54 protein-coding genes (2 of these 54 running past the window's edge) are annotated in these 56951 nt (G+C 49.2%); 25 read left to right on the top strand and 29 right to left on the bottom strand.

Annotated elements, in window-relative coordinates:
• Together HMPREF2871_RS02190 and HMPREF2871_RS02185 are read left to right on the top strand one after the other, a co-directional pair.
• Window positions 1-1060, top strand: partial view of a heavy metal translocating P-type ATPase gene (locus HMPREF2871_RS02190; protein ID WP_049344441.1) — the final stretch only. Its footprint begins 1427 nt before the window's first position; 1060 of the gene's 2487 nt are visible here — the last part of the coding sequence; the start codon falls outside the window, past its left edge; it ends in the stop codon at window positions 1058-1060.
• A gap of 37 nt (window positions 1061-1097) precedes the next feature.
• Entirely contained in the window at window positions 1098-1538 is a 441-nt protein-coding gene (locus HMPREF2871_RS02185; protein WP_049344410.1) for a DNA polymerase III subunit chi, read from the top strand.
• Between the two features lie 76 nt (window positions 1539-1614).
• Here the strand turns inward: HMPREF2871_RS02185 and HMPREF2871_RS11665 are convergent, their stop codons facing one another.
• The 7 genes from HMPREF2871_RS11665 to rph form a co-directional block, all read right to left on the bottom strand.
• Window positions 1615-2049 (bottom strand): hypothetical protein, encoded by a 435-nt coding sequence (locus tag HMPREF2871_RS11665; protein WP_141747888.1) that lies wholly within the window; start codon window positions 2047-2049, stop codon window positions 1615-1617.
• A gap of 187 nt (window positions 2050-2236) precedes the next feature.
• Window positions 2237-2647, bottom strand: a complete 411-nt coding sequence (locus HMPREF2871_RS02180) for a hypothetical protein (protein ID WP_004519295.1) — start codon at window positions 2645-2647, stop codon at window positions 2237-2239.
• A 94-nt stretch (window positions 2648-2741) separates the two neighbouring features.
• The gene (locus tag HMPREF2871_RS12045; protein WP_283116874.1) at window positions 2742-2915 is read right to left on the bottom strand and encodes a hypothetical protein; all 174 of its coding nucleotides are present in this window, start codon (window positions 2913-2915) and stop codon (window positions 2742-2744) included.
• 217 nt (window positions 2916-3132) lie between these two features.
• The gene (locus HMPREF2871_RS02170; protein ID WP_224783368.1) at window positions 3133-3459 is read right to left on the bottom strand and encodes a purine permease; all 327 of its coding nucleotides are present in this window, start codon (window positions 3457-3459) and stop codon (window positions 3133-3135) included.
• A gap of 79 nt (window positions 3460-3538) precedes the next feature.
• A complete protein-coding gene (locus tag HMPREF2871_RS02165; RefSeq protein WP_004519298.1) occupies window positions 3539-4189 on the bottom strand; it encodes a hypothetical protein in 651 nt (216 codons plus the stop codon).
• A gap of 337 nt (window positions 4190-4526) precedes the next feature.
• Window positions 4527-5747, bottom strand: coding sequence for an aspartate kinase (locus tag HMPREF2871_RS02160; protein WP_004519299.1), 1221 nt, complete (start codon window positions 5745-5747; stop codon window positions 4527-4529).
• 171 nt (window positions 5748-5918) lie between these two features.
• A complete protein-coding gene (gene rph / locus HMPREF2871_RS02155) occupies window positions 5919-6647 on the bottom strand; it encodes a ribonuclease PH (protein WP_039861956.1) in 729 nt (242 codons plus the stop codon).
• Between the two features lie 138 nt (window positions 6648-6785).
• On the opposite strand from rph, the gene HMPREF2871_RS02150 reads away from it, so the two are divergent.
• Window positions 6786-7673: a YicC/YloC family endoribonuclease gene (locus HMPREF2871_RS02150; protein WP_283116877.1), complete on the top strand. Its 888-nt coding sequence runs from the start codon at window positions 6786-6788 to the stop codon at window positions 7671-7673.
• Window positions 7674-7878: 205 nt separating this feature from the next.
• Complete coding sequence (locus HMPREF2871_RS02145; RefSeq protein WP_004519302.1) at window positions 7879-8829, top strand: bile acid:sodium symporter family protein; 951 nt, start codon at window positions 7879-7881, stop codon at window positions 8827-8829.
• A 71-nt stretch (window positions 8830-8900) separates the two neighbouring features.
• Here HMPREF2871_RS02145 and HMPREF2871_RS02140 read toward each other — a convergent pair whose 3' ends face one another.
• The gene (locus HMPREF2871_RS02140; RefSeq protein WP_004519303.1) at window positions 8901-9446 is read right to left on the bottom strand and encodes a TIGR00645 family protein; all 546 of its coding nucleotides are present in this window, start codon (window positions 9444-9446) and stop codon (window positions 8901-8903) included.
• 196 nt (window positions 9447-9642) lie between these two features.
• On the opposite strand from HMPREF2871_RS02140, the gene HMPREF2871_RS02135 reads away from it, so the two are divergent.
• On the top strand, window positions 9643-10413 hold the full coding sequence (locus HMPREF2871_RS02135; protein WP_039862025.1) for a sulfite exporter TauE/SafE family protein: 771 nt from the start codon (window positions 9643-9645) through the stop codon (window positions 10411-10413).
• A gap of 49 nt (window positions 10414-10462) precedes the next feature.
• On the opposite strand, the gene HMPREF2871_RS02130 is transcribed toward HMPREF2871_RS02135, so the two are convergent.
• The 4 genes from HMPREF2871_RS02130 to HMPREF2871_RS02115 form a co-directional block, all read right to left on the bottom strand.
• Window positions 10463-12058 carry a peptide chain release factor 3 gene (locus HMPREF2871_RS02130; RefSeq protein ID WP_049335374.1) on the bottom strand — a complete coding sequence of 532 codons (1596 nt, stop codon included), beginning with the start codon at window positions 12056-12058 and terminating at the stop codon, window positions 10463-10465.
• 213 nt (window positions 12059-12271) lie between these two features.
• Window positions 12272-13414, bottom strand: a complete 1143-nt coding sequence (locus HMPREF2871_RS02125) for an NADH-dependent flavin oxidoreductase (protein WP_049335376.1) — start codon at window positions 13412-13414, stop codon at window positions 12272-12274.
• Between the two features lie 118 nt (window positions 13415-13532).
• Window positions 13533-14597, bottom strand: a complete 1065-nt coding sequence (locus HMPREF2871_RS02120; protein ID WP_003745670.1) for a 2,3-butanediol dehydrogenase — start codon at window positions 14595-14597, stop codon at window positions 13533-13535.
• A gap of 233 nt (window positions 14598-14830) precedes the next feature.
• Window positions 14831-15889 carry a histone deacetylase family protein gene (locus HMPREF2871_RS02115; protein WP_004519308.1) on the bottom strand — a complete coding sequence of 353 codons (1059 nt, stop codon included), beginning with the start codon at window positions 15887-15889 and terminating at the stop codon, window positions 14831-14833.
• 177 nt (window positions 15890-16066) lie between these two features.
• Between HMPREF2871_RS02115 and yajC the strand changes: the two genes are divergently transcribed.
• The 4 genes from yajC to HMPREF2871_RS02095 all read left to right on the top strand — a co-directional run bounded on the left by yajC (window position 16067) and on the right by HMPREF2871_RS02095 (window position 20406).
• Entirely contained in the window at window positions 16067-16333 is a 267-nt protein-coding gene (gene yajC / locus HMPREF2871_RS02110) for a preprotein translocase subunit YajC (protein ID WP_003675720.1), read from the top strand.
• A gap of 75 nt (window positions 16334-16408) precedes the next feature.
• A complete protein-coding gene (gene secD, locus HMPREF2871_RS02105; protein WP_004519309.1) occupies window positions 16409-18262 on the top strand; it encodes a protein translocase subunit SecD in 1854 nt (617 codons plus the stop codon).
• Window positions 18263-18265: 3 nt separating this feature from the next.
• The gene (secF, locus tag HMPREF2871_RS02100; RefSeq protein WP_003686183.1) at window positions 18266-19201 is read left to right on the top strand and encodes a protein translocase subunit SecF; all 936 of its coding nucleotides are present in this window, start codon (window positions 18266-18268) and stop codon (window positions 19199-19201) included.
• A 323-nt stretch (window positions 19202-19524) separates the two neighbouring features.
• On the top strand, window positions 19525-20406 hold the full coding sequence (locus HMPREF2871_RS02095; protein ID WP_049330901.1) for a carbohydrate kinase family protein: 882 nt from the start codon (window positions 19525-19527) through the stop codon (window positions 20404-20406).
• 79 nt (window positions 20407-20485) lie between these two features.
• Here the strand turns inward: HMPREF2871_RS02095 and HMPREF2871_RS02090 are convergent, their stop codons facing one another.
• The 5 genes from HMPREF2871_RS02090 to rimP all read right to left on the bottom strand — a co-directional run bounded on the left by HMPREF2871_RS02090 (window position 20486) and on the right by rimP (window position 29113).
• Entirely contained in the window at window positions 20486-21043 is a 558-nt protein-coding gene (locus tag HMPREF2871_RS02090) for a nitroreductase family protein (protein WP_049330902.1), read from the bottom strand.
• A gap of 110 nt (window positions 21044-21153) precedes the next feature.
• Window positions 21154-23892: a calcium-binding protein gene (locus HMPREF2871_RS02085; protein ID WP_049344406.1), complete on the bottom strand. Its 2739-nt coding sequence runs from the start codon at window positions 23890-23892 to the stop codon at window positions 21154-21156.
• 350 nt (window positions 23893-24242) lie between these two features.
• Window positions 24243-27137: a translation initiation factor IF-2 gene (gene infB, locus HMPREF2871_RS02080; protein WP_049344403.1), complete on the bottom strand. Its 2895-nt coding sequence runs from the start codon at window positions 27135-27137 to the stop codon at window positions 24243-24245.
• A gap of 11 nt (window positions 27138-27148) precedes the next feature.
• Entirely contained in the window at window positions 27149-28654 is a 1506-nt protein-coding gene (gene nusA / locus HMPREF2871_RS02075) for a transcription termination factor NusA (RefSeq protein WP_049335384.1), read from the bottom strand.
• Window positions 28655-28681: 27 nt separating this feature from the next.
• Entirely contained in the window at window positions 28682-29113 is a 432-nt protein-coding gene (gene rimP / locus HMPREF2871_RS02070; RefSeq protein ID WP_003685973.1) for a ribosome maturation factor RimP, read from the bottom strand.
• A gap of 343 nt (window positions 29114-29456) precedes the next feature.
• Here rimP and serC point away from each other — a divergent pair, with 343 nt between their 5' ends.
• Entirely contained in the window at window positions 29457-30563 is a 1107-nt protein-coding gene (gene serC, locus HMPREF2871_RS02065) for a phosphoserine transaminase (RefSeq protein WP_049344401.1), read from the top strand.
• 63 nt (window positions 30564-30626) lie between these two features.
• On the opposite strand, the gene HMPREF2871_RS02060 is transcribed toward serC, so the two are convergent.
• From HMPREF2871_RS02060 to rnhA, 4 genes are all read right to left on the bottom strand, one after another.
• Window positions 30627-31820, bottom strand: coding sequence for an LD-carboxypeptidase (locus HMPREF2871_RS02060; RefSeq protein ID WP_049344399.1), 1194 nt, complete (start codon window positions 31818-31820; stop codon window positions 30627-30629).
• Window positions 31821-31893: 73 nt separating this feature from the next.
• Entirely contained in the window at window positions 31894-32292 is a 399-nt protein-coding gene (locus HMPREF2871_RS02055) for an HIT family protein (protein WP_049335390.1), read from the bottom strand.
• On the bottom strand, window positions 32289-32603 hold the full coding sequence (locus HMPREF2871_RS02050; protein ID WP_049335391.1) for a hypothetical protein: 315 nt from the start codon (window positions 32601-32603) through the stop codon (window positions 32289-32291). Before HMPREF2871_RS02050 ends, HMPREF2871_RS02055 begins: the two co-directional genes overlap by 4 nt.
• Before the next feature lie 10 nt (window positions 32604-32613).
• Window positions 32614-33051: a ribonuclease HI gene (gene rnhA, locus HMPREF2871_RS02045; RefSeq protein WP_049335392.1), complete on the bottom strand. Its 438-nt coding sequence runs from the start codon at window positions 33049-33051 to the stop codon at window positions 32614-32616.
• 126 nt (window positions 33052-33177) lie between these two features.
• Between rnhA and HMPREF2871_RS02040 the strand changes: the two genes are divergently transcribed.
• Together HMPREF2871_RS02040 and tehB are read left to right on the top strand one after the other, a co-directional pair.
• A complete protein-coding gene (locus HMPREF2871_RS02040; protein ID WP_004519323.1) occupies window positions 33178-33567 on the top strand; it encodes a PH domain-containing protein in 390 nt (129 codons plus the stop codon).
• A gap of 12 nt (window positions 33568-33579) precedes the next feature.
• Entirely contained in the window at window positions 33580-34449 is an 870-nt protein-coding gene (gene tehB / locus HMPREF2871_RS02035) for an SAM-dependent methyltransferase TehB (RefSeq protein ID WP_039861960.1), read from the top strand.
• Window positions 34450-34505: 56 nt separating this feature from the next.
• On the opposite strand, the gene HMPREF2871_RS02030 is transcribed toward tehB, so the two are convergent.
• Together HMPREF2871_RS02030 and HMPREF2871_RS02025 are read right to left on the bottom strand one after the other, a co-directional pair.
• A complete protein-coding gene (locus HMPREF2871_RS02030) occupies window positions 34506-35006 on the bottom strand; it encodes a GNAT family N-acetyltransferase (RefSeq protein WP_004519325.1) in 501 nt (166 codons plus the stop codon).
• Between the two features lie 13 nt (window positions 35007-35019).
• Window positions 35020-35556, bottom strand: a complete 537-nt coding sequence (locus HMPREF2871_RS02025; protein ID WP_004519326.1) for an isochorismatase family protein — start codon at window positions 35554-35556, stop codon at window positions 35020-35022.
• A 153-nt stretch (window positions 35557-35709) separates the two neighbouring features.
• Here HMPREF2871_RS02025 and argS point away from each other — a divergent pair, with 153 nt between their 5' ends.
• Window positions 35710-37623, top strand: coding sequence for an arginine--tRNA ligase (gene argS, locus HMPREF2871_RS02020; RefSeq protein ID WP_049344397.1), 1914 nt, complete (start codon window positions 35710-35712; stop codon window positions 37621-37623).
• 157 nt (window positions 37624-37780) lie between these two features.
• Here the strand turns inward: argS and HMPREF2871_RS02015 are convergent, their stop codons facing one another.
• On the bottom strand, window positions 37781-38137 hold the full coding sequence (locus HMPREF2871_RS02015; RefSeq protein WP_003745709.1) for a SpoIIAA family protein: 357 nt from the start codon (window positions 38135-38137) through the stop codon (window positions 37781-37783).
• 18 nt (window positions 38138-38155) lie between these two features.
• Window positions 38156-39046, bottom strand: a complete 891-nt coding sequence (locus HMPREF2871_RS02010; protein WP_049344395.1) for a DMT family transporter — start codon at window positions 39044-39046, stop codon at window positions 38156-38158.
• Window positions 39047-39220: 174 nt separating this feature from the next.
• Between HMPREF2871_RS02010 and HMPREF2871_RS02005 the strand changes: the two genes are divergently transcribed.
• Entirely contained in the window at window positions 39221-39568 is a 348-nt protein-coding gene (locus tag HMPREF2871_RS02005; protein WP_003686176.1) for a cupin domain-containing protein, read from the top strand.
• Between the two features lie 73 nt (window positions 39569-39641).
• Here HMPREF2871_RS02005 and HMPREF2871_RS02000 read toward each other — a convergent pair whose 3' ends face one another.
• Complete coding sequence (locus HMPREF2871_RS02000) at window positions 39642-40394, bottom strand: CPBP family glutamic-type intramembrane protease (RefSeq protein WP_049344393.1); 753 nt, start codon at window positions 40392-40394, stop codon at window positions 39642-39644.
• Between the two features lie 205 nt (window positions 40395-40599).
• On the opposite strand from HMPREF2871_RS02000, the gene HMPREF2871_RS01995 reads away from it, so the two are divergent.
• Window positions 40600-40998: a DUF350 domain-containing protein gene (locus HMPREF2871_RS01995; RefSeq protein ID WP_039861961.1), complete on the top strand. Its 399-nt coding sequence runs from the start codon at window positions 40600-40602 to the stop codon at window positions 40996-40998.
• A gap of 201 nt (window positions 40999-41199) precedes the next feature.
• On the opposite strand, the gene HMPREF2871_RS01990 is transcribed toward HMPREF2871_RS01995, so the two are convergent.
• Window positions 41200-42030, bottom strand: a complete 831-nt coding sequence (locus HMPREF2871_RS01990) for an outer membrane beta-barrel protein (protein ID WP_039861962.1) — start codon at window positions 42028-42030, stop codon at window positions 41200-41202.
• A 430-nt stretch (window positions 42031-42460) separates the two neighbouring features.
• Here HMPREF2871_RS01990 and HMPREF2871_RS01985 point away from each other — a divergent pair, with 430 nt between their 5' ends.
• The 8 genes from HMPREF2871_RS01985 (at window position 42461) to HMPREF2871_RS01955 (ending at window position 51752) form a co-directional block, all read left to right on the top strand.
• Entirely contained in the window at window positions 42461-43474 is a 1014-nt protein-coding gene (locus HMPREF2871_RS01985) for an SPFH domain-containing protein (RefSeq protein ID WP_049335400.1), read from the top strand.
• Between the two features lie 161 nt (window positions 43475-43635).
• On the top strand, window positions 43636-45156 hold the full coding sequence (locus HMPREF2871_RS01980) for a DUF4178 domain-containing protein (protein WP_224783367.1): 1521 nt from the start codon (window positions 43636-43638) through the stop codon (window positions 45154-45156).
• Between the two features lies 1 nt (window position 45157).
• Complete coding sequence (locus HMPREF2871_RS11845; protein WP_162837292.1) at window positions 45158-45304, top strand: hypothetical protein; 147 nt, start codon at window positions 45158-45160, stop codon at window positions 45302-45304.
• Window positions 45301-45684 (top strand): adenosylmethionine decarboxylase, encoded by a 384-nt coding sequence (speD, locus tag HMPREF2871_RS01975; RefSeq protein ID WP_049335402.1) that lies wholly within the window; start codon window positions 45301-45303, stop codon window positions 45682-45684. Before HMPREF2871_RS11845 ends, speD begins: the two co-directional genes overlap by 4 nt.
• A 25-nt stretch (window positions 45685-45709) precedes the next feature.
• Complete coding sequence (locus HMPREF2871_RS01970; protein WP_224783366.1) at window positions 45710-46291, top strand: hypothetical protein; 582 nt, start codon at window positions 45710-45712, stop codon at window positions 46289-46291.
• A 173-nt stretch (window positions 46292-46464) separates the two neighbouring features.
• Window positions 46465-48291, top strand: coding sequence for a hypothetical protein (locus HMPREF2871_RS01965; protein WP_049335405.1), 1827 nt, complete (start codon window positions 46465-46467; stop codon window positions 48289-48291).
• 97 nt (window positions 48292-48388) lie between these two features.
• Window positions 48389-50080, top strand: coding sequence for a DUF4178 domain-containing protein (locus tag HMPREF2871_RS01960; RefSeq protein ID WP_049335408.1), 1692 nt, complete (start codon window positions 48389-48391; stop codon window positions 50078-50080).
• Window positions 50081-50147: 67 nt separating this feature from the next.
• The gene (locus HMPREF2871_RS01955; RefSeq protein ID WP_049335410.1) at window positions 50148-51752 is read left to right on the top strand and encodes an NAD(P)-binding protein; all 1605 of its coding nucleotides are present in this window, start codon (window positions 50148-50150) and stop codon (window positions 51750-51752) included.
• A gap of 66 nt (window positions 51753-51818) precedes the next feature.
• Here HMPREF2871_RS01955 and HMPREF2871_RS01950 read toward each other — a convergent pair whose 3' ends face one another.
• Complete coding sequence (locus HMPREF2871_RS01950; RefSeq protein WP_003745733.1) at window positions 51819-52457, bottom strand: bifunctional 4-hydroxy-2-oxoglutarate aldolase/2-dehydro-3-deoxy-phosphogluconate aldolase; 639 nt, start codon at window positions 52455-52457, stop codon at window positions 51819-51821.
• A 90-nt stretch (window positions 52458-52547) separates the two neighbouring features.
• Window positions 52548-54383, bottom strand: coding sequence for a phosphogluconate dehydratase (edd, locus tag HMPREF2871_RS01945; protein WP_004519344.1), 1836 nt, complete (start codon window positions 54381-54383; stop codon window positions 52548-52550).
• A gap of 484 nt (window positions 54384-54867) precedes the next feature.
• Between edd and zwf the strand changes: the two genes are divergently transcribed.
• A complete protein-coding gene (gene zwf, locus HMPREF2871_RS01940; RefSeq protein ID WP_039862026.1) occupies window positions 54868-56313 on the top strand; it encodes a glucose-6-phosphate dehydrogenase in 1446 nt (481 codons plus the stop codon).
• 63 nt (window positions 56314-56376) lie between these two features.
• On the top strand, window positions 56377-56951 hold the 5' portion of the coding sequence (gene pgl / locus HMPREF2871_RS01935) for a 6-phosphogluconolactonase (RefSeq protein ID WP_049335412.1). It continues 121 nt past the right edge of the window; only the first 575 of its 696 coding nucleotides appear in the window; its start codon is at window positions 56377-56379; the stop codon falls past the right edge of the window.

Raw genomic sequence — 56951 nt, 5'->3', positions numbered from 1 at the left:
GTGCGCCTTGTCGCTCGCGACTCCGACCGCGCTGGCCGCTTCGACCGGTGCGCTGGCCAAAGACGGCATTCTCATCAGCGGCAAACAAAGTTTGGAAACCCTTGCCCAAATTGACGATGTCGTGTTCGACAAAACCGGTACGCTGACCAAAGGGCAGCTTTCCGTCAGCCGGATGTTGTCCGCAGGCCGTCCGAACGAAGCCCAAGCCCTTGCCGTTGCCCAAGCATTGGAGCAGCAATCCGAACACCCCATCGCCCGTGCCATTTTGAACCATATGCTTTCAGACGGCCCTGTATCCGCGCTTGATGTGAAAGTGCAGCAACGGGTCAACCGCATTGGACACGGTGTCAGCGCGCAAATCGAATTGGATGGCGAAACCCAAGTTTGGGCTTTGGGCAAAGCAGCGTTTGTTTCGGAAATCGCCGGTAATCTGCCCGAAACATTTGCCCATATCGACCACACGGGCGGCATTATTTTCTTGGGCAATCAAAGAGGTTTTCAGACGGCCTTTTTGCTGGAAGACCAAATCAAAGACAGCGCCGCCGAAATGTTGCAAAACCTGAAACAGCACGGCATCCGTCTGCACCTTTTAAGCGGCGACCGACAGGCTGCCGTCGCCCAAGTTGCGCAAGAGCTAGGCTTGGATGCCTATCGTGCCGAAGCCACGCCTGAAGACAAGTTGGCCTATGTGGAAAATCTGCAAAAACAAGGGCGTAAAGTTATGATGATCGGCGACGGTATCAACGACGCCCCCGTCCTCGCCCAAGCCGACGTGTCGGCCGCCGTGGCCACGAGTGCCGATGTGGCGCGAGACGGTGCCGATGTGGTTTTGCTCAATGACGATTTGAATGTTTTGCCCGTGATGATGGAACAGGCACGCCGCACCCATCAAATCATCCGCCAAAACCTGACTTGGGCGAGCGCATACAATCTGGTTGCCGTTCCGCTGGCCGTATTTGGTTACGTGACCCCTTGGATCGCCGCGCTCGGCATGAGTTTCAGCTCGCTGCTGGTGTTGGGCAATGCCTTGAGATTGTTGAAAACCAAAAAGGCCGTCTGAAAACGGCAAATCCATTGCCTAAACGAAAGAATACGCCATGCCTAAAGCCACTTTTTATACACACGTCGCCCGACCGGCCGCCTTTGCCTGCCGCCTGATTGCGCGCGCTATACGCGATGGCGGGCAGATTTTGGTGTGGTCGGATTCTGCCGCGGCAGTGCAGCAACTCGACATTGATTTGTGGCAGCAGATTCCCGAAAGCTTTATTCCGCATGAAGTCTGGCTGCCTACCGACCCCATGCCGTCTGAAACGCCGGTATTGCTTGCGTTTGGAAATGCACTGCCGAATATTCCGAAAGATTGCACGGTTTTAAACCTGTCTGCCGATTTCTGGAGCCAAGCCCCGGCCATTCCAAACCGTATCCTTGAAATTGTGGGCAACAGCTTAGAAGATTTGGCCGAAGCCCGAGACCGTTTCCGAGCTTATCGTCAGAGCGGATTTGAGATTGAGCATTTTTCGAGAGAAGGAAAGGATTGAGTTTTGAAGATATTCAAGGCCGTCTGAATATAAACAAAGGGACATTTTGATGATGTCCCTTTGTTTTTTAGATTGATTATCGGAAGGCTTCATGCCATATGCCATAAAATATGAGGCAACAGCAGAAAGCGTAGAAATAGTGGAAAAAGCGTTCAAAAAGGGAAGTATTGGCAAGATACCATTGAACAGACTGATGGTGGTGTTGGGGATTTTTGAGGATTAAGTTGGGGAAACGGACAATCGAAGGTACGGCAAGCAAGTCAAACAGATTGAGGAAGACTGTAACCGATAATGAAAAACCGATTGTCTCATGAAATACGTCGAATGGCTGTAATGACAGGGTGTGTGCAAATAGGGAGGTTAGGGCAGATTTGTTGGACATCCATAAATAAAACAGTCCACCGATAGACAAGTAAAGTGCCAAACGAATCCATATAGATAGCTTGCGTCGCAAATAGAGGATGAAGAATAAGTTGAGCAGGATAAAGAAAATAGGAAAAACTGATTTCATGGGTTTGTTTGCTTACAGTTTGGTATTTAAAGCTGCTAAGGGAAACGCATTATTGCTTGTATGAAGGGCTGCCTTAGGAAAAGACAGTCTGAAAAGGCCATTCTATTTTAGGCCGTCTGAAAAAGATTTGCGTAAGGGCAAGGGTTTCAGACGGCCTTAAGTTTTTTTGAAGTCAAAATCCGATGGTTTAGGATTCGGTTTTTGAGGCCGCATTGGCGAAATAGCGGTTGGATACCGGATTGAAGATGAGGAGCAGCAAAACAGGGTGGAGAATGGATTGAATAATGATTTGTTGAGAACTATAGCTCGCCATATCGCTATACACCATGATTAGCGAAGAGGCCGCTAGCACAATAGCCAGCCAACGGGCAGAACGGTTGCCTGAAAGCAGGCCGACAGCAATAAATACCGGTAAGGAAAGGAGGATGAAGTATAGGGGCATAGACAGCCACCAAGGCAGGAAAGGGAATGCCAAGGCTGCAACCTCTATCAGTAAATCGCCCGAATAAATCGCAAGAGCAACCGTAGTAAAGCAAGTAAGGGCAGTTATGATGAAATAGAGAACGGTGGCGATGGTAACAGGGACTGGACGTTTCATGTAATAAAAGCCTTGGAGGGGATATCGGGGATAAGGATTAAAATCGGTATTGGCCAAACCTTGTTATCGAAGGCGATGGCCGTCTGAAAGCAGGCTATTCGTCTTTCTCAAATGAAGAATGCTTGATAATGGCAGGCTGGAAGACTGCAACCAAATAGAGCATGATAGGAAGGATGAGATACGTAAAAGGAATATCTGCGCGAAATAGTGCAATCAGAAAGGCAAGGTATAAGGTCAGCAGGGCAAGGAAATAATGCTCTTTTTCCATGTCGCTTGGCGGATTTCTTTTGCAGTTGGCTGCTTATAGCGGACTTTTTTGTGGCAGGTCGGGCATTCTTTAATGCTTTTCAGTCCTTTGAATGCACTACCTCGAATCGGATTGGAGCAATGCGGACAAAAAAATGGGGACGATTTCATTATTTTTTATTGGGCCGTATAAAGTATTGCCCATCCGGAAAAGTGGGTTGGATGGGCAAAGTATATGTTTATTCGTCTTTTTCAAAAGATGAAAGTTTGTTTTGAATCGGGATAATGTAGTAGACGAAAAAGCCGATAACTAATGCCATACTGATATATTGGGGGAATGTACCAAACAGGCTGATCAGTATTGCCGCTACGATGCAGACAACTACTACAAAAATAGCGAAAGGTTTCAGCAAAGCTTTGAAATATTCGCCAACAGGCGGTTTTTTGAATTTGACTTTTTTATGGCAGGAAGGACATTCTTTGACTGCGGCCAAACCTTTAACCAATCCGCCTTGGATCGGGGCATGGCAGTGTGGGCAGGGGAGTGAAGGGTTTAGATTATTCATTGTGTTCAACCTGACTTAGGGTTTGGAAAGGTGGTATCGATGTTGCCGATACCACCGATATTTATCGGAAACAATAGGCTTATTGGGAGTATTTTTTGCCTAAAGCTTCGGCAGCTTTTTGTACTTCTTGATTGGCTGCACGTAGGGTTTCTTGCAATTTTTGAGATTTTTCTTGGAAATCATTGGCAAATTTGAGCGAATCTTTATCTTTGCCGTTGATAGTCAGCTCAGAAGCATGTTTGCCTGCATAAATCATCATGTTGTTGGCAGCACTGCTGACTTGTAATGCACGATCCAGAACTGCTTTGATTTCAGGATCTTTGATGTCGAGGGCAGCTGCGCTCTGATGGAATTGTTCCAGTGCGGCAGTCAGTTTGTTCATCTGCTCCAAAGCTTCTTTTTCTTTATTTTGGTTAGCCAAGTTTTGCAATTCTAGGCCTAGCTGAGTAATTTTTTGAGCTTCTTCACCAGTGGTGAAGTGAATGAATTTTTGCAATTCGGCAAGACCGTCTGGAGATTTTTTATCGGAAATGACGATAGGTTCGGCCAGTTTAGGATCTGCTTCCGGGAATTCGCTCAGAGCTTTTTCGTATTTGTTGGCAGAGCTAGATTCGCTTTGAGCAACTTGTTCTGCCGGTTTGTCGCTGCTGCCTTTATTACCGGAGTCGCCGCAGGCTGCCAGCAGGGAAGCGGTCAAGATCAGCATACCGAATTTGTTTAATACGTTCATATTAGGATTCCTTCTTAAGTTAGGAGAAAATTGGGGGAAATTTGTTTTTATTGATGAGCGTAGATAATTGTTTGTACTTTTGTCCTATTTTATTACAGATTTGTTTATTTTTCTCAAATTAGGTTAAGTGGTATGTTTTTGGAATTAAACGGCGAAGGTGGATGGTTGTAAAATATTGAATATATAATGAAATTAACAAGGGTAATAATAAGCCAGGCTACACTGTTTTGAGCTAAAGTTGATTTTTTTTATTAAGATGTTGTTGATTTATGTAATGGAAATAAAAAAGGCCTTCTGAAACAATAAAGTTTCAGAAGGCCTTTTTGACTGGTTGGAATTAGTTGCCTAAGTCGAATGCTTTGTGCAGAACGCGGGTAGCCAGTTCCATGTATTTTTCGTCAATCAGGACGGATACTTTGATTTCGGAAGTTGAAATCATTTGGATGTTGATGCCTTCTTCTGCGAGGGTGCGGAAGATTTTGGCGGCTACGCCGACGTGTGAACGCATGCCCAAGCCGACTGCGGAGACTTTGCATACGGTGTCGTCGCCGTCGATGTAGGCGGCGCCGATGCTGTCTTGGCGTTGTTGCAGGAGTTCGATGGTTTGTTTGTAGTCTCCGCGTGGAACGGTGAAGGAGAAGTCTGTTGTGCCTTCGCTGCCAACATTTTGGATGATCATGTCGACTTCGATGTTGGCATCGGCAACTGCGCCGAGGATTTGGTAGGCAACGCCGGGTTTGTCAGGTACGCCGCGTACGTTGATGCGTGCTTGGTTTTTGTCGAATGCGATACCGGTTACGGCTGCTCTTTCCATGTTGTCGTCCTCTTCAAAGGTAATCAGGGTGCCGTTGCCGCCATCTTGCAGGCTGCTGAGTACGCGCAGGCGCACTTTGTATTTTCCGGCGAATTCTACGGAGCGGATTTGTAAAACTTTTGAGCCGAGGCTGGCCAATTCGATCATTTCTTCGAATGTGATCGTGTCCATGCGGCGTGCTTCGGGTACGACGCGCGGGTCGGTGGTGTAAACGCCGTCTACGTCGGTATAAATTTGGCATTCGTCGGCTTTGAGGGCTGCGGCGATGGCAACGGCGGAGGTATCCGAACCGCCACGGCCGAGGGTTGAGATATTGCCTTCGCTGCTGATGCCTTGGAAACCGGCTACGATAACGACTTTACCGGCAGCCAAATCGGCACGCATTCTTTCGTCGTCGATGTTTTCGATGCGGGCTTTGGTGTGGGAAGTGTCGGTTTGGAGGGCGACTTGCCAGCCGGTGTAGCTCTTGGCGTCAACGCCGATGTCTTTCAGGGCCATGGCCAGCAGGCCGATGGTCACTTGTTCGCCGGTAGCGAGAACGACGTCGAGTTCGCGCGGATCGGGATGCTCTTGCATTTCGTGCGCCAGTGCGACCAGTCGGTTGGTTTCGCCGCTCATGGCGGATACGACGACTACGATGTCGTGTCCTTCGGCGCGGGCTTTGGCGACACGTTTGGCTACGTTTTTGATGCGTTCGGGCGAGCCTACTGATGTGCCGCCGTATTTATGTACGATTAACGCCATGTTTCGTGCTTTCTTGTGGGGGTTGTCGGGCAGCTTGGTTTGCTGGAAAAAGGGTTATTATTACTATTTTTTACATGGAATTCAAGGATAGAACGCGCTTTTTTGAGTAAATACGCATAAAGGGGTTTGGTTAAAAAAGGCCGTCTGAAAGTTTTCAGACGGCCTTGCTGATTATCGGGCCAAAAGAGCGGCCTGCTGGTGTTGAACCAATTCAGCAATGCCTTTATGCGCGAGGGCAATGAGTTTGCCCAATTCTTCGATGCTGAAGGGTGCGCCTTCGGCTGTGCCTTGGATTTCGATGATTTTGCCGGATGCGGTCATGATGATGTTAACGTCGCTGTCGCAGCCTGAATCTTCTGGATAGTCCAAGTCCAAAAGCGGTACACCGCCCACCACGCCGGCGGAAACGGCGGCAACGGCTTCACGGATGGGGTTTTCGCTGATAAGGCCGTTTGAAAGGAGTTTGTCTACGGCGATTTGCAGGGCAACGTAGGCACCAGTAATGGAGGCGGTACGCGTGCCGCCGTCGGCTTGGATGACGTCGCAGTCAATCAGGATTTGGCGTTCGCCGAGTTTTTCCATATCGACGACGGCGCGTAGAGAGCGGCCAATCAAGCGTTGGATTTCTTGTGTGCGTCCGGATTGTTTGCCCGCGGCGGCCTCGCGGCGCATACGGGAGGCGGTGGAAGCCGGCAACATACCGTATTCGGCCGTTACCCAGCCTTGTTCTTTACCGCGCAGGAACGGTGGGACATTTTCGTCGATGGAGGCAGTGCAAATCACTTTGGTGTTGCCGCACTCAATAAGGCAGGAGCCATCGGCATGGGGGAGGAAATTGGGGGTAATTTTGATGTCGCGCAGGCTGTCGGCGGCGCGGCCGGTGCGGGTGTAGTTACTCATGATGAACCTTTGGGGGGAATAAAAAATAGGTTGCCTTGAATTATAGAGGAATTTGGCACCAAAGGCCGTCTGAAAATCGTCGGTCGGGTGTGTTATAGTGTCCATACTTTCACTCGTATTTGGAAACGGAGTAAAACCATGGCTACAAGACGAACTATTCAAATCCACAGCATGACCGGCTTTGCCAATGCCGCAGGCGAATGCGGAGGCAAGCGGATTAATTTGGAAATCCGCGCGGTCAACCATCGTTATTTGGATGTTCAATTCCGTATGCCGGAAGAATTGCGTTATTTGGAAGGCGCGTTGCGCGAGCAGATTGCCGCGGCTGTGGCGCGCGGTAAATTGGAATGCCGCATCCAGCTGCAGGATGCCTCCTCGGGCGGACAGACTTTGGAGGTCAATCAGGATTTGGTTGCCCAACTGGCGCATTTGAACAAAGAATGGCGCAAGGAACACAATTTCGGCAAGCTGAGCGTGGCAGACGTTTTGCGTTTCCCCGGCGTTTTGGCAGGCCAGGGCGAAGATGCCGAGGCTTTGGCCAAAGGCGTTAAAGATTTATTGACCAGCGCTTTGAAAGAGTTTACAGCCGCCCGCAAACGCGAAGGCAAAAAACTGGGTGAGCACCTGCTGCAACGCCTGGATGGCATGGAAGAGATTGTGGACGCTTTGAACGAATTGTTCCCCAGCCTTCTGCAAGCGCATATGGATAAAGTCAAAACCCGTTTGGCAGAAGCCGTCGGCAATATCGACAACGACCGCTTGCAACAGGAATTTGCTTTATTCATCCAAAAATCCGATGTGGATGAGGAATTCAGCCGTTTGCGCACCCATATCGCCGAAGTACGCCGTATCGTTACCGAAGGCAAGGGCAGCGTAGGCAAACGTTTGGATTTCCTGATGCAGGAGTTGAACCGCGAAGCCAACACTTTGGGCAGCAAAGCCATCGCCGCCGAATGCACGCAAGCGTCGGTTGAACTGAAAGTCTTAATCGAACAAATGCGCGAACAGGTTCAAAATATCGAATAAATCGATAATGAACGGATAAAACAAGGCCGTCTGAAAAGGTTTCAGATGGCCTTTGTGTTGATATTGGGTGGAGTTAGTGTGGTTTGTTTTTAAACATTATTGGATGATGGATTTCCTGTTTCGTTACTGTCATTGCGCACAAGAGTTAATATGTGTTAAATTATGGCAATTATTGTCATGATAAAAACATACAAAGGAGTAAAATATGAACTTTCTGACCGCTATCAGTCGGCAAATGACCCGCTTCACCGCCTTGATTATCGTCCTTGCCTCCATTATCGCCTTTATCGAACCTGCTACGTTTTCATGGGTAAAAGGCGATACTCAAGTCGTTGTACTCGGTATCATCATGCTCGGTATGGGCATGACTTTAGGCAAAGAAGATTATCAAATTCTGGCGCAACGTCCGCTCGATATTTTTATCGGCGCCATCGCCCAATACACGATTATGCCCCTGCTCGCTATCGGTATTGCCAGAGCCTTTGACCTCTCGCCTGGATTAACGCTGGGTCTGGTTTTGGTCGGCACCTGCCCGGGCGGTGTTTCGTCCAATATCATGAGTTTTTTGGCTAAAGGCGATGTCGCCTTTTCAGTCGGTATGACCACCGTCTCCACCGTCCTTGCGCCTGTGATGACGCCGCTGTGGATGACTTATTTGGTCGGACAAACCGTCGAAATGGACGGCTGGGGTATGTTCAAATTTATGTTGCTCGTTACCTTGTTGCCTGTGGTTATCGGTTCTGCCGCCAATATATTGCTGCATAAAAAACACTGGTTTGAAGACGTGCGCGCGATTATGCCTGCTGTTGCCGTTGTCGCGTTTGCCTGCATCGTCGGCGGCGTTGCTGCCGTTCACGGCCACCGCTTTGCTGAATCCGCCTTCGTTATGGTACTCGCCATCGCTGCCCACAACATCGGTGGCTACATCCTCGGCTATTACAGCGGCGCACTGACCGGCATGAACACCGCCAAAAAACGCACTCTTGCCATCGAAGTCGGCGTACAAAATGCCGGACTTGCCACCGGTTTGAGTGCTAAATTTTTCCCCGGTAATGCCGAATCTGCCGTTGCCGCCGCCGTTGCCTGCGTTTGGCACTCTGTGTCAGGAACGGTTTTGGGCAATTTGTTTGCCTGGTGGGACAAGCGTAAGCAATAAGCTGTAAACATTGCCAGATAGCAAAAGGCCGTCTGAAATATTTCAGACGGCCTTTTGATTGCCTTTTATTATCAATGCGCTTTATGCGTCGTGCTGTACACGATTTTGTCCGTTAAAGCCATGGCGAGGGCGGAAATCAGGAAGCAGATGTGGGTAATACATTGCCACATGATTTGTTTTTCCGACAGATTGGCGGCGTTGAGGAAGGTTTGCAGCAGATGGATGGAGGAAATGCTGATGATGGACATCGACAGCTTAACCTTCAAAACCGAAGCATTGACATGGCTGAGCCATTCGGGCTGGTCGGGATGTTCGTCAACGTGAAGGCGGGAGACGAAGGTCTCGTAGCCGCCGACAATGACCATGGTCAGCAGGTTGGCAATCATCACAACATCAATCAGGTTCAATACGGCGATCATGATGGTGTTTTCATCCATGATGCTGAAATTGGATACCAAGTGCCACAAGGATTTGAGGAACTTACAGGCATAAATGACTTGGGCGATAATCAAGCCTATATAAATCGGCAGTTGCAGCCAGCGGCTGGCAAAAATGAAATGCGCGAAGATGCCCATTCGGTCGTGGGCTGTGCGTTTGGTCGGGGTGGAATGTTCCATAAAATGTGTTGTGTGTAGGAAAGATAAGGGGCGGCATTTTAATGGAAAAATTTTTAAGCCGCAATTTGAGCGGTTGAATTTAAAAAGAAAGGCCGTCTGAAAACAGGATATCGTTCCTTGTTTTTCAGACGGCCTTGTAGGTTGTCAGGACAGGCAAATACGCGCAAAATCGCTTTGCTTTTTAGAGATGGACATTATGCTTGCAGATTCGTTTTTTTATTATCTGGTGTTGGTCGGCTTTGCCGCAGGGCTGATGGATGCGGCGGTTGGCGGAGGCGGGCTATTGCAGATTCCCGGATTATTCAACCTATTGCCAAACGCTACACCTGTGGCCTCGGTAATGGGTGTCAATAAATTTGCTTCCTGCTGCGGCACGCTGACTGCGACGGGGCAATACCTGCGCCGAATCCCCGTGCCGTGGAAAATGCTGCTGCCTGCCGCGGTGTTGGCATTTGTCGCTTCATATTTGGGCGCGAAAACGGTGGTGTATTTCCCCGTGCAATACATGAAACCGACGATGTTGGTCATCATGATTGCCATGTGTCTGTACACTTTTTTGAAAAAAGACTTGGGACAGACGGTGCGCACTGAAAAGCTGACGCGCCGCGAAACTTTATGGGGCTTATTTTTCGGCGCGTTAATCGGGTTTTACGACGGCGTGTTCGGGCCGGGAACGGGCAGCCTGCTGGCTTTTGTGTTCGTCCGCTTTTACGGCTATGATTTTTTAGCGGCTAACGCCTCGGCAAAGGTCATCAATTCGACCACCAATCTTGCTGCGCTGACGTTTTTTATTCCGCAAGGCCATGTTGTGTGGGCATGGGCGATACCGTTGGCGGTGGCGAATTTGTGCGGCGGCGTGGTCGGCGCGCGCTTGGCAATGCGCGGCGGAACCAGGCTGCTGCGTTATGGGTTTATGTTGCTGCTGTGCCTGACCATCGGAAAGTTTGCTTGGGATTTATTGGGTTGATATCGAATGAAAAAAAGGCCGTCTGAAAGTTTCAGACGGCCTTTGCGTTTTACAGTTTAACCGAATGCTCGCGCGTTTCGTGGAACACGATGTCCGGCCAGCGTTCCTGCGTCAGGTTTAAGTTGACGCGGTTAGGCGCAAGGTAGGCGAGGTTGCCGCCTGCGTCTATCGCCAGATTGCCTGCGTTAGCTTTTTCAAATTCCGCCAGCTTTTTCTTGTCTTCGCACGATACCCAGCGCGCCGACCAGATGGATGCGCTGTCGAACACGGCTTCTACGCCGTATTCGTTGGCCAGCCGCGAGGTAACGACTTCAAACTGCAACACGCCGACCGCGCCCAAAATCAAATCTGCGCCGCTCATCGGTTTGAAGACTTGTACCGCGCCTTCTTCGCCGAGTTGCTGCAAACCTTTTTGCAGTTGCTTGATTTTCAGCGGATTTTTGATGCGGACGCTGCGGAACAGTTCGGGTGCGAAGAAGGGAATGCCGGTAAATGCCAGTTGTTCGCCTTCGGAGAAGCTGTCGCCGATTTGGATGTTGCCGTGGTTCGGGATGCCGATGATGTCGCCGGCGTAGGCTTCTTCCACCAGCTCGCGGTCGTGCGACATGAAGGTTACCACGCTGGAGGCGGCGATTTCGCGGTTGATGCGCAGATGTTTCATCTTCATGCCGCGCTCGAATTTACCGGAGCAGACGCGCAAGAAGGCGATGCGGTCGCGGTGTTTCGGGTCCATATTGGCTTGGATTTTAAAGATAAATCCGGAAAACTTCGGCTCATCTGGCTCGACCATGCGTACGGTCGCATCGCGCGGTTTCGGCGCAGGCGCCCATTCAATCAATGAATTGAGGATTTCCTGAATACCGAAGTTGTTAATTGCCGAACCGAAGAACACGGGCGTGAGTTCGCCGGCGAGGAATTCGTCGAGATTGAACTCGTTGGAAGCCGCCTGCACCAATTCGATTTCGTCGCGCAACTGTTGGATTTCCAACGGAAAGCGTTGTTCCAATTCGGGATTGTCGATGCCTTTGATGATGTCGAACTCGTGCGGCAGGCGTTCACCGCCCGCTTCAAAGAGATAGATTTCGTCGTTCAGGATGTGGTACACGCCTTTGAAGTTTTTGCCCATGCCGATTGGCCAAGTTACGGGCGTGCAGCGGATTTGCAGGATGTTTTCTACTTCGTCCAAGAGTTCCAGCGAATCGCGCACTTCGCGGTCGTATTTGTTCATGAACGTAACAATCGGCGTATTGCGCAGGCGGCAGACGTTCAAGAGTTTGATGGTTTGCGCTTCCACGCCTTTTGCCGCGTCGATGACCATCAAGGCGCTGTCGACGGCGGTCAATACGCGGTAGGTATCTTCGGAGAAATCTTGGTGTCCCGGCGTGTCCAAGAGGTTGACGGTATGGTCTTTGTAGTCGAACTGCATCACGCTTGATGCCACGGAAATGCCACGCTGCTTCTCGATTTCCATCCAGTCGGAGGTGGCGAATTTGCCGGTTTTCTTGCCTTTTACCGTACCCGCGCTCTGAATCGCGCCTGAAAACAGCAACAGTTTTTCGGTCAGCGTGGTTTTACCCGCGTCAGGGTGGGAGATGATGGCAAACGTGCGGCGGCGGCGCACTTGGTCGAGGATTTCTTGGGACATGGTTTTCTTTGCAAAAAGTTTCAGGCCGCTTTTTCAGACGGCCTGAAGGGTATGGGTGTTGGAAAACAGGCTAAAATAAGGGCGTGTGCGACACGCCCTGCAATAGATTGAAAGATGCGGAATTGTACAAAAAAATGCTTGATAATTCAATGTTTGCACCAAACCAAAGGCCGTCTGAAAAGTTTCAGACGGCCTTGTGCTATGAATCGATGATTAAATATCCATCGGTTTCCATTCCGCGCCTTTTACCGGCGGCAGCCATGATTGCGTACCGCTGGAGGCAAATCCCCACAAGGTGTCGGGGAGGCCGTAATGGTCGGCGCGTGTCGGGTCGAGTTGCGTTTCGATTTCAGCTTCGCGGCCTTCGCGGATTTGCGTGGCGATGTGCGGATTAATCATCACGGTTTTGCCCAAGGCGATAAATTCTGCCCAGCCGGTTTCATAGGCGGCCAAAATTTGGTCGGCGGTAAACAGGTTGCCCACGCCGATAAGCGGCAGTTTGCCGTTGATGCGTTCGTGGATAAACTGCATACGGGTTTGGGCGGTATCGCCGCCGCGACGGATTTTTTTATCAAATTCCCACAGGGAAACGTGCAGATATTGCAGCGGTTTTTGTACCAATGCGTCAATCAGTGCGCCGGTTTCGGTCATGGTTAAGCCGTCTTCGCCCGGCTCTTCGGGGGAGAAGCGGTAGCCGATAATGAAATCGTCGCGCTGGTGTTTTTCTCGGACGGCAACCACGGCATCGACAACGGCCAGCGGGAAGCGCATTCTGTTTTCCAAGCTGCCGCCCCATTGGTCGTTGCGGCGGTTGCTTTGGGCAGAGTAAAACTGTTGGATTAAATAGCCGTTCGCACCGTGGATTTCCACGCCGTCAAAACCGGCACGAAGCGCCAAATCGGCGGCTTGCGCATAAGAGGCGATGAGTGCTTCGACTTCTTCTGCGGTCGCTTCGCGTGCGTGTTCGGCTTCGTTGGCGGAAGCGCTGATTTTGTCGAGACCGTCCAAAAGGTCATCAATGGCTTTGGAACCGCCGTGATGGATTTGCAAAATCGCTTTTGTGCCTTGTTGTCGCAGGATTTGTGCGGTTTCTTTCAGGCTGTCGAGGCAGTGTTCGCCTGTGGCTTCAGGTTGGCCGTGAAAGGCTTTGCCGTCTTTTTGAACCAAAGTGGCGGCCGTGATAAACAGGCCCATATCGCCTGCGCGGTTGCTGAGGAAGGTACGCTCTTGGTCGCTGATTAAACCGTCGGTTTGTGAACCGAAATGGGTCATGGGGGCGACGGCAAGGCGGTTTTTGATGGTTACGCCGTTATTGAGGGTGTATGTTTGAAAGAGTGGGGCGTATTTTGGATTCATGAGATTTTGCTCTTGATAAGTGAATGGTTGGCAGAGGATTGGGCCATTCGGGAATTTATCAAGTAAACAGGCCGTCTGAAAAGTTTCAGACGGCCTGTTTATTCTTTAAGCCTTAGGATTAAAGATTAGGATTAACAATGATTTTTACTGCGGATTCATTGTTGTGGATCAAGCGCTCGAAGCCTTCGGAAATCAATTCGTCCAGTTTGATGCGTTGGGTGATGAAAGGCTCAAGGTTGATTTTGCCTTCTTCAACCAATTTGATGGTTTCGGCGTGGTCGTTGCAGTAGGCGATGGTGCCGCGCACGTCCAGCTCTTTCATCACAACGCTGTGGACGTTGATGGTAGCGGGGTGGCTCCAAATGGATACGATGACGACTTTCGCAGTCGGACGGCATGCTTCGACCATGGTGTCCAGCACTTTGTTGACGCTGGTGCATTCGAATGCAACGTCTACGCCTTCGCCGTTGGTCAGTTTTTTCACTTCTTCAACGACATCGACTTCGGATGGGTCGAGGATGTAGTCGGCCACGCCGGCTTCGCGTGCTTTGTCTTTACGCGCTTTGCTCAATTCGGTGATGATGACTTTGATGCCTTTGGCTTTCAGTACGGCAGCCAACAGCAAACCGATTGGGCCTGCGCCGCCGACCAATGCGACGTCGCCTTCTTTCGCGCCACTGCGTACATAAGCATGGTGGCCGACAGACAGAGGCTCAATCAAAGCAGCTTGGTCCAATGGGATTTTGTCGGAAATAGGGTGTACCCAACGGCGTTTAACGGCAATTTTTTCAGACAAGCCGCCACCGCAGCCGCCCAAGCCGATGAAGTTCATGTCTTTGGAGAGGTGGTAGTTGCTGCCTTCGCCGGTCGGTACGTCGTCGCGGATGATGTAGGGTTCGACAACAACGTGTTGACCGACTTTGATGTCGTCCACGCCTTCGCCTACGGCATAAACCACGCCGGAGAACTCGTGACCCATGGTGACTGGCGCAGACTCGCCGGAGATTGGGTGCGGATGGCCGCAAGGCGGAATGAAAATCGGGCCTTCCATGAATTCATGCAGGTCTGTACCGCAGATACCGCACCAAGCAACATTGATGCCGACAGTACCCGGAGCTACGGTTGGCTCGGGAATGTCTTCGATGCGGATGTCGCCTTTGTTATAAAAACGTGCTGCTTTCATTGTAACGCTCCTTTTTTAAAGTGGAGGCCGTCTGAAAAAGACGGTCAATTGGGGAAAGGGAAGCGGTGTGGCGTGTGAAATGTTTTTATTGATATGTTTTATGTTTGTTATTTTACTACTGACAATATGGAAATGGTTTGTCTTTGCTCAAATTAAAGTTTGTAAATGAAAAAAAAGGCCGTCTGAAACGGATGATATGTTTTCAGACGGCCTGGGTCGATAGTTTAAATGCGTTATTGAGTAGGATTGTTACTTTTACCGCGCTTCAAATGCTTTTGGTAGGCGATGACGTAATCGGCCTTGCTCAAGCTTGCCAATACGCGGATGTGGGCGGCGGCGGATTTGGACAAGGATTCCAAGGTGTAGCCGCCTTCCAGTACGGAAACGACACGCCCCTGACAGCTTGCCGTTGCTTGGACGATTTTGTGCGTCAGCCAGGCAAAATCGGCTTCATGTAGGTTCAGACGGCCTGTTTCGTCTTGTTTGTGCCCGTCAAAACCTGCTGAAAGCAACACCAACTCGGGACGGAAAGCCGTGAGCTTGGGCAGCCATTGTTCGCGGATGGTCGTGCGGAAGATACGGCTGCCTGTGCCTGGTTTGAGGGGCGTATGCAGCATATTTTTATTGCCGGCGTATTGTTCCGCCTGAGGGAAGGGAAAGATATCGGTTTCAAACAGGTTGAAAAACATCACGCGCGGATCGTCTTGGAGAATCTCCGCCGTTCCATCGCCGAAGTGGACGTCGAAATCGATGACGGCGATGCGTTGCAAGCGGTATTGGGCAATGGCGTGCATCACGCCGGTGGCGGTGTTGTTGATCAGGCAAAATCCGCCGGCGCTGTTGCTGTGGGCATGGTGGCCTGGCGGGCGGATGGCGCAAAAAGCATGCCAGGCTTTTTTATTCATCACCATATCGACTGCCTTGACAACGGCTCCGGCCGCAAAACGGGCGGCTTGAAGGGAGTCGTGGCAGATGACCGTATCGTCATCGATGCGGTGGATTTTGCCGGGGAGCGGCTGGGCGGCTTCCAACTCGTGCAGATAGTTGCGCGAGTGGACCAATGCCAGCTGCGCATCTTTGATTTCCGGTGCTTCGGTGGTTTGCAGGCGACGCCAAATGCCTTCTTGTTTTAAGGCAGTTTGAATGGAGCTGATGCGTTCGGGCCTGTCGGGATGGTTAGGCCCCGGCTGGTGCTGTAGGAATATCGGATGCGAAATCCATACGGTGCGGGCGTTTTTGCCAAACAAACGGCGTAGGCGGGTGCTGATGCGCCAAAGGATTTTTTTGAACATGGAACAGTATGTGTCGGACAAGTCGTAAAGACTGCTAAATATGGTTAATAAATACGGAAATACTTGGAAATTTTTCAGACGACCTTTAGAATAGCTCAATTTTACAGTCCAACCAATGTATTTGATTGCAGTGTGCAGTTTTTTACTTAATCTAAAACTTGAAAGAACGGATATATTATGAATCAAGCAGTGGCTCAATTTGCCCCTTTAGTGCTGATCATGGTGGTGTTCTACTTCCTGATTATGCGTCCTCAACAAAAGAAATTCAAAGCGCACCAAGCGATGTTGGCCGCTTTGAAAGTCGGCGATAAAGTCGTTTTGGCGGCAGGCTTCAAAGGCCGCGTGACCAAAGTCGGCGAGCAATTCTACACTGTCGACATCGGTCAAGGTGCGAAAATCGAAGTGGAAGTTGAGCGCAACGCGATTGCCGCGAAAGCCGAATAATCCGTTTTTTTGCAAAAAGCCGCCTCATTTTCCGAGCGCGGCTGTTTGCCTTTATAAATAAAGCAAAGGTTTACCATGAACCGTTATCCTTTATGGAAATACCTGCTGATTGCGTTCACGATTGTGGTTGCGGCTGTTTACTCGCTGCCCAACCTTTTCGGTGAAACGCCTGCCGTACAGGTATCGACCAACCGACAAGCCATCGTTATCAATGAGCAAACCCAGTCTAAAGTGGATGCCGCGCTGAAACAGGCAGGTATTCAGACTGATGGTATGTTCATCGTCGACAACTCGCTGAAAGTGCGTTTCAAAGATACCGAAACGCAACTGAAAGCGCGCGACGTCATCGAAAATACTTTGGGCGAGGGCTATATTACCGCGCTCAACCTGTTGGCAGACAGCCCTGAGTGGATGGCGAAAATCAAAGCCAATCCGATGTTCCTGGGTCTGGACTTGCGCGGCGGCGTGCATTTCACCATGCAGGTGGACATGAAAGCCGCGATGCAGAAAACGTTTGAACGTTATTCCGGCGATATCCGCCGCGAATTGCGCCGCGAAAAAATCCGTACCGGCACGGTGCATCAGACTGAAAACGGTCTGACCGTGCCTTTGCAAGATGCTGCCGATGTACAAAAAGCCTTGCCTCAGTTGCAAAAATTGTTCCCTGAAGCCACGCTGCTGCCGGACGGTAACAATATCGTGCTGACTTTGTCTGAAGAGGCAATCAATAAAGTACGTTCTGATGCAGTTAAACAAAATATCAATACGTTGCACAACCGTGTGAACGAATTGGGCGTAGCCGAACCGGTTATCCAACAATCCGGCCTTGACCGCATTGTCGTACAGCTGCCGGGCGTGCAAGATACTGCCAAAGCAAAAGATATTATCGGTCGTACTGCGACTTTGGAAGTGCGTATGGTGGAAGACGATCCGATCAAACTGCAAGAAGCTTTGAACGGCAATGTGCCGACCGGTTACGAATTGCTGTCAAGCGGTGGCGATCATCCGGAAACTATCTTGGTCAACAAACAAGTTGAACTAACCGGCGACAACATCAACGATGCGCAACCTAGCTTTGACCAAATGGGCGCGCCTGCCGTGAGCCTGAGCCTGGATAGTGCGGGCGGCAGCATTTTTGGCGAATTGACTTCGGCCAATGTGGGTAAACGTATGGCTATGGTGTTGATCGACCAAGGTAAATCCGAAGTCGTGACCGCGCCTGTCATCCGAGCCGCCATTACCGGTGGCCGCGTGGAGATTTCCGGCAGCATGACGACAGCCGAAGCCAACGATACTTCATTGTTGCTGCGCGCCGGTTCGCTGGCCGCGCCGATGCAGATTGTCGAAGAACGTACCATCGGCCCGTCTTTGGGTAAAGAAAACATTGAAAAAGGTTTCCACTCTACCTTGTGGGGCTTTGCCGCTGTTGCTGCATTCATGGTGATTTACTATCGCTTGATGGGTTTCTTCTCTACCATTGCCTTGAGTACCAATATCTTGTTTTTGGTGGGTATTTTGTCTGCCATGCAGGCAACGCTGACCTTGCCGGGTATTGCCGCCTTGGCTTTGACCTTGGGTATGGCGATTGACTCCAACGTGTTGATTAATGAACGTATCCGTGAGGAACTGCGTGCCGGTGTCGTACCACAGCAGGCCATCAACCTCGGTTTCCAACACGCTTGGGCAACCATTGTCGATTCCAACTTGACCTCCCTGATTGCCGGTATCGCTTTGTTGGTATTCGGTTCCGGCCCGGTACGCGGTTTTGCGGTTGTACACTGTATCGGTATTCTGACTTCGATGTATTCATCCGTGGTCGTGTTCCGTGCTTTGGTCAACCTGTGGTACGGCCGTCGCCGCAAATTGCAAAATATTTCCATCGGTTCGGTATGGAAGCCGAAAGCTGAAATGGCAGAAGGCAAGGAGTAAAACATGGAATTATTTAAAATCAAACGTGATATTCCGTTTATGAGCTACGGCAAACTGACGACTTTTATTTCGTTGGTTACGTTTATCGCCGCCGTGTTCTTTTTGGTAACCAAAGGCCTGAATTTCTCCGTCGAATTTACAGGCGGTACGGTGATGGAAGTCCAATATCAGCAGGGCGTGGATGTGAATAAAACGCGCGAACGCCTCGATACGCTGAAAATGGGTGATGTACAGGTTCAGGCCTTGGGTACGAATAAACACATTATGATTCGCCTGCCGAACAAAGAAGGCGTAACGTCTGCACAGCTGTCCAACCAAGTGATGGATTTGCTGAAAAAAGACAACCCTGACGTTACCTTGCGCCAAGTCGAATTCATCGGCCCTCAGGTTGGTGAAGAATTGGTTACCAATGGTTTGATGGCATTGGGCTTCGTGGTGGCAGGTATTATTATTTACTTGTCCATGCGTTTTGAGTGGCGTTTTGCAGTATCCGCGATTATTGCGAATATGCACGATATCGTGATTATTCTCGGCTGTTTCGCCTTCTTCCAATGGGAATTCTCATTGACTGTCTTGGCAGGTATCTTGGCTGTTTTGGGTTATTCCGTAAACGAATCTGTGGTGGTATTTGACCGTATTCGCGAAAACTTCCGCAAGCCGCATATGCGCGGCCACACTGTGCCGGAAGTCATCGACAACGCGATTACTGCAACCATGAGCCGTACCATCATTACCCACGGTTCGACCGAGGCAATGGTTGTTTCTATGCTGGTGTTTGGCGGTGCAGCCTTGCACGGTTTCTCTATGGCGCTGACTATCGGTATCGTGTTCGGTATTTACTCTTCCGTATTGGTTGCCAGCCCGCTCTTGCTGATGTTTGGCTTGAGTCGTGAGAACATTGCCAAAGAAGTGAAGAAAAAAGAAGAAGTTGTAGTTTAATCGCTGCAATGCTGCGATAAAGGCCGTCTGAAAATTGATTGAATCAGTTTTCAGACGGCCTTTTGTATTTAAATTTCAGAATATTTTGTTTTAATGAAACAGGAGGGGATAAATGTGAAAGAAAAAGAAAAAATAGGAACAATATAATTTTGTGATGAATCAAGTTTATTGTCTGATATTCCCTTAATTGCTTGTCAGTCCCAATATTTTAAAACATAATACTTTTGCCCCCGATGCTGGAGTTTTACTACAAGTACATGATTTGCAAAAATCTGTCGGGTGTGCAGACCCTGCCAATCAACCTCAAAAAAGGAAGGCCAAGAATGAAAGTAACCAGTTTCGGCGAAGTGCTGTGGGACGATTTTCCAAACGGAAAGGTATTGGGTGGTGCACCCCTAAATGTTGCTGTCCGTTTGCAGTCTTTGGGTATCGATGCTGTCATCATCAGTCGTCGCGGCGATGATGCCGATGGCGAGGAATTGCTACGTCAAATTCAAAGTAAAAACGTCAATACTGATTATTTGCAGGTTTGTCACGAATGTGCGACCAGCTTGGTGAAAGTACACTTGGACAAGTCTGGCAGTGCGTCTTATGAGATTGTTTATCCTTGCGCGTGGGACAGGATTGCGGTTGATGATGCGGCAATCAAACGTGTGGCAGAATCAGATGCTTTCGTTTTTGGCAGCTTGGCAACCCGCGATGAAGTTTCGCGTAAAAGCTTGGCGGTTTTGCTGAAAGAAGCCAAATTCAAAATTTTTGACGTTAATCTGCGTAAGCCTCATTACGATATTGACCGCTTGCTTGAGACCATGAAACAGTCCGATATGGTCAAACTCAATGATGATGAGCTGTATGAGTTGGCTGCGGCTTACGGTTCTCCTTATCACAGTATCGAACAAAATATCGGCTACCTCGTTGAGCTGACCGGCGTCAAAATCTTGTGTGTGACTTTGGGTAGTCATGGCGCGGTTTTGTATAAGGACGGCGAGTTGTACCGTCATTGCGGTTTCCGCGTCAAAGTGGTGGATACTGTCGGCTCCGGCGACAGCTTTCTTGGTGGTTTGACTTACAAGCTGCTCAATAATGCGCCTCCTCAAGAAGCCATTGCTTTTGCTTGTGCGCTGGGTGCATTGGTGGCTTCACGTCATGGCGCGACGGCGGATATTTCTTTGGAAGAAGTTGAAGCGTTTATGAATCCTGCTTGATATTTTGACAAGAGACATAAAAAGGCCGTCTGAAAACCATTAAATCAGGTTTTTCAGACGGCCTTAGTATTTTCAGGCTTTACCAATAAGTTGTAAAACATTCTAAGTTGGTATTTTTCGGGCCGCTTCCTTCTTCGGTCGGCGAACCAATCATCATCAGGCCGATGATTTTGTCTTTGTCGGCACACTCAAATGCTTCGCGCAACAATGGGCTGTTGACCCACATGCCCGTAATCCAAACATTGTCGAAGCCTTGAGCAGAAGCAGCCAGTTGTAAAGCATAGGCGGCGCAGCCTGCAGTCAGCATTTGCTCCCATTCAGGTTTGGGTTTCGCCACTTCACGGTTTGGCGCAAATGTAACGCCAATAATCATAGGCGCCATGTTGCCGACGCGTTCGGCCTTTTTCATGGCATCATCACCGAAGTTGAGTTCGGTAACGGTCTTGCCCAAAAGCTCGCGGAAACGTTGTAAGCCGGCCTCGCTTTGAATTACAGTAAAGCGGTAAGGGCGCATATTGCCGTGATCAGGTACTTGTGTTGCCGCTTGCAGCATTTGTTCCAGTTGCTCGGCATTGGGTGCAGGAGCAGTCAGTTTTTTGGAAGAGCGACGAGTGGTGAGGAGATTTAAGGCATCCATTTTTATTCTTTCTTGTGAATTCGAATGAGAATAATTATATAGCAGAACGATAAATAAATCAGCAAAGGACTAAGGCCGTCTGAATTAAGGTTTCAGACGGCCTTTGAGTTTTACAGGATACCGTTGTTTTGTGTATTTTCAGTAATCAGTGCTTTGCTGATTTCATCGGCGGTGTAGCTCTTACCGTTTCCGAATACAAAGCTGTCGACATTATTGTTGGCAATGTCATGGATGGTCAGGGTGTCGCCTGTATCTTTGATGGTTAAGACCCAATCATCGCCGGTTTTCAACTGTAAATCTTTCAGCGTCAGCCCTTCTTTGAAAAGGACTTGGGTATCGCTGCCACCATACGGATTAAAGGTGTCGTTGCCGCTGTTTCTGCCAAACATGATAACGGTGTTGTCGGCACCCGGGTCGGTAATGGTATCGTTGCCGCCGGCCGTATCAACAATGTTGATGCCTCGGCCCAAAGTAATGGTTTCATCGCTGCGGTTGCCCCTGTATTCGACAACAGAAGTGTAACGCGACAAATCTAAATCGTTGTTGTCGCTATCGGCATGGATGGTGTGGTTAAAGTTGTTGTACACATCACGGTTGAGTTCTTCAACGGGTTGGCCGGTGTATTGGACGATGTTTTTGTTGTCGATCATGTGCGGGATAGACAGTTTGAAGTGGTTGATCAGCTCGCCCGTGCTGTATGAGGTATTGCCGTCAAACTGAAACTCGGAAATCGCACCATAAATACCGCTTTGGTTTTTGATGGTTAAAACATCGTCCGTGCCTTTAATGCGGATATGCCAAGTATCGCCATCCAACAGGGGGGGTGATACAAATTGGTTGCTGTCGGGTATGTCGGCAATCTCGGTTTTGTCGTAACCTTTTTCAACGGTAATTTCGAGGTCGTCAAGGGTAATGCCGCCGGTAAATTTCACGACGTTGGCGTTGAGTCTGTGTAGGCTTGCCTCGCTATCAAAACCGAAGTTGTAGTCGAAAATGGTGTCGTGTCCGTAACCTTTCCCGAAAACATAGGTGTCATTGTGTTCGCTGCCTTCCAGATAATCATTGCCTGCACCGCCGTCGAGTAAGTCTGCACCTACATGGGCATAAAGTTTGTCGTTACCGTTGCCACCATAAAGTTTATCGTCGGAATCCGGCTCAGTGCTGTAATAGGTTGCACTGTGTTCGCGCAAGATGTCATCGCCATCGTGGCCATAAAGGGTGTCATGGCCGTCGTTGCCGCTGTCGATTTCATTGTTGCCTGCATTACCATGCAAGATATCGTCGTCGTTTGTGCCGACGAGTTTAATGGTTTCGGCCTTCAGCGCTTGGAAGGCTTGTTGGAACTGCGCGGCGGTGTAGGTTTGGTCGTTGAGCTGGAAACGGTCGATGGAAATACTGCCATCCGCGCCGATTTGGTTTTGAATCAGGGCTGAACCTTGTTCCGAAGTAATTTCCCAGCTTTGGCTGCCATCATCGTTATGAATGGTCTTCAGGTTGAGCTTGGCATTATTCAGGCCGTCTGAAAACTTGAGGATATTAATGCCTTGGTTGTCGATAATGGTATCGTTGTCGCCGTAGATATAGGTATCGTTTCCGGCGCCGCCTTTCAGAATGTCTTTGCCGTTGCCGCCCATCAAAATATCGTTGCCAGCATCACCGTTGATGAGATCGTTACCGTCGCCGCCATCCAGATAATCGTTGCCGTCGCCGCCGTTGAGGTTGTCGTTGCCGCCCATGCCGTAAACGGTATCATCACCGCGTCCGCTGTTGAGGCGGTTGCGGCCTTCGTTACCGGTCAGGATGTTATTGCTGTTGTTGCCGGCGGCAAAAATATTGGCCGAGCCGGTCAAGGTAACATTTTCGACGTGGGTGGCGGCAGTATGGGAAATGCTGCTGAATACGGTGTCTTCGCCGCCGCCAGCCTGTTCGATAACCACGTCTTTTGTGTTATCAACATAGTAAGTGTCATTGCCGTCCCTGCCTTCCATAATGTCGGCACCGGCCTTGCCGTCGATAATATCATCGCCGGATGTGCCAATCAGGTGGTCATTGCCGTCGCTACCATCGATGGTCTTACCGCTTTCGGTATATTCAGTCAGGGAAATATCGAAATATTTGGCAAAGCTGTTTACATCCAGTTTTTGTGTGCCGATGATGAATTGGGAGACTGCCGGTGTTGTACCGTTTTGAGTGTATTGGTTTTTGATGGTTAAAACGGCGTTGCTGTTTTTCACGGCAATCAGCCAGTCTTGACCGCCGGTTTCGTTGTTTCGGGCTTCAACGGTTAAATCGTTAAGGCTTAGGTCGGTATGAAAGCGGATGCTGTTGTGGCCTTGATTGTCGATGATGGTGTCTTGCTCGCTTTTGGCAGAGAAAAGGTAGGTGTCGTCACCTTCGCCACCTTCAAGCACATCGTTGCCTGCTTCGCCATTTAGGGTGTCATTGCCTGTTTCGCCGAAAAGACAGTCGTTGCCTTCGCCGCCGTTGATGAAATCGTTGCCGCCGCCGCCGTAAACGATGTCGTCACCGCGACCGCTGTTGAGGCGGTTGCGGCCTTCATTGCCGATGAGGATGTTGTTACTGTTGTTGCCTGCGCCGAAGATGTTGGCTGTACCGGTCAAAACAAGGTTTTCAACGTGGTTTGGAAGGGTATAGCTGACGTTGCTGTAAACCGTATCATCGCCTCCATTTGGGTTTTCAATGATTTTATCGTCGCTGCGGGTTACATAATAAACGTCATCTCTCGAAGTACCTGTTGTTGCTTGTGCAAGGGCGGAAGGTTGTAATTGCTCTAAATGTCGTAATTCAAATTGCGCATTGCGAATGCGCATTGCTTTTTCGATTGTCATGATATTTTCTTTAGATATTGATGAGAGTAACAAGGAAGTAAACGTATCCGGCATATGGCCGGTATTGCTTAATTTGTATTGTGTTTAGGCTGTATATACTAGTGCCGAAATTTGAGAAAAACAACTGAAACGTTAAGATATGACAATATATAGAGAGCCTTATCAGGCTTAGTTTGCCGTCTATTCTTTTGCCAAATGGCTTTGCCTTGTGCGGCTGTTTTGTTTCTTATATACCACACATCAATTTCCATAGTTTCAAACTATGAATGGTTGTAAAAAGGCCGTCTGAAAAAAAGAAGCAGGTTTCGCATTGCAAAACCTGCTTCTGATTTTTCAGACGGCCTGTCTGATTACAGAGTACGGGCAACTTCGACGATGTCGAAACATTCGAGTTGGTCGCCTTCCATAATCTCGTTGTAGCCTTTGAGCATCAGACCACACTCGAAGCCCATGCGGACTTCTTTGACGTCGTCTTTGTAGCGTTTCAAAGAAGACAGTTCGCCGGTATGGATAACCACGTTGTTGCGGATGAGGCGGACATGGGAATCGCGTTTGACCACGCCGTCGGTAACCATACAGCCTGCAATATTGCCGACTTTGGATACGCTGATAACCTGACGGATTTCGACCGTGCCGGTTACTTGCTCTTTCTCTTCCGGAGAGAGCATACCACTCATGGCGGCTTTCACGTCGTCAATGGCATCATAAATGATGTTGTAGTAACGGATTTCCACGTTTTCATTCTCAGCTAGTTTGCGTGCGGAAGCATCTGCACGGACGTTAAAGCCGATGATGAATGCGCCGGAAGCAATGGCCAAGTTGACATCAGATTCGGTAATGCCGCCCACGCCGCTGTGCAACACGTTCACTTTCACTTCGTCGGTGGACAGTTTTTTCAGGCTGCCCGCCAAAGCTTCGTAAGAACCTTGTACGTCTGCCTTAATGATGACAGACAAGGATTGGGCTTGGTTTTCGCCCATGTTGTTGAACATGTTTTCCAGTTTCGCAGCCTGTTGTTTGGCCAAGCGCACGTCGCGGTATTTGCCTTGACGGAAGAGGGCGATTTCGCGCGCTTTTTTCTCGTCGGCCAACACCATTGCATCTTCGCCTGCGTTCGGTACGTCGGACAAGCCGAGGATTTCGACAGGGATAGAAGGGCCGGCTTCATTGATGGCTTTGCCGTTTTCGTCAACCATTGCACGGATTTTACCGAATGCAGTACCGGCCAGCAGCATATCGCCTTTTTTCAGCGTACCGCTTTGAACCAGCAATGTGGCAACCGCGCCGCGGCCTTTGTCCAAACGTGCCTCAACAATGATACCTTTGGCAGGTGCATCGACTGGGGCAGTCAGTTCCAAAACTTCAGCTTCGAGCAAGACGGCTTCGAGCAATGCATCGATGTTCAGGCCTTTTTTAGCGGAAACGTCGATAAACTGTACATCGCCGCCCCATTCGTCAGGCACGACTTCGTGCGCAGTCAGCTCTTGGCGGATACGCTCTGGGTTGGCGGCTTCTTTATCGATTTTGTTGACGGCAACCACCATCGGTACGCCCGCAGCTTTAGCGTGGGCAATGGCTTCGATGGTTTGCGGCATCACGCCGTCGTCGGCGGCAACCACGAGGATCACGATATCGGTTGCTTTCGCACCGCGCGCACGCATTGCGGTAAACGCTTCGTGACCCGGAGTATCCAAGAAAGTAATCACGCCGCGAGGGGTTTCAACGTGGTATGCACCGATGTGTTGGGTAATGCCACCCGCTTCGCCTTGTACCACTTTGGCGCGGCGGATGTAGTCCAGCAGGGAAGTTTTACCGTGGTCAACGTGACCCATCACGGTAACAACCGGTGGACGCGGCAATGCTTCGGCTTCAACTGCTTCAACGCCTTCATCCAGGAATGCTTCAGGGTCGTCGGCTGCAGCAGGTTTGCCGATGTGGCCGAGTTCTTCCACTACAATCAGGGCAGTGTCTTGGTCGATAGATTGGTTAATGGTTACCATCATGCCCATTTTCATCAGGGCTTTAACCACTTCGACGCCTTTAACGGCCATTTTGTGTGCCAAGTCGGCAACGGTAATGGTTTCAGGTACCAAAACTTCGTGTACGACAGGTTCGGTCGGCGCTTGGAAGGCGTGTTGGTTTGGCTCAAGTTTGAGTTTTTTGCCTTTTTTACCGCCGCGTACGCGATCGTCGTCGCCATTGCGTGCATTGTTGCGGTCGCGACCACCTTTGCCGCCTTTGCCTTTGGCGTTACGGCCTTGGTTTTCTTCGTCACGGTCACGACGGTCTTCTTTTTTACCGCGCGCGTTGTGTTCGGATTTGCCTTCGCCGGATGCCGCTTTTGCTTTCTCGGCAGGTTTATTGCGTTCGCCTGATTTGGCTTCTTTAGTAGGTTTTGAGTCTTGATCGGCCTGTTGTTTCATGGCTTCACGGCGTGCTTGACGCTCTTGTTTTTCTTTCAACAAGGCTTCTTGATGCGCACGCAGGGCGGCGGCACGACGGGCTTCTTCATCGCGTTGAGCCTGTTCTTCCACGCTGACGACAGGTTGCGGTACGGCAGGAGCGGCAGGTTTGGCTGCCTTTTTCGCTTCTTTGCCTTTGCCGCCTTTGTCTTGTTTGGCTTTGGCAGGTTTCTTGGCTTCGGCTGGTTTTTCAGCTTCAACGGATTTTTCAGACGGCTTGTTGTCTGCTTTAGCTTCAACTTTTGCTTCGGCCTTGGCTTCTACGGCTTCAACCGGTTTGGCTTCTTCTTTTTGGGCTTCGGCAGGTTTGCCTTCCGCTTTTGGTGCGGCTTTGGCTGCTTTCAGTCTGGCTGCTTCAGCCTCTGCTTTGGCACGGGCTTCGGCTTTGGCGGCAGCTTCTGCTTCAGCTTTGGCTTTTTCTTCGGCAGCTTGGGCGGCTGCTTTTTCTGCTTCGGCTTTTTGGTTTTCCGCTGCTACTTTGGCTTTGGCTTCCGCTGCCAATTCTTCGGAAGAAGGAATGGTAACGGCACGGCTGCGGCGGCGTGTTTCCACTTTTACGCCATCAACGGTGCTGACTTCGGTTTTTTTGCGGCGGATGCTGATGGTGCCGCTATTGCTGCCGTTTTTCTTTTGCAGGTAAGCAGTCAACAGTTGTTTGTCGTCAGTGGTTATGCTGTCATTACCACTGTTTTTGTTGACCCCGGCTTCTTTCAATTGTTTAAGCAAATCATCGACGGGGCGGTTTAGTTCGGCGGCAAATTGCGCTACGGTTGTATTACTCATTCAGTACCCCCTTAGTTATTTTCTTCAGTAAACCAGTGTTCGCGTGCAGCCAAAATCACTTTTTTGGCTTCTTCTTCGTCAACACCGGTAATTTCGACCAATTCGTCAACAGACAATTCGGCCAGATCATCGCGTTGGGTAACGCCGGCTTCGGCCAGTTTGCGCAACATATCGGAATTTACGCCGTCTAAATTGCGCATGTCTTCAGACACTTCACCCAGTTTTTCTTCTGCGGCGATGGTAATGGTCAGGATAGCGTCGCGTGCGCGGTTGCGCAGGGTTTCAACAATTTCTTCGTCAAAGCCGTCAATGGCGAGTAATTCTGCCGCTGGAACGTAAGCAACTTCTTCCAAAGTGGCAAAGCCTTCTTCCACCAAGATATCGGCGGTTTCGTCGTCGATGTTCAAGTGGGTGGTGAAGAGGTTGCGGATAACCGCGTCTTCGGCGGCATTGCGCTCGTCGGCTTCTTCAACGGTCATGATGTTCAGCTGCCAGCCGGTCAGGATGGAAGCCAGACGGACGTTTTGACCGCCGCGGCCGATGGCCAGCGCCAGTTGGTTTTCATCAACAATCACGTCAACAGCGTGTTTGTCTTCATCAATCACGATGCGGCTCACTTCGGCAGGAGACAGCGCATTCATTACGAATTGGGCAGGCTCTGGAGACCACAATACGATGTCAATGCGTTCGCCGGACAATTCGTTGCTCACGGCGTTAACACGGGAACCGCGCACGCCGATACAAGTACCTTGCGGGTCGATGCGTTGGTCGTTGGCTTTAACGGCAACTTTGGCGCGTTGGCCGGGATCGCGTGCTACTTCGCGGATTTCCAACAGGCCGTCTGCAATTTCAGGCACTTCGTTGGCGTAGAGTTTGGCCAAGAAGTCGCCGCTGGTACGGCTCAAAATGACTTGTTTGCGGCCGGTATTGCCGATTTCGTCCACACGCAGGAAGAGGGCGCGGATGCGGTCGCCGCTGCGGAAGTTTTCGCGCGGAATCATTTCTTCGCGCGGAATCAGTGCGTCAAGTTTGCCTGCTACGACTTCAACGATGATGCCGTGGCGCTCGACGCGTTTTACCGTACCGGAAACGATGTCTTCTTTAGAAGCGAGGAACTCGTTCAGGTTTTGCTCGCGCTCTGCATCGCGGATGCGTTGCAGAATGATTTGTTTGGCAGTTTGAGCTGCTTGGCGGCCGAAGCCTTCGTTTGGCAGCTGCTCTTCGTAGTATTCGCCGATTTGGATGGTTGTGCCGGGAATTTCTTCTTGGATTTCCTCGATGGTTTTTTCTACGTCGGGGTAGGTATAGTCTTCATCGGCAACAATCAGCCAGCGGCGGAAGGTTTGGTATTCACCGGTATCGCGGTCGATTTCGACGCGCACGTCCATGTGCTCGCGGTCGGCTTTTTTCTTGGCGGCAGTAGAGAGGGCGAATTCAAGGGCTTTGAATACGACTTCCGTTTCAACGTTTTTTTCACTTGCCAGCGCTTCGGCTAGCTGTAACATTTCGCGACTCATTTTCTAGAATCTCCAAGTAATCGGTTTTTAAAATTTAAATTCGGGGCGCAAACGGGCTTTGTCGATGTTGCTCAATTCGATTTGGGCGGTTTTGCCGTCGAAAGAGACGGTAACAATGTCGTTTTCGCAAGATTCGATGCGGCCGATGAAGTTTTTCTGACCATCAATCGGCAGGCGTGTTTTGATTTTGGCGTTCTGGCCGGCAAAGCGCACGAAGTCGGCGGCTTTTTTCAGCGGACGGTCAAGGCCAGGGCTGGAGATTTCCAAACGTTTGTAGTCGATGTCTTCAACCATAAACACGCGGCTCAGATGGTTGCTGACAGTGGCGCAGTCTTCGACGGTGATGCCGCCTTCTTTATCGATGAAAACGCGCAAATCGCCTTGTGCGGTCAGTTCGAAATCGACCAGTTCGTAGCCCAAGCCGGGCAGGGTTTTATCAAGAATGCTTTGAATATCCATGCTTCTCCAGAAGTATATAAACAAAAAAATGGCCGCGCGGCCATTTTTCGTGTGATTTGAAAAATTGGCCTATTATAACTGTTTTCAAGATAAAAGAAAAGTGTTGATTTGGCGTGGATTTTTTGAAGTGATTGCTTAAATGTAAAGGGGAGGGGTGAGGCCGTCTGAAAAGGAAATTGTTGACAAGTTTTGATATAGTACTTATAAAATTATTTTTGAAAACAAAGAATTGGTATTGCTTTGTTTTCAGGCGGCCTTGTATTTCCTGATTTTTCGTGCTTGCACAATGTGCAAGGCGGTTCTACAATTTCTTCATACCCACCGAATAAGAAAGAAGGCCGCCATGTCCGCACACCCGATTTACAATTTTTCCGCAGGTCCTGCCGTATTGCCGGAAGCGGTATTGCGTACTGCACAACAGGAAATGCTCGACTACAACGGTACGGGTTTCCCCGTGATGGCGATGAGCCACCGTTCGGATATGTTTTTGAGTATTCTGCATCATGCCGAACAAGACTTGCGCCAGCTTTTGAATATTCCATCCAACTATAAAATCCTGTTTTTACAGGGCGGCGCGACCACGCAATTCAATATGGCGGCCATGAATTTAGCGCACGGTTTTGCGACTGCCGACGCGGTGGTAACGGGCAACTGGAGCCGTATTGCCTATGAACAGATGAGCCGTTTGAGCAATGCTGAAATCCGTTTGGCCGCGCATGGCGGCGAGCAATATGCCTATAAAAACCTGCCTGCGGTTGAGGATTGGGATATCAACCCGAATTCCGCGTTTGTTCATTTTGCGATTAATGAAACCGTAAACGGCTTGCAGTATCAAAACGTCCCCAAACTTTCAGACGGCCTGCCGCCGCTGGTGTGCGATATGTCGAGCGAGATTTTGTCGCGTGAGTTTAATGTATCCGATTACGGCTTAATTTATGCCGGCGCACAAAAAAATATCGGCCCTGCCGGTGCGACCGTGGTCATTATCCGCGAGGATTTGCTGGAGCGTTGTCCGAACGATATTCCCGATGCGTTCAACTACCGTTCGCACATCAACCGCGACGGTATGTACAACACGCCGTCCACCTATGCGATTTATATGTCGGGCTTGGTGTTCCGCTGGTTGCAAACTCAGGGCGGTGTGAAAAAAATTGAAGCGGTCAATCGAATGAAGGCGCAAACCTTGTATGAGGCGATAGACGGTAGCGGCGGTTTTTACATCAACGATATTCATCCTGATGCGCGTTCCAAAATGAACGTGGTCTTCAAAACCGCAAGCGAAGACTTGGACCGCCGCTTTGTGTTGGAAGCCGAGTTACAGGGCTTGTGCCTGCTCAAGGGTTATAAAACCGTCGGCGGTATGCGCGCCAGTATTTACAATGCGATGCCGCTTGAAGGTGTGAACGCGTTGGCCGAATTTATGAAAGATTTCCAACGACGTTACGGTTAAGATGAAGATATAAAAAGGCCGTCTGAAACTGGGTTTCAGACGGCCTTTTGATTTGAACAAGCCTTATTCGGTCACTTCTTCAGTAATGCTGTCGCGGTAGATGGTGCTGTCGTAAGTCGGCACGGGAGGCGGCAGCAGGTTGTTAAGCGTCAGTGCGGATGGATTCAGCGTCGGGTAGCCGCTGAAGGTTACGGAATAACCGCCGTTGCCGGTACTGCGGACTTTGGCATGCGCGCCCAACGGGAAAGTGGTTTTGTTGGTGATGTGGCCGAATGGGAAGCCGGTCAACACAGGAATCTTGGCGGTGCGCGAAATGTGGTTGACGACGGCGGAGAAGTCGTAGCTGGAATCGTACGTGTCACGGATGGTGCCCATGCGGAAATCGCCGAAGATGATGGCGCGTTGTTTTTGCAAAACACCTGACAGATAAAGCGTATTGAGCATGCGTTCGATGCGGTAGGGTTGCTCGCTGACGTCTTCGATAAAGAGGATGCCGCCTTGAATATCGGGCATGTAGGGCGTACCGGCGAGGGAAGCGAGTACGCTCAGGTTGCCGCCCCATAATGTACCTTCGACGTTGACATCGGTGCGTTGGATGGTCGGAACATCAACGATGTTGACGTTGTTGGTCGTGCCGCGGATGAAAGAATCCATGGTAAAGATACTGGGGTCTGCTTTGCCGAATTCGCTGTACACCATCGGGCCTGCAAAGCTCATCATATTGCCTTTGGCCAACAGTGCGAGTTGGACGGCGCATACGTCGCTGAAGCCGAAGAACAATGTGCCGCGTTCGCGCATTCTGGCGCCGAGTGAGGCAAAGTCGATTTGCGGCAGGATGCGTGCCGCGCCGTAACCGCCGCGCAGGCCCATCAAGACTTTAGGCGTTTCGACACGACCGCTGGCAACGTCTTGGAAGTCGGCGGCGCGTTGGGCGTCGCTGCCGGCAAAGCGCTGATAACGGCGGCTGCCTGCCTGTTGGTTGGTCACGGTAAAGCCTGCGTTGTAGAGGCGGGTCAGGCCGGTGGTCACGCGGTTGGGGTCTTCGGCGAAGCCTGACGGCGCAACAACGCGCAGGAGGTTGTCGCCAGAACGTGGCGGATGGGGTTGCTTAGGTTGCACGGTTTTGGCTTTCGCGGTGGTAGAAGTGGTTTTGGTTTGCGGCGTGGTGGTCGTGCCTGTGCCGCAGGCCTGCAACAACCCTGCGCCTGCCGCGGCAGAGCAGGTACGCAGGAAATGGCGGCGCGTGGTGGAAGTCATTGAGGTTTTCCTTTCGTTATATGTTCAGACGGCCTGAACTGGGCGTGTCGGCCCTTATAGGCCGTCTGAAAGTTTAAGCGATTAAGTTTTTGATTTGTTGCGGCCAATTTTCGAGCAGGGTCATACCGTGTTCGCGTACGGGTGCGGCCCAAATCGGCGCAGGAAAGTTGGCGTCGTTTTCAAAGCGGGCGATGACGTGCCAATGCAAGTGAGGCACAACATTGCCGAGGCTGGCCAGATTGATTTTGGCCGGGCGGAAGACTTGGCGCATTGCGGCTTCAACCTGATACACCATTTCCATGATTTCATTGCGTTCGGCAGGGGAAAGGTCGGTCATCTCGGAAACATGGTTATTCCAAATCACGCGGCAGAATGCCGGTGCGCCGGCTTCATTGTGGACGGCGATAACGCGCAGGTTTGGCGTTTGCAGCAAAATATCTTCGTTGTCGGCAGTGCAGATGGGGCAGGTCATGGGTTTTTCTTTCTCAGTCTGAATAGGAATCGGATGATTTCAATCAGGATTTTTAGAACAAGGTAAATGGCAGTCAGAGATATGAATGCGAAAAGCCACGGTTCAGGTATAAACCACCAAAATAAATAGGAGGGCGTGATTAAGTCGGCACATTCTTCGGCACTCTTAACGTGATCGCACAAGCCAAAGCGAAAAAAATCATTGACATCATGAAAGGGCGAATAGGCGAACATAAGTGCTATGGGCGTCACACAAATCAATGCAATGATGGCAATCCAAAAGAATGGTTTGAGATGTTTGAGTGCAGTCATGGATGAAATGTTATAAAAATTTTGCCGCGCCCTTATTGGCAAGTTCGTCGGCTTTTTCGTTTTCTGGGTGTCCGGCATGGCCTTTTACCCATGTCCAGCGGACATCGTGTTGTTGAACCAAACTATCCAGCTCTTTCCATAAGTCGTCGTTTTTAACCGGTTTTTTGGCGGCGGTTTTCCAGCCGTTTTTTTTCCAACCGCGTATCCAGCTTTCCATGCCGTTTTTGACGTATTGCGAGTCGGTGCAGATGACGACTTGGCAGCGGCGTTTTAGGGATTTCAGGCCTTCGATGACGGCAGTCAGTTCCATACGGTTGTTGGTGGTTTCGGCTTCGCCGCCGAACAGTTCTTTTTCGTGTGTGCCGTAGCGCATAAATACACCCCAGCCGCCTGCGCCGGGGTTGCCTTTGCATGCGCCGTCTGTGTAGAGGTAAACGGGTTTATCCATGGGCATGTCTTTGTCGAATAAGGCGGTATCATTATCATAACATAAGGCCGTCTGAAATATCGGCAAATACGGTTTACGCGTGTAAAATACCCTGCGCTTTATCACTCGTATAGAAAGAAGGCAGATATGGGATTGTTCAGCGGCCTTTTGGGCAATGCTTCGCAAAAAGACGCCGATGCGGTGGAACGCGATTTGGCGAATATCCTGATTGATGGCGAACAGGTAAAAATGGCATTCAGCCTGGTGCGCGATTTGATTGTGTTTACCGAATATCGGCTGGTGTTGGTGGACAAGCAGGGGTTGACCGGCAAGAAAGTGTCTTACCGTTCGATTCCATACCGTTCAGTATCGCGCTTTTCGGTGGAAACCTCGGGTCATTTTGATTTGGATGCCGAGCTGAAGATTTGGGTTTCTTCCGGCGAGGTGCCAACCGAAACCTTGCAATTTAAAAGCGACAAGAGCGTGATTGCCATTCAAAAAGCCTTGGCAGAAGCTGTGTTGAAACCGTCAAAATAGAAAGGAAACATGATGAGCGAACAGCAAGAATTGTTTTGTTACAAGCAGATGCCGGTGTGGACGGCGGACGAGATTCCCGAAGCCTTGTTGTCCAAACACAATACTGCCGCCGGTACTTGGGGCTGCCTCAATGTCCTCCAAGGCCGTCTGAACTTCAATGAAGTGGACGAGGCGGGCAATGTTACGTCCACGCACGAGCTGACGCCTGAAAGCGATGATTGGATTATCCATCCGCAAGCATGGCACTTTATCGCGCCGCAAACGCAAGACACGGAAATCCAACTGTCGTTTTACTGCGAGGCGGCAGACTATTTCAATAAGAAATACGGCATGAGCGCGACACATTCGGCCGTCCGTGCTGCCGAAGGCATCGTACCTGTCGGCAAGGTTTTGGATATGGGCTGCGGTCAGGGCCGCAATGCGCTGTATCTGGGTTTGAAAGGTTTTGACGTTACCGCTGTCGATAATAATCCCCATGCGGTTCAAAACGTGGAAGAGCTGGCGCGTATCGAAGAGTTGAATGTCCGCGCGTTTGAATACGACCTCAACGCCGCCAATATTCAGGAAAACTTCGATTATATGGTGGCGACCGTGGTGTTTATGTTCCTGATGCCGCGTTACGTTCCTGACGTGATTGCCAATATAAAGGAACACACCAACCCCGGCGGCTACAACCTGATCGTGTCTGCGATGGATACGGAAGATTTCCCTTGCCCGATGCCGTTCCCGTTCAAGTTTAGTGAGGGCGAGCTGCGCGAATACTATAAGGATTGGGAATTGGTGGAATACAAGGAAGAGCTGGGTTCGATGCACGCGAAAGACGAATTCGGCAATCCGATTCAGTTTAAATTCGTTACCATGCTGGCGAAGAAACCGGAATAAAGGTTTTGCCGTCAAAAGGCCGTCTGAATTCAGTTTTCAGACGGCCTTTGCCGTAATCAATCCACAATCCTTTTGCCCAAAATCACCACGTCTGCCAACATGGTTTCCAAGTCGCAGACTTGTGGCAGCCGCCCCCATTCTTCAAAACCGAAACGGTGAAACAGGTTCAGGCTCGGATAGTTGTGGCCGAACACAAGCGCGATGACGTTGTGGATGTCTAAGGACGGTGCGCGTTCGAGCATGTGCCGCAACAGGATTTTGCCCACGCCTGCGCCGCGCATATCGTGGCGGACATAAATGCTGACTTCCGCGCTGATGTGGTAGGCGTAGCGCGGATGGTAGTCACTGAAACTGCCCCATGCCAATACGGTGCCGTCGGCATCGTAAAGGGCGTAGATCGGGCGTTTGTCCGTGTGCGCGGCAAACCACATTTCACGCTCGGCAACCGTGGTCGGCGACAAATCGGCCGTGGATTGGCGCGTGGCCACGGTGCTGTTGTAAATATCGACGATGGCGGGCAAGTCTTGGCGCAGGGCAGGACGGATGGTGTATTGCATTTCAGACGGCCTGTTATTGAATTAGTTTGGAGATAGTCTTAAAGGCCGGATGTTTGGCATCGCCGAGCAGTTGGAACAAAATACTTTCGACATTGGAAACGATAATGCCTTGACGGCTCATTTGCGCCAAACCATTGTCGCGGTTGGCCGTTGTGCGCGAGGCGGTGCATTCGAAAGGCAGGAATACGGCGTAACCTTGCGCCTTCAAATCCAAGGCCGTCTGAAGCATACAGATATGCGCTTCAGCACCCATCAAAATAACGTTTTTAATGTCGTTTTTGCGTAAGATTTCCTGAATTTCGGGCAAAAACGCCGAAAATTGGGTTTTCTCGACAATCGGCGTGCCTTCGGGCAACAGCAGCGATACGGCGGATACGGTGCTGCCCAAACCTTTCGGATATTGTTCGGTTACGGCAAAGGGGATGTCCAAAGCCGTCAAACCTTGAATCAGCAGGCGGCAGCGTTCCAACATTTCATCCGCGCCGGAAAGGGCGGGCAGCAGGCGTTCTTGAATATCGACAATCAGACAAAGCGTATTTTTCGGGTTCATGGCTTTTCCTTTCAGACGGCCTTTACAGCAAAATCGTTGAATCAGAATGCAATCATATAACAAGCCGCTGGAAAAGTATTGCAGCTTGCCCTGTTTTAAAGCCCGAAATTCTTTTAAAATACCGCCTGATTTGAATTGATAGAGACCGACAACATGAATTTATACCAAACCGTCGAACGTGAAGCCCAAGCAGCCTTTGCCGCCGCAGGCATTGCCGACAGCCCCGTTGTTTTGCAGCCGACCAAGAATGCCGAACACGGCGATTTCCAAATCAACGGCGTGATGGGTGCGGCGAAAAAAGCCAAACAAAATCCGCGCGAGTTGGCGCAAAAAGTGGCCGAAGTATTGGCGGACAACGCTGTGATTGAAAGTGCGGAAGTAGCCGGCCCGGGCTTTATCAACCTGCGCCTGCGTCCTGAGTTCCTCGCCCAAAACATTCAGACGGCCTTAAACGACGCGCGTTTCGGCGTAGCAAAAACCGACAAACCTCAAACCGTCGTTATCGACTATTCTTCGCCTAATCTTGCCAAAGAAATGCACGTCGGCCACCTGCGTTCCAGCATCATCGGCGACAGCATTTCGCGCGTGTTGGAATTTATGGGCAACACCGTTATCCGTCAAAACCACGTCGGCGACTGGGGTACGCAGTTTGGCATGTTGGTCGCTTATTTGGTTGAGCAGCAAAAAGACAATGCCGCGTTTGAGCTGGCTGATTTGGAACAGTTTTACCGTGCCGCCAAAGTACGCTTTGACGAAGATCCTGCCTTCGCTGACACTGCACGCGAATACGTTGTGAAGCTACAAGGCGGCGATGAAACCGTTTTGGCGTTGTGGAAACAGTTTGTCGATATTTCGCTCTCGCACGCCCAAGCCGTTTATGACACGTTGGGCCTGAAACTGCGTCCAGAAGACGTGGCGGGCGAATCGACATACAACAACGATTTGCAGCCCGTGGTCGATGATTTGGCTCAGAAAGGTTTGGCAGTCGAAGACGACGGCGCGAAAGTCGTGTTTTTGGACGAGTTCAAAAACAAAGAAGGCGAACCTGCCGCATTTATCGTGCAAAAACAAGGCGGCGGCTTCCTTTATGCTTCCACCGACTTGGCGTGTTTGCGCTACCGCGTCGGTACGCTTCATGCCGACCGCCTGTTGTATGTCGTCGACCACCGCCAAGCCCTGCACTTTGAGCAACTCTTTACAACTTCCCGCAAAGCAGGCTATCTGCCGGAAGATGTAAAAGCCGAGTTTATCGGCTTCGGCACCATGATGGGCAAAGACGGCAAACCGTTCAAAACGCGCAGTGGCGACACCGTGAAACTGGTTGATTTACTTGATGAAGCGATCAATCGAGCCGAACAAGTCGTAAAAGAGAAAAATCCAAAATGGCAATTAACAACAGAATTAGAAGATGGATTAAAAAAGATTTCTTCTTTAACTAATTCTGATAATTTAAAAAATAAATTAAAGTACAACTTAGAAAATAAAAAGTTGGAAATTACTTTGGAAAACGATGTTGTGTATCATCTTCCTATCGATAAGATTGACAAGATTGTCAGAGGAGCAGAGGAATATACTGATACAGCATTAAGTGATGCAGAGAAAATTGCCCGAGTTGTCGGCATCGGCGCAGTCAAATATGCCGATTTGAGTAAAAACCGCACCAGCGATTATGTGTTCGACTGGGATGCCATGCTTTCGTTTGAAGGCAACACCGCCCCCTACCTGCAATACGCCTACACACGCGTGCAAAGCGTGTTCCGCAAAGCAGGCGAATGGGATGCAACCGCGCCAACCGTTTTGACCGAACCGCTGGAAAAACAGCTTGCCGCCGAGTTGTTGAAATTTGAAGACGTACTGCAAAGCGTGGCAGACACGGCATATCCGCACTACCTCGCCGCTTACCTCTATCAAATCGCCACTTTGTTCAGCCGCTTCTACGAAGCCTGCCCGATTCTGAAATCAGAAGGCGCAACCCGCAACAGCCGCCTGCAACTGGCGAAACTCACCGGCGACACACTGAAACAAGGCTTGGAATTGTTGGGCATTGATGTATTGAATGTGATGTAAGTTTTTGAGTAAAAACGATGAAAGGCCGTCTGAAACGTTGCAGGTTGCAAGGTTTCAGACGGCCTTTTTTATGCTTTGAAAAATATTGTGATGCTGTTGATTTTGAGCCTAAGCGGTTTTGAATTTGCTCAGGTAATGCATTCAGACGGCCTTGTCTTTATTTCAAATTGCTTGCCAACAACCAAGCTTGTGCTTCGGTGGCGTCGCTGAAATATTTGGGATGTTGGTTGGTCAAGAGGCTGGAAAGGCGCGCGCCGAGTTTGATCCAAATGTCGTCGGTAATGACGGCAACGCGGCCAAAGTCGGTTTCGTGTTGGTTGAGGAATTTGATTTGTTCGACCGCCATATCGATGGTGAAGTCTTTCAGCATGGACAAATCCAACAGGATGTCGGGCAGATGGATTTTTTGTTTTGCGGCCAACAAGGCTTCTTCCAATTGGCGGAAATCGTCCAAAGTGAACTCGTTGTACAGCGCTACGTTTAAGCCGTAAGATTGTTCGCGGATGGAAATCATGGTGTTCTCCTTGTTAAATTATTGCTTCATCAGAAATTTTTTGATTGAGGCCGGAGTAAAGCTGCTGAACACGCCGCCTGCAACAATGATAACCATGCCGGCGGCTTCCTGCCAAGTGATTTTATCGCCGAAAAGCAGTACGCCGGACAGGGCGGAGAAAACGACGGTCAGGTAGGAAAGCGAGGCAACGGTAAATTTCTTGCCGACCTTGTAGGCGCGGGTCATGGCCAGTTGGGCAATCATGGCAGAGATGCCGATGCCGGCCAGATAGGGCAGGGAAGAGACGGTCAGCGGATGCCAGCCTGTGATGGTGCTCCAGACTGCGCCCATAATCAGGCCGGTAAGCGAGAGGTAAAACACCACGCGCCAGCCCGGTTCGCCCAAAAGCGAGAGTTCGCGCACTTGCAAATACGCCCAGCCTGACATGGCGCCGCCTGCCAAACTGATCAGTGCGGCAAATTCCTGTCCGCCTTGAAAAGATGGATTGAGCAACAGGATAACGCCGATAAAGCCCATAATCAAAATGGCTTGGGTATAAAGCGTAATTCGTTCTTTTAAAATGAAAAATGAAAAGATGGCAAGCCAGATGGAGGAGGTGTAGTTGAGCGTGACGCCTGTTGCCAGCGGCAGATGTATGACGGAATAAAGCGTGCACATCATGGCAAGCGTGCCGATGACGCTGCGGTTGAGATGGGTTTTCCAATGCGGCGTGGAAAATGTGTTGCCTTGCGCTTTGGCCATGATGCCTAAGAACAGGGTGGAGACCAGCATGCGCCAAAAGACCAGCTCGCCGCTGGAAAAGCCGAAATGTGTAGAGGCGGCTTTGACGGAGAGGTTCATGACGGTAAAGCTGAGCGCGGCAATAACCACCCATGCCGAGCCGAGCGGATCTTTTCTGATGGTTTCCATTTGATGGGTATGTAAAGCGATTTTATTAGTAAGAAAATATTATACAGGTCAATCAGGCCGTCTGAAAAATATCGTTGGGTTTCAGACGGCCTTTTTATTAGAAAATAAGAATTATTATTGAGTAATGAGGTGGGTTTTTATAGAATGGAAGCCCTGTTTTAAGAAAGGCTTGCCATGAAAGTATCTAATATTTCTGCTGTATTGCTGTCTGCTTTGTTTTCCGTTGCCGTTTCTGCCGCGCCTTTGGGAGAGGTTTCTTCCGAAAACGGTAAAATTTTCAGCGGCGAAAATTACATGGTTGTTAAGAAAGACATGAAGAAAGGGGAGCAGATTAAGCCGCACGATCATCCGGGTTTTAAAACGCTGATTTTTGCCGTTGGAAAAGGAAGCTTTGACGTAACGTTGAATCAGACTGAAAAACATACGGTCGGCGCAGGCTCGGTGTTGAGGTTTGGCGGCGATGCAGTGATTGAGGCAGTTGCAACCGAAGATGCAGATGTGGCAATTACTTTGATTAAGTAAACCGATAGATGATAAAAGGCCGTCTGAAAAATGATGTTTCAGACGGCCTGGTTTATTCAGTCAACCATTACCATTAAGCGCAAATCAAATAGATGAAGCCGGAGCCGAAGATGTCTGCCAAGGCGTGAATCAGGAAAAACGGCAGCAGGTTTTTGACTTTGTATTTGTAGAAGAAGTAGTACATCAAGCCGAAAACAACGCCGATAACGGTCGCCCAAAGCATACCTTGGTAAGTATGGAAGGAGACGCGCACCAAGGTTGAATAGGCCAATGCCTGCCATTTGTATTTGTCTTCCACGCAGGTTAAAAGGCCGAGGAAACAGAATTCCTCATAAAAGCCGTTTAAAAGGCCGTAGAGGATGGCCATCGGCGCAAGGGCGGCGAATTTGTCGAAGATGGATAATGGTTTGATGTATTGAAAGATTTCAGTGGTAAAGTAATTGTAGCCGCCGCTTAACGAAGTTACCGCATCGGCGGTCAGACCCATCAGGATAAAAATCACAGGCGTCCAAAACAATACGCCTAAATTAAAGCGAATCGGCAACTGTTTGAAGTCGAAACGGCGGATAACGAGGTAAATCAGAGCAATAGCAAGCAGCGTCAACTGCAGGCTCATGTTTTCAGAATAAGCCACGCCGGTTACCGCAGTATCGCGCGCCTCTTCGGCAACCGCGGCTGTTTCCACTTGCGGCATCAGGCTGGCGATATAAAGTTGGGTAGAACGGTAGGCAAATTGACCGAACAGGATAGCGGTCACAATCAGCATGTCAAACCAGCGCAAATGGCGCAAAGGCTCTTTAGGGCGGATAGCGGCGAGTATGCTCATATTCTCCTCTTTGCTCTAATAAATAACGGTGCGCAATAGTTACATAAACATACAAAAATCGTCAACGATTATCACAATAAAACATGAATTAAAAATCAGACCGTTTCAGACGGCCTGAAGCGCTTCTAAAAATGCCATATTTTTCGAAGGGTTTATCTTCAAAAATATGGCATAATCACTTTATTGCAAACCAAGGAATCTTATCGTGAGTATTTCTCTGTCCCAATATCTGCTCTACCTGCAATACATGTTGGCAGGTATCGCCATGACCGTTGTTTTTGCTGCCGTATATCTGCGGATTACACCCGTTGAAGAATTGCGCCTGATTAAAAACGGCAACCTTGCCTGCGCCTTGTCATTTGGCGGCGCGTTGGTCGGTTTTTGTCTGACGCTTGCCTCAAGCATTGCACACAGCGTCAGCTTCATCGATTTTATCCTGTGGGCCCTTGCCGCAGCCGTAATTCAGATTTTTGTCTATTTCGCTGCGACAATGATGATTAAAGGCGCTACCGCAGAACTCATCGGTAACAATGTTGCCGTCGGCGCGTTGTTTGGTGCAGTGTCCATCTCGATCGGCATTTTGAATGCGGCTTGCTTGACTTGATTTTGATGGTCGGTTGGATAGCAAAAGATGTGCTGTTCCTGACTCCTACCTAGAAAAATTATCGGTAGATTTTTTTGACTGATAAGGTCTTATGTCTGATGGTATTGGCGTTATAGTGAAATTCTGAAAGCATCAAAAAATTCAGACGGCCTGTTATATACAAGGCCGTCTGAAATGTTTTAACTACTTAAGTTTGCTAAATTAGAACGAGTATTGCAATCTTATGCCTGTTTCACGGGTGCGGTTTTTAGGTTCGATCGCGCCCAATTGAATGAAGCCATAGTCTTCTGTAACGGTGAAGTTTGAATCTTTGACTTTCCAGCCGCGATAGAACGGGGTCAGACTGATTTTAGAACCGTTAGAGAATTTTTTAGATACAGGTACTTCAACCTCAATACCTTGTCCACCGCCTTGTTTCATTCTGGTTTCTTCTCGATCTGGCTCGTAAGAATACTGGCGGCCCTTAACGGCACGATTGTAGGCAATACGAGGAGCAATCTCAAAGTTTGCTGGAAGTGCGATATTTACACCGGCATTGATTTGCGCATATGTGGTTCGGTTTTTGCGGTCATAATCATCAGGATCGACACGTCGGCTCAAATCTCTCAGAACACGGTGTCCCAAGCCTGCACCGGCAGTCAGGCTAAAGCGATCGTTAATTGGATGTGTATATTCATATAAGGCACGGATATCGTATGCGCGGCGAGGTGCATTTTTGAGTGTGGCAGAACCATAACCTGTGGATTCACCAAATCCATTTTGGAAGCTTCCTGTGTAATCTGATTTACCACGGGAATAACGGCCTTCCAATTTTGCCGCATGGCGATCGTTGAAACGGTATTTAACCCCCGCATTAATAGACCACAGGTTGCCTTTTTGTTGCATTATTCGACTACCATCTTGTTCATATTCGCGATAGGTTTCGTTGTAATATTCGCTGCCAACGGTAAATTCAACAGGGCGGGCAGCCTGTGCGCCTACTGCAGCAGACAGTGCTAACACAGCAAGACAGAAATGAGCAGAATTTTTCATGTAAATTCCTTTTAGTTTGGGAAAATCAGTGTGATAATTTAATGTTATTGCATGGCAAAGTTTATAATATTTAATGAACATTAACAATGCTGATGGGGTAATATATTTACTTTTATTATATTCTTTAATGATTTATCGCAAATATTTGTCTTTTTTATGAGACAGTATGGATAAAAAACCTGGAAATAGTGTAAAACTGAGTCGGTAAGAGGTTTAATTTCGAAGTTTTCAAAAGTTAATATCTATATAGTTATTATTTAGTTTGCGATAAAAGTATATGCAGCCACCCACTCTATTCCCATGCATAAAGACATTTTGAATGTTAATATCGTATGACATTCTATTTATATAAAATAAGCGATATAACCGACTAGGCAAATTGACCTGACTGCCCATAAGTTATCCTTTCTTCTTCAAATAAGGAACTGCGATGTTCAACTTTATCAAGAAACAGTTTATCGACGTCATTCAATGGCCGAATCCCGATGACAGCCTGCTGATGTGGCGTTTTCCGATTGCCGATGAGGAGATCCAAAACGGTGCAAGCCTGACTGTGCGTGAGGCGCAGATGGCGATGTTTGTCGATGAAGGCGTAACCGCGGACGTGTTCGGTCCGGGGCGTTACACGCTCAATACGCAAACTCTGCCAGTGCTGACCAACTTGAAAAACTGGGACAAGCTTTTTGAGTCTCCGTTTAAATCGGATGTTTACTTTTTCAATACCAAACAACAGCTCGCACGAAAATGGGGTACGTCTCAACCAGTTACCGTGCGCGATGCTGAGTTTGGCGCGGTGCAACTGCGTTCGTTCGGTATGTATTCTTACCGCATCAGCGATCCGGCAAAATTCTTTAAAGAAGTCAGTGGTGTGGCGGCGCAATACAGCGGCGTAGACTTGGAAAACCAACTGCGCAATATCGCAGTCACCCAGTTGGCGGCCGCGTTCGGCAGCTCCGGTATCCCATTCTTGGATATGGCGGCGAACCAAGTTTTGCTGTCGCAAAAAATCGGCGAATTGCTTGGCGCGGAATTTGCCAAGCTGGGTTTGGCACTGGAAAACTTCACTGTTGAAAGCATTACTTTGCCCGCGTCTATTCAGGCTGCGTTGGATAAGAAAATTTCGATGGGTGTTATCGGCGATTTGGGACGCTACACCCAATATCAAACCGCCGAATCTATTCCGCTTGCGGCACAAAATGAAGGCGGACTTGCCGGAATCGGTGCAGGTTTGGGCGTAGGTGCCGGTATTGGTCAGGCGATGGCGGGTGCCATGGCTGGCATGATGCAGCCGAATGCGCAACAGGCTCAGCAAAATGCTCAGCCGGTTGCCGAAGATCCGCAGGCTAAATTGGTGAAACTCAAGTCTTTGCTGGATGGCGGTTTGATTTCGCAAGAAGATTTTGACAAAGCCAAGGCTGAAGTGTTGAAACAGCTGATTGGTTGATCAATTGAAGGCCGTCTGAAAAATATCATTCAAAAGAAGCGTTGAGCTGCTTCTATGAAAAGGTTTCAGACGGCCTTTCAAATGATTTGATTAAGCCTGTCCGACTTCAAAAACGTTAAGGCCGTCTGAAACACTCCAACCCATTCTGAAAAAGCAAACCCATGTCTCAAACTCCTTTCTTCAAAACCGACTGCCCAAGCTGCGGAGCACCTGTCGAGGCGCATTCTGCTTCTGCCGTGACGCTGGTGTGCGGCTATTGCAACAGCATGCTGGTGCGGAAAGATAACGGCGTTGTCGACTCCGGCCGCGACTCCGCATTGCTGGAAGATTTTAGTCCGCTGCAAATCGGAACCAGCGGCACATTTGTCGCACAACGCTTTACCTTGGTTGGACGGCTTCAGGTGCAATACGACGATGGCGCGTGGAATGAATGGTATGCGCTGTTTGACGACGGCAGAGCCGGTTGGCTTTCTGAGGCGGGCGATTTGTATGTGATGACCATGCCGGTCGAAATCGATAATCCGCCGAAATTTGAAGATACGCGAGCCGGATTTAGCGAGCTGACTTTTCAAGATAAGCACTATATTGCCTCCGATGTCCGCAACATCAGCTTGAAACATGCGGCTGCGCAGGGCGAATTGCCGTTTGTTTTGAAAGAGGATACAGAAAATCGGGTTTCCGACTGGCGTTGCGAAAACCTTTTCATCACGCTCGATTACAACAATAAAACTCCCGAAGCCTTCTTCGGGCGGATGGTAAACCTAGATGGTTTGAAGCTGGAAAACACGCGCCACGAAGATGAAATTAAAGAAAGCGCAGGCCGTCTGAAAGGCAGTATTACTTCAGAAAACTGTCCTAACTGCGGCTCGTCCATTCATTGGGTAAACGGGCTGACTTCCCATCTGAACTGTCAAAGTTGCGGCAGCGAATTGGCAGTCGGCAAAGATAAAGCGGAGCTTATTACCGCCAATAATCTGCGTTTGTCGCAAAATACGATGTTTACTTTGCCTGTCGGCTCGACAGGCAGTCTGAAAAATAAAGAGTTTCATGTTATCGGCGCAATTAGATATTTAGAAACAGATGCGCAGGAAACATTTGATAACTTGTTCAAAGGTGCCAAACATACATTGGCACCAGAAGGGCAGTGGACAGAGTATCTGCTTTACAACCCAACTCAGGGTTTCTTATGGCTGGTTGAAGCTGATGAAGGTTGGAATATTTCCGAAACCTTGAACGATTGGCCGCGCCTCGACCGCAACCGCCAACCGCAAGGCTATGGCAAACTTTATGACTATGGCGGACGGGTCAGGATTGCCAGCGGAGCGTTTTATTGGCGTGTCCGAAACGGTGATTTGAACTATTACAGCGATTACAGAGACGGACAAAGCCGTAAGATTGGCTCCGAACTAAACAGTCACGAAATGGCATGGACTAGAAGTGCCCCAATTGCTTATCGGGAGATTGCAGACGCGTTTAATCTGACCAGCCAAGCTCCGCATTACACTGCAAACATGGCGGCGGACGGCATTGATAAATCATTAAGAATCATAATGACCGTCATCCTGGTTGTCGTCAATCTCCCTGCGCTTCTGACCGGCGATAGTTCTGCCGCACTTACCGTCATCTTTATAGGATGCTGGTTGTTGTGGACCATGGGCAAAAAAGACGAGGACGAGGATTAACATGTCGAGAATCACTTACATCATTTTCAGTACCATCATCATCGTCATCTCCATGATCATCAGCTACGGCTCTTCCGATTCCGACGGCTCGCGTATGCACTCCGGCGGCTATTATGGCGGCAGCGGTTATTCCGGAGGCCATAAATGACCCATGCGCCCGGTAATCATGGCCTATTGGACTTATACGGTTGCGATGAAGCCATCTTAAAAGATGAAGGCCGTCTGAAAACCGCTTTGGTGGCTGCCGCACAGGCTGCAGAAGCCACCATATTGACCGAACACTTCCACACCTTCGGTGGCGCAGGCGGCGTAACCGGTGTTTTGCTGCTCGCCGAGTCCCATATCAGTATCCACACTTGGCCTGAACACCGCTTCGCTGCTATTGATGCATTTATTTGCGGCGGTATGAAATTGGAAAAAGTGAAGGAAATCTTGTGCAGGGAGTTGGTGGCAGCAAGGGCTGTTTGGACGGTTGTGCAACGTGGCGAAGGTATACTGGACGATGTACAACCATCGGTTGAACAATAAAATCTGTCGGGCCGTCTGGAAAAAATTGGCTGATAGTAAATTAGATAACAAATTTTGTATAAAAAGGCTTTTAAACAAAATGCTTAAAATAAAAGATTGGAAGAGAAACAGAAGTTTGCCATTGGTTATTTACTTGCTTGCAGGTTTGTTTTTGCTTGGAGTGGAAAGTGCCGAAGCAAAAAAATTAACACATGATCGTACCGAGTATTGCCGTAATCAAGTTTATGTCAGTAATAACCAAGGCGCATCCCTGCAAGCTCAACCGGACGATAAAGCATCTTCAATCACTCAATTGCACCATATGCAATACCTTTGCGTTGTCGGTAATGACAGCAAAAATACCGAAGAAGGATACTCTTGGATAAAAGTAAAAAAAGTACCTTTGGCAATCAAAGAAAACCAAATCAGTTGTCATGATATGGGCCTGCCTGACAACTGCACCAAACCTACCGATTTCCCGACTGAATGGAAAATCAAACCGCCCAAAGGCAAAAAATGTCGTCTTTCCACTCATGTTGATAATGAAGGTCAGTTGCTTATTGTCGCAAAAGGCGTTTGCCCAACCGGATGGGTAAAAGAGAGAGATGTACAATTTTTTGCCGATTAGTAAACTTGGCTTTAGTTAAAGAAAAAAACAAAGTTCATCATATGGCAGAACAATCAAGAAAAAAGATTTAACTTATTCTTTATTAAAAGACAGGCCGTCTGAAAGCATATTCAATCCGTTTTCAGACGGCTTTATCTTACATTTTTAAAATATCCTGATTAAGGAAATCAGAAATGCATGTTCGTACTTCCATCATTTTTGCCTTATCCATGCTCACCTTAGGAGCATGTGTCAGTCATCATCCTTCGGTTCCTCATGCTTCAACGGTGAAAGACCGTGCATATTATTTCCAACATCTTGACGAAGCCCAAGCAAAAAAAGAGCAATGTTTGAAAGACAGAGTATTTGAGAAAGCAGGCGTTGATATGGAAAACAGCAGAGATCAACAAATGATTGCTGCGTATCCCGATGACCTTTTAATGCTCAACCAAGATAATGCGGAATTATTTTCTTGTATCGCTGCGTGGACGGCTGCTAATTCCGCAGAACCATTACGCAAATGGCAGAGGGAAAATGAGGAAAGTGAAGCCACCAATCAAAAATTTGAGGCACAGGTTATGCGGTTTAAAGCAGAACTAGAAAAGAAATACTCAGAAATAGATTGGAAAAAGTTTTATCCTGCCGCACTCTATCAGGAATCTGTCCATTTCCTTTACACAGACAGTACGTCAGAAGAATATGCAAAAAAAGAAGCCATCGAACGTATCTTTATTGATAAAGCGAAACGGTTTATAGCAGAATCGGAAGCGAACAATATTGAAACGCTGACCCAAAAGATGTCGCAAATCTGCAAGGAGGATACTTGGGGCTATATCCCTTCGTGTAAAGTCTATTATCATGTTTTAAAAGAAAAACTCTCGAAAAAAACACTATCCGAATTAGTGGAGATGGAAAAACAGTATAACGACGGCGAGCATATGCCTGTTCCTATTTTATTTGAAGCTTATCGTTTTACCCTTGGATCTGCTTTGGAGAAAATAAATCGAGAATTAATGTCAGACTACGGTAAACTCGATTCCGAATATAGGCAGTGTGTAAAAAAAATCGGAGAAAAAGTCTCGGTTACCCAAATGGACAGCTTTGAAGAAAATTTCGAGCCGGAGTTTTATCTCGGTTTTTATCCCGAATGTGCCGTTACCGATAACATTATGAAACAATTGGAGTTTCCTCTGGATTTAAATGTCGCGGTTGAAAGCAAAATTTTCCACAAAATAGTCAAACAAAGCCAGGAAGAAAACGAGAAATTTCTCATCGATGAAGAGCTATCAGGAATAGCATGGCGGAAGCAGCTGGAAGAATCGCCCGAAGTCTTACAAACCAAAAAAAGCTTGGCTCAAAAATATGCCCAAACACCTTGGCAAAATTTCAGGAGCACTATAAAACAAGACTATCCAGATATCGAAAGTGACTTCTCGGGTACGGAAGAAGAACAGAAGCAGAAAAAGATAATTTCTACTGCCCTGAGGTTAATCTTGATTGAAAAAATACAGCCTGAAATGGACAAGTTAGAGAAAAAAAGTATAGATGAATTACTTACTGAACTACGAGCTCGTTGTAAAGAAGGAGAAGGAATAGATTGGCTAAGCGATACTCAGTGTATTCTGTATTACCGTACCTTCTTAAAAAAAATTCAGGGTCAAACTTTAGAAGAGCTATTAGCTTCAAAAGATAAATATGAAGAGGGGCCTTCCTTGGTTAAGTTTTCCTATAAGTTAGTATTAGAAGGGAAAGAGGTGAAACGATCCTTCGAACTGATAAAAAATGATGACAAACGCGAAGCAGCATACTGGCAATGTATCAAAAACATCAGCAAAACCATAAAGAAATCAGGCATTCTAGAAACTAACGATGCCGAGTCGATTATCTTGAACGAACCTGGTTGCAAACAGGTGTACTATGTCATGAGCAATATGAACGAAGAAAAACGGTTCACATATTTTGCCGACACGCTGCTTAACAAGAAACGTTTCAAAGAAGCTCCGAAAGTTCAACAAGATTGATGTAAACATTTCATTAAGAGGCCGTCTGAAGTCTTGCATATGCTGTTTTCAGACGGTCTTAAACCTTGTTCTGATTAAACTGAAATATTGACGTTATATGGAAAAAACGCCTTTTTTTAAAACCGATTGCCCAAGCTGTGGTGCGCCTGTGGAGGCGTATTCCGCTACTGCCGTGACGCTGGTGTGTGGCCATTGTCACAGTATGCTGGTTGCTAGAATCGGTAAGGGGAGGAGCGGATATTTTGTTGCCAATTCAGGGCGTGATTCTGCGTTGCTGGAAGATTTCAGTCCGTTGCAGATTGGAACGCGAGGCGTTTTTGATGATCGGAAATTTACGCTGATTGGGCGATTGCAGGTGCATTACGATGTCGGCGCATGGAATGAATGGTATGTCTTGTTTGATGACGGGCAGACCGGCTGGCTTTCCGAGGTTGGCGATTTATATGTGATGACATGTTTACTTGCCCAGAAGAGGAGACGGGGGCCGAAAAATTTTAAGTCGGTGAAAGCCGGTTCCAGTTCGTTGATCTTTAATGGCCAAACCTTTATTGCGTCAGATGTCCGCACCATACATTACCGTAATACCGATGCGCAAGGCGAGTTGCCGTTCAACTTATCTGAGAACCAAGCGGCAGGCGAGGTTTGCGACTGGCGACGGGGCAATTTGTTTTTGACCTTGGATTATTCGACGTTTCCAATGGACTCCTACTTCGGACGCATAGTCAGTTTGGACAGTTTGAAGCTGGAAAATAAGCGCAGTGATGATGAAATCCATGAAAGTGCAGGTCGTCTGAAAGGAGAGATTCTTTCTGAAAACTGCCCGCATTGCGGCTCTCCTGTTCATTGGCCAAGGGGTGTTACTTCTTTCCTTTTATGTCAGTCTTGCGGCAGCAGTTTGAATACGACAAAAGATACTGTTGCGTTGATGGAGGCAAATGCCCAAAGGAAAGAACAAGAAAATCTGTTCACACTTTCCATTGGTACGAAAGGCCGTCTGAACGATACAGAATATCTGATTATCGGGGCTGTAAGATTTGTCGAGATATCGTCCTATAATCAAAATCAGTCCGAATACTGGACGGAATATCTGCTTTATAACACTCAACAAGGTTTTGCCTGGCTGATTGAGTCTGGAAAACGCTGGCGGCTGTCAGAAACCTTACAAACATGGCCGGACTTTGATTCAAGTGGCAATCCTGCCGGTGAAATGTTGATTGATCATTACCGCGGGCAGGTCGAGGTAGCGGCTGGTGCTTTTTATTGGAAAGTCAAACAAGGCGATTTGCTTCATTACAAGGAATATAGCGGCAAGAAAAGTTATGGCCGGAATGTCATTCTGTGTTCCGAGCAGAGCAAGGACGAAATTGTCTGGAGTAAAAGCAGTCCTGTGTCTTACCGTCAAATGAGAAAGGCATTCGGTCTGTCTTTTGATACTAAGGAGATGCTCTCTTACTGGCTGAAGGGCGACAATAGAAATGTTGGGAGTAGAGATAATGTAGCCCGTATCATTGCTATGCTGATTCTTATCATCGTCAACCTTCCGGCCTGGCTGTCGCCGCATCTACGTAGTCCTGTCGGTATAGTGGTCAGTCTGTGTGCGTTGGTATGGATATGGATTTCTGACAGATATAAAAACGATCGTGATTACGAAGAAGAACGGGTAGGGATGATTATTTTCTTTGCTTTCATCATTTTTCTTACCGTCTTATTCAACTATGTCCAAGCGGAAGACAGTGATTCATCGCATTCCGGCAGATCCTATCATGGTTATTCGGCAGGGCATAAATAACGTGAGATCTGCTTAACCTCGTTGTATCGTTTTACTTTTATTTTTTCAGACGACCTTTTTATAAAACATGCTAACCCGCCGTCAATTTCTCAGCTATACCGCCGTGCTTGGTGCCGCCTCTGCTTTCTCTTGGCAGACTTATAAGTACCTCAACCGCAAACCGCCGGTTTCTATTAACCGTGTCGGCTTGCCGTTGGGGCATTTGTTGCGTGACGGGGAATTGCTCAGTTCGCCGACCCGTCGTTATGAATGCAATACGTTGATACTCGGCGGCGGTGCGGCTGGGTTGGGAGCATTGTGGTATTTGGCGAAGCATAATCACCGCGATGTATTGTTGGCAGAAGGGTTTGAACGTAATGGCAACAATGCCGCCTATACGTCTTCAGACGGCCTGAAAGCGCCGAGCGGTGCGCATTATTTGGCTTTGCCGTCGAAAGAAAGCGTGTATGTGCGCGAGATGTTGGCGGATTTCGGTATTTTGCAGTCGGATGGCAGCTTTAGGGAAACCGATTTGGTCTATGCGCCCGAATCGCGCCTCTTATATCAGGATAAATGGGTAGAACATTTATTGCCGAAAGAAGATGCGGATTCCAAACGGTTTTTTGATTTGATAGGCCGTCTGAAACAGGCTTACGGCAATGACGGTAAGAAAATTTTTGCCATTCCGATTGCGCTGTCATCGATAGATGAAACATGGCGAAAGCTCGATCATCTGACGTTTCAACAATGGCTTGATCAGGAAGGTTACCATTCGCCCGAGCTTTTGTGGTATCTCGATTATTGTTGCCGCGACGATTACGGACAAGGCATCGGGCAAGTATCTGCCTTTGCCGGATTGCATTATTTTGCCGCCCGCAACAATGCAGAAACTGTCCTCACTTGGCCCGAAGGTTTGGCACATCTTTCTGAAAACCTGCGCCGTCATGCCGATTTGCAGGAAGGCTGGCAATGGCCGTCTGAAAACAGTATCCGTTTGGAGAAACCTGCTTCGGTTAATGCTTCTGCCGTCAAAATCAAACCGCTTTCAGACGGCCGGATTGAAGTGTGGCTGCGTGATAATGCAAAAGGGGAAACCGTTGCCGTCACCGCGCAACACGTTATCTCCGCCATGCCGCTGATGGTTGCCGCCCACATTATTGAATCTCCCGAACAATTTGGTCTGAATATTCCCGAATACGCGCCATGGCTGGTTTCCAATTTTGAACTGCACAGTTTTCCGAAAGAAAAAAACAACAGCGAACTTGCGTGGGACAATGTGGTTTACGGCAGCCAAGGACTGGGCTATGTTGTTGCGACCAACCAGCTTATCCGGGTTGCCCGTCCTGAACGTACGATTTTTACCGCCTACGCCGCGCTCAATCACGATACGCCACAAGCCGTCCGCCGCCAGCTGCTTGAAGCAAGCGATGAAGAGCTGCTCCAGTTTGCCGCACAAGATCTGCTTACCGCTTACGGCGAAGGCTTTTGGCGGCATGTTTCCCATGTTGACATTACCGTTCGCGGGCATGGCATGAGCGTGCCGAAACCCGGCTATTTAAGCGATGAGGCTTTATTAAAAATCAGAAATCGAAATACTGGATTATTATTTGCACACAGTGACTTAAGCAGCTATTCGGTGTTTGAAGAGGCTTTGTATTGGGGTGTGGAAGCGGCGCGGAAAGTATTGGCTTAATTGATATAAAAAGGCCGTCTGAAATCATATTCAGACGGCCTTTTCTCTTTTAACTTAATAACCTGATTAGGCTTTTGGTTTCAAAGCGGCAGCTTCGCGAGCCAGACGGGTGATGGTATCCCAGTCTTTGTTTTTGATGGCTTCTTTTGGGGTCAGCCATGAGCCGCCGACGCACAAGACATTAGGCAGCGCCAAGTACTCGGGAGCGGTTGCCAGGCTGATGCCGCCGGTCGGGCAGAAGCGAACATCGGCGTAAGGGCCGTACAGGGCTTTGAGCATGGCTTTGCCGCCAACGACTTCGGCAGGGAAGAGTTTGAGGGTGTCGATGCCGTGTTCCAAAGCCAGTTGGACTTCGCCAGGAGTGGCAACGCCCGGAATCAGGGGGATGCCACTGTTGTGGCTGGCTTTGGCGAGGGATTCGTGCAAACCCGGGCTGATGGCGAAAACCGCGCCTGCGTCTTCGACGGCTTTGAGCTGTTCGGGATTGGTTACCGTACCCGCGCCGACGATGGCGTTAGGAACTTCTTTGGCAATCAGGCGGATGGCGTCGAGACCGACAGGGGTGCGCAGGGTGATTTCGAGGGTGGGAATGCCGCCTTCGACAAGGGCGTGGGACAAATCGACGGCAGTACTCAAGTCGTCAATCGCCATTACCGGCACAACTGCGCCGGCAGTCAGAATTTCACGAGGGGTCAGTTTAGACATTTTAGGTCTCCGTTGGGGACTGTATCGTAATAGGGTCGTTAACATGGTTTCAGACGACCTGATTGTTTTAAGAGGCCGTCTGAAAAGGGTTTAGGCAAATTCGCCGCCGAAGCTCATGGCACCGGTTTCTGCGCTGCTGGTCATGCTGCGGAAGTTGGCGAAGAGTTCGCGGCCGCAGCCTTGTTGATTCGCGCTCAAGTCGATACGTTCGACTTCGCGGGCGTTCCATTCGGCTTCGTTGATCAGGACGTTGAGTTCGCCGGTAACGGAGTCGAAGCGGATCAAGTCGCCGGTACGGATTTTGGCGATGTTGCCGCCCATCAGGGCTTCAGGCGTCATGTGGATAGAGGCCGGAACTTTACCGGACGCGCCGGACATACGGCCGTCGGTCAGCAGTGCCACTTTAAAGCCGCGGTCTTGCAGGATGCCCAAAGGAGGGGTCAGTTTGTGCAATTCGGGCATACCGTTGGCGCGCGGGCCTTGGTAGCGGACAACACAGACGAAATCGCGTTCCAACTCGCCGCGTTCAAATGCGGCCAATACTTCGCGTTGGTCGTTGAACACGATGGCGGGTGCTTCAATGATGCGGCAGCCTTCGCGCACGGCGGACACTTTAATTACGCCGCGACCGATGTTGCCTTTCATTAGGCGCAGACCGCCGTCTGGGGAGAACGGGTTGTCGGCTTTGCGCAGGATGTCTTCATTACCGCTGGTTTCAGGGGCTTCGCGCCATTCAAGTTTGCCGTCAATGAGGAAAGGCTCTTTGGTGTAGTGGCGCATACCGTGTCCGACAACGGTATCGACATCATCGTGCAACAGGCCTGCGTCCAGCAATTCGCGGATAACGAAAGGCAGGCCGCCGGCAGCGGTAAAGTGGTTTACGTCGGCTTTGCCGTTGGGGTACACACGGATCAGCAATGGGATGATGGAAGAAATTTCATCGAAGTCGTCCCAGTTCAAAATCACGCCTGCAGCACGCGCCATAGCAACGAGGTGCATGGTGTGGTTGGTCGAGCCGCCGGTTGCCATCAGGCCGATCAGGGCGTTAATGAAGGATTTTTCGGTCAACATTTCGCCCAATGGTTTGATGGTGCCGTTTTTGATGCCGCGTGCGAGGTGTCCGGCTGCGTAGCGGGTCAGTGCTTCGCGCAGGTCGGTATAAGGGTGGACGAAGGCAGCAGCAGGCAGGTGTACGCCCATCATTTCCATCATCATCTGGTTGGAGTTGGCGGTACCGTAGAAGGTACAAGTACCCGGGCTGTGGTAAGAGCCCATTTCGCTTTCAAGCAAGGCGTCGCGGCCGACTTTACCTTCGGCGAAAAGCTGGCGGGTACGGGCTTTTTCTTTATTGCCGATACCGCTAGACATCGGGCCTGCCGGAACGAAGATGCCAGGAATATGACCGAAAGACAACGCACCGATCATTAAGCCCGGAACGATTTTGTCGCATACGCCCATAAACAAGCTGCCGTCAAACATTTGATGCGACAGACCGATGGCGGTACTCATGGCAATCACGTCGCGGGAAAACAGCGACAATTCCATGCCGGCGTAGCCTTGCGTGATGCCGTCGCACATGGCGGGCGTGCCGCCGGCGACTTGGGCGGTCGCGCCGTTTTTTTGTGCTTCGTCTTTGATTTGGTCAGGGAAGTCTTTAAACGGCTGGTGTGCGGAAACCATGTCGTTGTAGGCAGTGATGATGCCTAAGTTGGGGACGGTTTCCTGAAGCATTTCGATTTTGATGCTCTTAGGCATGGAGGCATAGCCGTGTGCCAAGTTGCTGCAGCCGAGCTGGTTGCGCTCTAAGCGTCCCATCTGTTTGGCGCTGCGGATTTTCGCCAGATACTTTTCACGCGTCGGGCGGCTGCGCTCGATGATGCGCTCGGTAATTTCGGCGAGTTTCGGGTGAATAGGAGTGGGGTTCATGTGCGGTCTCCTGGCTAAACGATATGATAGGGATTTTGTTTGCGCGTTTCTGATTTTTGTATTGGGTGTTTTCTTCAGACGGCCTTGAGCTGTGGGAATGAATAATATGGGCCGTCTGAATATTTGAAGATTTTCTCTTCGAAGCGTCCGCATATTATAGTACAAAATCTGTAATTTTGTTACAAAATAATTTACTAAGTGGAAGAAATTTGATTTAAATCGAGGTATGGTCAATTCGTAAAATGGCAGGCTGCAAAAGTCATCAAACTTTTATGTTAAATCAAACAATTTGTAAAAATGAGAATAGACAAAATGTGTAGCCATGTGTAGTATTACTACTCATTAGCCCGCTTGTTTGAAATTTTGGTGCAGGCGATTGGTTCTTTACTGCTTATTGCTTAAAGGCTTTTGATTTTAATCGATTTTTATGGATGACGACAGTCCAAAAGTTTTGAAGCAAGCTTCCTCAACGAGAGATGAAACAATGAGTACACAGACAAATTTTGATTTGGTGTTGTTTGGCGCGACCGGCGATTTGGCAATGCGTAAACTTTTGCCTTGCCTGTATCAGGCGCATGTAGCCGGTTTGCTTCATCCCGAAGGTCGTATTTTGGGCGTAAGCCGCAGCGAATTGGATACCGCCGGCTTTTTGGCTAAAGTGGAAACGAATTCTAAAATCCATGTCAAACAAAACTTCTCAGATGAAGCGTGGGCATCGTTTATCCAACGTCTTGAGTATTTGAAAGTCGATGTGACAAAGAAAGACGACTTCATTGCTTTGGGCGACTTGGTAAAAGCGCGCAAGAATACTGAGAATGTCGTGATCTACCTCTCAACTGCGCCGAAATTCTTTGCACAAGCCTGTGAAAATCTTGCCGAAATCGGTTTGAATGCCGATAACGTGCGCGTGGTTTTGGAAAAACCGTTGGGTACGGACTTGGCTTCTTCCCAACAAATCAATACAGATGTAGCCCGTTATTTCAAAGAAGAACAAATCTACCGTATCGACCATTATTTGGGTAAAGAAAGCCTGCAAAACCTGCTGGCCTTGCGTTTTGCTAATGTGATGTTCGAGCCTTTGTGGAACAACAAATATATTGAAAGCGTACAGCTGACCATCGCCGAGCAGTTGGGCGTGGAAGAACGCGGTGAGTTTTACGACATTACCGGCGCATTGCGCGATATGGTGCAAAACCACTTGATGCAAATGCTTTGTATGACTGCGATGGAAGCGCCGGCAAGCTTGGATGCCGATGCCGTACGCGACGAGAAAGTGAAAGTCATCAAATCGCTGAAACCGCTGACCATCGAATCCGTCAACGAAAATGTTATTCGCGGCCAATATGTTGCAGCAAACGGTATGAACGGCTATCTGGAAGAAGTCGACGTACCGAAAGACAGTTTCACTGAAACCTATGTTGCCATCAAAGCCGAAATCGAAAACGAGCGTTGGAAAGGCGTACCTTTCTACCTGCGTACCGGCAAACGCATGGCAGGCAAAGTGGCGGAAATCGTGTTGAACTTCCGTCCGCTGCAAAACCATATTTTTGACAACAGCCAACCTGCGCCGAATCGTTTGGTTATTGAACTACAACCGACCGAATCCGTCCGTCTTTACACACAAGTGAAAACCCCGGGTGCTGGCAACAAAGTCGAAGTTACGCCGATTGGCGTGGACTTGGGCACAGCCGTAGAGGGTCGCCGCGCTGAGGCTTATGAGCGCCTGCTGCTGGACGTGATTAACGGTAAACTCGCTTTGTTCAACCGCCGCGACGAACTCGAAGCCGCTTGGGAATATGTGATGCCTATCCTGGAAAACTGGGCGAACAATACAACGCCTCCGCATGCTTACGAAGCCCATTCTTGGGGTCCTGAAGCTGCGCGCGCGCTGTTGGCGCGTGACGGCAACAAGTGGCACGAAGAGCAATAATATTTCTTTCAGACGGCCTTGTTTTCCAACAAAAGGCCGTCTGAAACCATGAAAGGACGAAACATGTTTGTTTGGCACGAACAAGAAAACGCTGCAACTGCCGCGCAGGCTCTCGCTGATGCCGTTGCCGCTGCATTACAAACCGCGTTGAATGAGAAAGGCCATGCGGTTTTGGCTGTTTCCGGCGGTCGTTCGCCGATTGCGTTTTTCGAGGCTTTGTCGCAAAAAGATTTAAATTGGCAAAATGTCGGCATTACTTTGGTGGACGAGCGTATTGTCCCGACCACGCATGCCGACAGCAATACAGGCTTGGTACGTGAATATCTGCTCAAAAATAACGCGGCCGTTGCCACATGGATTCCTGTTGTTGAAGACGGAAAGTCTGAAACTGAATTACAACCTGAAGTTGTCGTTGCTTATGCATTGAAACATTACAAGCAACCTGACGTGCTGGTGTTGGGCATGGGTTCAGACGGGCATACGGCGTCGTTGTTCCCTCAAGCGCCTCAATTACAGGCAGCAATCAATGAAGCCAATGACCCGACATTGATTCATACTACGCCGGTTACCGCGCCGCATGAGCGCGTAAGCATGACTTTGGGTGCAATTGCCAAAACGCCGAATGTGTTTTTGGCTAT

It is taken from the genome of Neisseria sp. HMSC067G12 (assembly GCF_001812725.1).
Taxonomy (GTDB): Bacteria; Pseudomonadota; Gammaproteobacteria; order Burkholderiales; family Neisseriaceae; genus Neisseria; species Neisseria perflava.
Note: the sequence above shows the minus strand (reverse complement) of the source record. Positions and strands in the feature narration are given on the sequence as shown.

What these genes read in the sequence shown, in the direction of transcription:
- HMPREF2871_RS12045 (WP_283116874.1), bottom strand. Translation starts at nt 2,915, where the DNA reads ATGGAAAAAGAGCATTATTTCCTTGCCCTGCTGACCTTATACCTTGCC.
- HMPREF2871_RS02170 (WP_224783368.1), bottom strand. Translation starts at nt 3,459, where the DNA reads ATGAATAATCTAAACCCTTCACTCCCCTGCCCACACTGCCATGCCCCG.
- HMPREF2871_RS02025 (WP_004519326.1), bottom strand. Translation starts at nt 35,556, where the DNA reads ATGAACCCGAAAAATACGCTTTGTCTGATTGTCGATATTCAAGAACGC.
- HMPREF2871_RS02135 (WP_039862025.1), top strand. Translation starts at nt 9,643, where the DNA reads ATGCTTGCAGATTCGTTTTTTTATTATCTGGTGTTGGTCGGCTTTGCC.
- HMPREF2871_RS02090 (WP_049330902.1), bottom strand. Translation starts at nt 21,043, where the DNA reads ATGGATGCCTTAAATCTCCTCACCACTCGTCGCTCTTCCAAAAAACTG.
- HMPREF2871_RS01990 (WP_039861962.1), bottom strand. Translation starts at nt 42,030, where the DNA reads ATGAAAAATTCTGCTCATTTCTGTCTTGCTGTGTTAGCACTGTCTGCT.
- rnhA (WP_049335392.1), bottom strand. Translation starts at nt 33,051, where the DNA reads ATGGATAAACCCGTTTACCTCTACACAGACGGCGCATGCAAAGGCAAC.
- yajC (WP_003675720.1), top strand. Translation starts at nt 16,067, where the DNA reads ATGAATCAAGCAGTGGCTCAATTTGCCCCTTTAGTGCTGATCATGGTG.
- argS (WP_049344397.1), top strand. Translation starts at nt 35,710, where the DNA reads ATGAATTTATACCAAACCGTCGAACGTGAAGCCCAAGCAGCCTTTGCC.
- HMPREF2871_RS02015 (WP_003745709.1), bottom strand. Translation starts at nt 38,137, where the DNA reads ATGATTTCCATCCGCGAACAATCTTACGGCTTAAACGTAGCGCTGTAC.
- HMPREF2871_RS01955 (WP_049335410.1), top strand. Translation starts at nt 50,148, where the DNA reads ATGCTAACCCGCCGTCAATTTCTCAGCTATACCGCCGTGCTTGGTGCC.
- nusA (WP_049335384.1), bottom strand. Translation starts at nt 28,654, where the DNA reads ATGAGTCGCGAAATGTTACAGCTAGCCGAAGCGCTGGCAAGTGAAAAA.
- HMPREF2871_RS02010 (WP_049344395.1), bottom strand. Translation starts at nt 39,046, where the DNA reads ATGGAAACCATCAGAAAAGATCCGCTCGGCTCGGCATGGGTGGTTATT.
- HMPREF2871_RS02000 (WP_049344393.1), bottom strand. Translation starts at nt 40,394, where the DNA reads ATGAGCATACTCGCCGCTATCCGCCCTAAAGAGCCTTTGCGCCATTTG.
- HMPREF2871_RS02180 (WP_004519295.1), bottom strand. Translation starts at nt 2,647, where the DNA reads ATGAAACGTCCAGTCCCTGTTACCATCGCCACCGTTCTCTATTTCATC.
- HMPREF2871_RS02125 (WP_049335376.1), bottom strand. Translation starts at nt 13,414, where the DNA reads ATGAATCCAAAATACGCCCCACTCTTTCAAACATACACCCTCAATAAC.
- HMPREF2871_RS01980 (WP_224783367.1), top strand. Translation starts at nt 43,636, where the DNA reads ATGTCTCAAACTCCTTTCTTCAAAACCGACTGCCCAAGCTGCGGAGCA.
- HMPREF2871_RS02165 (WP_004519298.1), bottom strand. Translation starts at nt 4,189, where the DNA reads ATGAACGTATTAAACAAATTCGGTATGCTGATCTTGACCGCTTCCCTG.
- HMPREF2871_RS02140 (WP_004519303.1), bottom strand. Translation starts at nt 9,446, where the DNA reads ATGGAACATTCCACCCCGACCAAACGCACAGCCCACGACCGAATGGGC.
- secF (WP_003686183.1), top strand. Translation starts at nt 18,266, where the DNA reads ATGGAATTATTTAAAATCAAACGTGATATTCCGTTTATGAGCTACGGC.
- HMPREF2871_RS01985 (WP_049335400.1), top strand. Translation starts at nt 42,461, where the DNA reads ATGTTCAACTTTATCAAGAAACAGTTTATCGACGTCATTCAATGGCCG.
- HMPREF2871_RS02085 (WP_049344406.1), bottom strand. Translation starts at nt 23,892, where the DNA reads ATGACAATCGAAAAAGCAATGCGCATTCGCAATGCGCAATTTGAATTA.
- HMPREF2871_RS02060 (WP_049344399.1), bottom strand. Translation starts at nt 31,820, where the DNA reads ATGACTTCCACCACGCGCCGCCATTTCCTGCGTACCTGCTCTGCCGCG.
- HMPREF2871_RS02115 (WP_004519308.1), bottom strand. Translation starts at nt 15,889, where the DNA reads ATGTTCAAAAAAATCCTTTGGCGCATCAGCACCCGCCTACGCCGTTTG.
- HMPREF2871_RS02145 (WP_004519302.1), top strand. Translation starts at nt 7,879, where the DNA reads ATGAACTTTCTGACCGCTATCAGTCGGCAAATGACCCGCTTCACCGCC.
- rimP (WP_003685973.1), bottom strand. Translation starts at nt 29,113, where the DNA reads ATGGATATTCAAAGCATTCTTGATAAAACCCTGCCCGGCTTGGGCTAC.
- tehB (WP_039861960.1), top strand. Translation starts at nt 33,580, where the DNA reads ATGAGCGAACAGCAAGAATTGTTTTGTTACAAGCAGATGCCGGTGTGG.
- zwf (WP_039862026.1), top strand. Translation starts at nt 54,868, where the DNA reads ATGAGTACACAGACAAATTTTGATTTGGTGTTGTTTGGCGCGACCGGC.
- HMPREF2871_RS02005 (WP_003686176.1), top strand. Translation starts at nt 39,221, where the DNA reads ATGAAAGTATCTAATATTTCTGCTGTATTGCTGTCTGCTTTGTTTTCC.
- HMPREF2871_RS11665 (WP_141747888.1), bottom strand. Translation starts at nt 2,049, where the DNA reads ATGAAATCAGTTTTTCCTATTTTCTTTATCCTGCTCAACTTATTCTTC.
- infB (WP_049344403.1), bottom strand. Translation starts at nt 27,137, where the DNA reads ATGAGTAATACAACCGTAGCGCAATTTGCCGCCGAACTAAACCGCCCC.
- serC (WP_049344401.1), top strand. Translation starts at nt 29,457, where the DNA reads ATGTCCGCACACCCGATTTACAATTTTTCCGCAGGTCCTGCCGTATTG.
- HMPREF2871_RS01950 (WP_003745733.1), bottom strand. Translation starts at nt 52,457, where the DNA reads ATGTCTAAACTGACCCCTCGTGAAATTCTGACTGCCGGCGCAGTTGTG.
- HMPREF2871_RS02130 (WP_049335374.1), bottom strand. Translation starts at nt 12,058, where the DNA reads ATGTCCCAAGAAATCCTCGACCAAGTGCGCCGCCGCCGCACGTTTGCC.
- HMPREF2871_RS02185 (WP_049344410.1), top strand. Translation starts at nt 1,098, where the DNA reads ATGCCTAAAGCCACTTTTTATACACACGTCGCCCGACCGGCCGCCTTT.
- HMPREF2871_RS02040 (WP_004519323.1), top strand. Translation starts at nt 33,178, where the DNA reads ATGGGATTGTTCAGCGGCCTTTTGGGCAATGCTTCGCAAAAAGACGCC.
- edd (WP_004519344.1), bottom strand. Translation starts at nt 54,383, where the DNA reads ATGAACCCCACTCCTATTCACCCGAAACTCGCCGAAATTACCGAGCGC.
- HMPREF2871_RS02055 (WP_049335390.1), bottom strand. Translation starts at nt 32,292, where the DNA reads ATGACCTGCCCCATCTGCACTGCCGACAACGAAGATATTTTGCTGCAA.
- HMPREF2871_RS01960 (WP_049335408.1), top strand. Translation starts at nt 48,389, where the DNA reads ATGGAAAAAACGCCTTTTTTTAAAACCGATTGCCCAAGCTGTGGTGCG.
- HMPREF2871_RS02150 (WP_283116877.1), top strand. Translation starts at nt 6,786, where the DNA reads ATGGCTACAAGACGAACTATTCAAATCCACAGCATGACCGGCTTTGCC.
- rph (WP_039861956.1), bottom strand. Translation starts at nt 6,647, where the DNA reads ATGAGTAACTACACCCGCACCGGCCGCGCCGCCGACAGCCTGCGCGAC.
- HMPREF2871_RS02160 (WP_004519299.1), bottom strand. Translation starts at nt 5,747, where the DNA reads ATGGCGTTAATCGTACATAAATACGGCGGCACATCAGTAGGCTCGCCC.
- HMPREF2871_RS11845 (WP_162837292.1), top strand. Translation starts at nt 45,158, where the DNA reads ATGTCGAGAATCACTTACATCATTTTCAGTACCATCATCATCGTCATC.
- speD (WP_049335402.1), top strand. Translation starts at nt 45,301, where the DNA reads ATGACCCATGCGCCCGGTAATCATGGCCTATTGGACTTATACGGTTGC.
- HMPREF2871_RS02030 (WP_004519325.1), bottom strand. Translation starts at nt 35,006, where the DNA reads ATGCAATACACCATCCGTCCTGCCCTGCGCCAAGACTTGCCCGCCATC.
- HMPREF2871_RS02120 (WP_003745670.1), bottom strand. Translation starts at nt 14,597, where the DNA reads ATGAAAGCAGCACGTTTTTATAACAAAGGCGACATCCGCATCGAAGAC.
- HMPREF2871_RS01965 (WP_049335405.1), top strand. Translation starts at nt 46,465, where the DNA reads ATGCATGTTCGTACTTCCATCATTTTTGCCTTATCCATGCTCACCTTA.
- HMPREF2871_RS02095 (WP_049330901.1), top strand. Translation starts at nt 19,525, where the DNA reads ATGAAAGTAACCAGTTTCGGCGAAGTGCTGTGGGACGATTTTCCAAAC.
- secD (WP_004519309.1), top strand. Translation starts at nt 16,409, where the DNA reads ATGAACCGTTATCCTTTATGGAAATACCTGCTGATTGCGTTCACGATT.
- HMPREF2871_RS02050 (WP_049335391.1), bottom strand. Translation starts at nt 32,603, where the DNA reads ATGACTGCACTCAAACATCTCAAACCATTCTTTTGGATTGCCATCATT.